This is a genomic window from Achromobacter sp. LC458, from assembly GCF_001005835.2.
Taxonomy (GTDB): domain Bacteria; phylum Pseudomonadota; class Gammaproteobacteria; order Burkholderiales; family Burkholderiaceae_B; genus Achromobacter; species Achromobacter spanius_B.
This window is the reverse complement of record NZ_LBHW02000011.1, coordinates 55252-111425: the sequence shown is the minus strand read 5'-3', so window position 1 is coordinate 111425 and position 56174 is coordinate 55252. Positions and strand designations below refer to the sequence as shown.

Genomic DNA, 56174 nt, shown 5'->3' with positions numbered 1-56174 from the left:
AGCAACTGACCGAAGAAGAACGCATGGTGCGCGATGCCGCCTATGCCTATTCGCAGGACAAGCTTGCCCCCCGCGTGCTGAACGCCTTCCGCAACGAGAAGACCGATCCGGAAATCTTCTCTGAAATGGGCGAACTCGGCCTGCTGGGCGCCACCATTCCTGAAGCCTACGGCGGCGCCGGCATGAACTATGTCAGCTACGGCCTGATCGCCCGCGAAGTCGAACGCATCGACTCCGGCTACCGCTCGATGATGAGCGTGCAGTCGTCGCTGGTGATGGTGCCGATCAACGAATTCGGCAGCGAAGCGCAAAAGCAGAAGTACCTGCCCAAGCTGGCTCGCGGCGAATGGATCGGCTGCTTCGGCCTGACCGAACCGAACCACGGTTCCGACCCCGGCGGCATGGAAACCCGCGCCGTCAAGACGTCCGACGGCTACAAGATTTCCGGCAACAAGATGTGGATCACCAACTCGCCCATCGCGGACGTGTTCGTGGTGTGGGCCAAATGCGTTGGCGGCGACTTCGACGGCAAGATCCGCGGCTTCATCCTGGACAAGGGCATGAAGGGCCTGTCGGCCCCCGCCATCCACGGCAAGGTCGGCCTGCGCGCGTCGATCACCGGCGAAATCGTCATGGACGAAGTGGAAGTGTCCGAAGACCAGATGATGCCCGGCGTGTCCGGCCTGAAGGGTCCGTTCACCTGCCTGAACTCTGCCCGCTACGGCATCGCCTGGGGCGCTGTCGGCGCCGCCGAAGCCTGCTGGCATACCGCCCGCCAGTACACGCTGGACCGCAAGCAGTTCGGCCGCCCGCTGGCCGCCAACCAGCTGATCCAGAAGAAGCTGGCCGACATGCAAACCGAAATCACGCTGGCCCTGCAAGGCTGCCTGCGTTTGGGCCGCATGAAGGACGAAGGCACCGCCGCCGTCGAAATCACGTCCATCATGAAGCGCAACTCCTGCGGCAAGGCGCTGGACATTGCCCGCCTGGCTCGCGACATGCTCGGCGGCAACGGCATTTCGGATGAATTCGGCGTGGCCCGCCACCTGGTGAACCTGGAAGTGGTCAACACCTACGAAGGCACCCACGACGTGCACGCCCTGATCCTGGGCCGCGCGCAAACGGGCATCCAGGCGTTCTATTGATCGCTTGATCCTTCGATGGATGGATCGCGTGCCGGTTCGCCGGCTTGAATGCAAAAACCGCCTTCGGATGAAGGCGGTTTTTTTTGGGGCGCGCGGTACATGGCGCGCGGCACACGGCACATGGCGCGCGGCACACGGCACACGGCACCCGGCGCGCGGACCCGTTGTTTTAGTTTTCGCCCGACAGATCAAACAGGCTTGTCGCGTCCAGTTCCAGCACGCCTTCGTCGTGCTGATTGATGACCGTCCAGGCCCACGTGATGATGCCCAGGTCCGGGCGCGATGACGACGTGCGCGCGCCTTGCACGCGCGCTTCCAGGCGCAGCGTATCGCCGGGGCGCACCGGCGTGCGCCAGCGCACTTCGCCCAGGCCGGGCGAACCAAACGATTCGGAGTCGTGCAGCGCGGCGTCCACCGCCATCCGCATCGCCAACGCGCACGTGTGCCAACCGCTTGCGATCAGCCCGCCCCAGCGCCCTTCCGCCGCGCGCTGCGGGTCGGTGTGGAACCATTGTGGATCGAATTTGCGAGCAAACTCCAGGATCTCGGCTTCGGTCACGGTGATGGGACCGGCCTTGATCAGCATGCCGTCCTTGAATTCAGCGAACTTCATTTGTTTTTTTCCCCCGGAATAACAAGCGGCGCGCTCAAGGCGCGCCGTGGTCTTCACGTATGTCACGCTGTGAATGACGCTAATAGGTCTCGAAATGCAGGCGCCCTTCGCGGCGCAGCACCTCGTGCAGGATAGACCAATCCTGCCCCGATTGCATCGTCACATCACGCAAGGCGTCCAGCACGCCGACTTCCATTCCCTTCAAGCCGCAGACATAGATACAGGTGTTGCGATCCGCTAGCAAATCGCACACTTGCGCCGCCCGATCGCGGATCAGATCCTGCACATAACGCTTGGGCTGGCCGGGCTCTCGCGATAGCGCCAGATTGATGTCGATGAAGTCGCGCGGCAGCTTCATCAACGGCCCGAAGTACGGCAGCTCGCGCTCGGTGCGGGCGCCGAAGAACAGCATCAGCCTGCCGTTTTCGCCGGAGTCGATGCGGCGCCGGTAGCGCTCGGTCATGGCGCGCATCGGCGCCGAACCCGTGCCGGTGCAGATCATGATGAGGTTGGCGCGCGGGTGGTTCGGCATCAGGAACGTATGCCCAAAGGGGCCGATGACTTGCACGGTATCGTTCTTGGCCAGGTCGCACAGGTAGTTGGAACACACGCCGTGCGCCGCCGCGCCGCCGTGGTCTTCGGTAACGCGCTTTACCGTCAACGACAGATTGTTGTAGCCCGCGCGTTCGCCATCGCGCGGGCTGGCCAATGAATACTGGCGCGCATGATGCGGGCGGCCCTGGGCGTCGACCCCGGGCGGAAGAATGCCGATCGATTGCCCTTCCAGCACGGGAAACGGCAGTTCGCCAAAATCCAGCACGATGTGGTGAATATCGCTTTCGGTATCGGCGCCCGTCACGCGGTAGTTGCCCACCACCGTGGCCGTCATCGGCGCCTTGTGCGTGTACAGGTTGACGTAGGGATGCGCCGCCGACCACGGCGGCACGGACGCACCGGCCGGGGTGAAGGATGCTTGCACGGGCGCTGCGGCAAGCGTTTCGGCGGCCTGCGACAACGGCGAATCCAACGATGTGTCGGCGCCTTCGATCGGGGTCGATGTCGGGCTTGCCGCCGGCAGCGCCTTTTCCTTGGGCAGTTCTTCCCAGCCGAACTGCTCTTGCACCGAATACGCTTCGCTGCGCACCATCAGCCGCCAGTTATCGATCGACCCGGTGGGGCACGGCGGCACACAGGCCATGCAGCCATTGCAGATGTCCGGGTCCACCACGTAGTTGTTGGAATCGTGCGTGATGGCGTCGACCGGGCAGGTTTCTTCGCACGTATTGCAGCGAATGCAGATCTCGGGGTCGATCAGGTGCTGCTTGAGCACATCTACGGGTAATGGGGCGTTCATCGCGGTCTTCCCAATGCGCGGGCGGGCGGCACGCGCGCGCCGCCCCCTTCGCCTTCAGTTGAAACGGACGTAGTCAAAGTTGACCGGCTGGCGGTTGATGCCCATGACGGGCGGCGCGATCCAGTTGGCGAACTTGCCCGGTTCGGTGACGCGCCCCATCAACGACGCCACAAAGGCGCGGTCCTCGGGCGTGGGCAGCCACTTGTGGCTGTTGGCCTGCCATTGCGATTCAGACAGGATTTCGCCTTCGGGCGACATGCGGATGCCGGCCAGCGTGCCGATCTGGCGGTTGAACGCCTTGTGCGGCACGTGCAGCCGGAACGGGATGCCGCTTTTCTCGATGACCTTGTTCCAGCGGCCGATCCCCGCCACGGAGTCGCGGATGAAATCATCGCGCAGCACTTCGTTCAGCGCATTCAGCATGGGCACCTCGACCTCGTTCAGCTTGCCGTTGTTCACGGTCAGCACGCGGTAGGTGTCGTTCTTCAATTGATGGTCGTCGGTGCGCTTGGACTCTTCGTAGCGGCCCTTCAGGCCCGAGCCATAGAAGATGGCGGCGTTGGAAGACTGGTCGGCGCCGAACAGATCGATAGTGACGCTGTAGTGAAAGTTCAGGTAACGCTGGATGGTGGGCAGGTCGATTACACCGGCGGCGCGCACGCTTTCCGGGTCGTCCGTCTTCAACTGGTTCATCACTTCGCAAGTGCGCTGGATTACGCGCGAAATGCCCGATTCACCCACGAACATGTGGTGCGCTTCTTCCGTCAGCATGAACTTCGTGGTGCGTGCCAGCGGGTCGAAGCTGGACTCGGCCAACGCGCATAACTGGAACTTGCCGTCGCGGTCGGTGAAATACGTGAACATGTAGAACGCCAGCCAGTCCGGCGTTTTTTCGTTGAAGGCGCCCAGGATGCGCGGGTTGTCGGCATCGCCCGACGTGCGCTGCAACAGCGCATCGGCTTCTTCGCGGCCATCGCGGCCAAAGTAGCGATGCAGCAAATACACCATGGCCCACAGGTGGCGGCCTTCTTCGACGTTGATCTGGAACAGGTTGCGCAGGTCGTACTGCGACGGCGCGGTCAGGCCCAGGTGGCGTTGCTGCTCAATCGACGCGGGTTCGGTGTCGCCCTGCGTGACGATGATGCGGCGCAGGTTGGCGCGATGCTCGCCGGGCACGTCCTGCCAGACGTCGCGGCCCATGTTTTCGCCAAAGTGAATCTTGCGCTGGCCGTCTTGCGGCGCCAGGAAAATGCCCCAGCGGTAATCCGGCATGCGCACGTGGTTGAAGTTGGCCCAGCCGTCGGGTTCAACGCTGACGGCGGTGCGCAGGTACACGTCAAAACCGTGCGAGCCGTCCGGCCCCATGTCTTGCCACCATTGCAGGTAGTTGGGTTGCCAGTGTTCCAGCGCGCGTTGCAAGGTGCGGTCGCCGGACAGGTTGACGTTATTGGGGATCTTATCGGTGTAGTTGATTCCAGACATGTCTCGCTCCTTGTTTGTTTTCGGGTCCGCGCTGTTGGTACGCGCCTTTGGTACGCGCTGTTCGTACGCGCCGTTCGTACGCGCTTTTAGCCCGCATCCCAAGCCCGCCGGGGCTCAGACGCGATTCCAGTCGAACGTGGCCTGCTCGCCCTTGCCGTAGAGCTTCAACGCGCCCTTGTCGCCGGCCGCGTTGGGGCGGTTGAAGATCCAGTTCTGCCACGCGGTCAGGCGCCCGAAGATGCGCGTTTCCATCGTTTCCTTGCCACCGAAGCGCAGGTTGGCTTCCAGCCCCGTCAGCGCGTCCGGCGATAGTGCGCGGCGCTCTTCCAGCATCATTCGCACTTCGTCGTCCCAGTCGATGCTGTCCGGCGCGTAGGTCACCAGGCCCAGATCCAGCGCCTCGGTGGCGGACAACGGCTGGCCGGCCCGGCCGCGCACGGCTTCCAGCGGTGCGGTCTCTTCATAGAAACGACGTTGCAGGCGGCTTTGGCCATTGACCATCGGATAAGCGCCGAAATTGCGTTCGCCCACGACGATGTGCGCGTTGGGCGCATCCGGTTCGGCGTCGTTGTCCAGCATGTAGCTGCGGTCGGCGGCCAGCGCCAATTCCAGCAAGGTGCCCACAAAGCAGGAGCCCGGTTCGATTAGCGCGAACAGACTGCGCGACGTGACATCCAGCCGGGCCAGCGTACGGCGCAACATGCCCGCGGTTTCGCGCACAAACCAATGCGTGGCGTGGCGTTGCAGCGCGGCGTCGGCGGCCAGCACGGCGTCGGCGTCGCCCTCGGTCTTGAAGATCCAGGTGCCGATGTCCAGCTCGTTGGTGCGCATGGACAGGATGGCGTCGTCCAGTTCGCGCGCCATTTGCAGCGGCCACCACGCGGCGCCCGCCGTAACGATGTCGTCCAGTTCGGATTGCACCGGTTCCTGCGGCGCGCGCACGGTCCAGGTGGCCAGACGCTTGTCGCGATCAAGGTGGATATCGACGTAGCGATACGACAGACGATCGGGGGTTTCGGTGCGTTCGATGGGCGTCAGCGCAATGCCGTGCTCGCCTGCCTGGCGGTCGCTGGTGTCGGCCAGCGCCAGCGCGCGCTCGCGCACCGCTTCTTCAAAGCGGGCGGGCTTGACCACGTCGTCCACCAAACGCCAGTCCTTGGCGCGCTGGCCACGCACGCCTTCAACCAGCGTGCAGAAGATGTCGGCGTGGTCATGGCGCACTCGGCGCTTGTCGGTCACGCGGGTCAGGCCGCCGGTGCCGGGCAGCACGCCCAGCAGCGGCACTTCGGGCAAGGCCACCGACGACGATCGATCGTCCACCAGCAGGATTTCGTCGCAGGCCAACGCCAGCTCGTAGCCGCCACCCGCGCAGGCGCCGTTCAGCGCCGCAATGAATTTCAAACCGCTATGGCGGCTGGAGTCTTCAATGCCGTTGCGCGTTTCGTTGGTGAACTTGCAGAAGTTGACCTTCCACGCGTGGGACGACAAGCCCAGCATGAAGATGTTGGCGCCCGAACAGAAGATGCGATCTTTCATGCTGGTGACCACCACGCTTTTCACTTCGGGGTGCTCGAAGCGAATGCGTTGCAGGGCGTCGTGCAGTTCGATGTCCACGCCCAGATCGTACGAATTGAGCTTGAGCTTGTAGCCGGGGCGCAGGCCGCCGTCTTCGGCCACGTCCATGGCCAGCGTTGCAACGGGGCCGTCAAACGTCAGGCGCCAGTGGCGGTACAGGTCGGGCCGGGTGCGGAAATCAACGCGGGCCTCGGGCCGGGTTTCATGCCCGTTTGCGGTGCTGCTCATGGTGTGTCTCCTCGTACGCCCTGCCTGAACAGGAAAAATACTGCATCACATGAATTATTGTGCAGATTAGTTCAGGCAAAAGCGCACGTCAAGCGAGACATGCATAAAAGTGCAGATTTATAGCGGCAGGCCGCAGGCCTTTCGAACCTGGGTGCGCAGGCCGGCAAAGCTTTCCTGGACTTCCAGGTTGCTGGTGACCCACGTCAGGTCGGCCTTGGCGTAGAAGGCTTCCCGCCCGGCAAGGATGCGCTTGAGATCGGCCATGGCTTCGTTGTTGCCCGACATGGGGCGGAAGTCGCCTTGCGCCATGACGCGGCCCATGTGTTCTTCGGGCGTGGCGCGCAGCCAAACCGTGTAGCAATGGGCCAGCAGCAGGTTCAACGTGGCCGGTTCGGATACCAGCCCCCCGGGGGTGGCCAGCACCATTTCGGGATAGATCTGCACGGCCTCTTCCAGCGCGCGCCGTTCGTAGCGGCGATAGGCGTTGGGGCCGTACAGGTTATGGATTTCAAGAATGCTGCACCCGGCCACGCGTTCGATCTCGCGGTTCAGCTCGACAAAGGGGTAGCCCAGATCGTCGGCCAGCATCTGGCCCAGGGTGGACTTGCCCGCCCCACGCAGCCCGATCAGCGCGACACGCTGCGTGCGGTTGGGCCGCTGCGCGCCCGCCCCCACGCCAAACAGCTGGGTCAGCGCCTCGCGTGCGCGTTGCAGATCGGATTCCGTGCGGCCGCTGAGCAGTTCGCGGATCAGCAGCCAATCGGGCGACTCCGTGGTGACGTCGCCCACGAGTTCGGCCAGCGCGCAATTGAAGGCGCGCGCAATCTGCAACAGCACCAGGATGGACGCGTTGCCCACTCCGTGTTCCAGATTGGCCAGATGCCGTTCAGACACCCCCGTCACCTGCGACAGACCCTTGCGCGTCATGCCGCGTATGGCTCTAAGGCGGCGCACCCGCTCGCCTAAAGCCACCAGGAAAGCTTCCCGCCTGGGTTCGGTTGGCGCCGCATCTAGCGCTTGATTCATGTTTGGCTGACTCCGCAAATACCCTGATAAGCCTTGTTTTATGCACTATAGTGCTTGACCCTTTCGTATGGAAGCACTATTTTTCCTTCCAGGCAGTTCCAAGCGGTCATCGCGCATTAAAGCGGCAATAAAGCGCCATTGAAGCAGCACTGAAGTTCATGCCGCATTCCAAAGCGCCGACAGTGTAAAGGAGGAGTCCCGGTGAGCACGCCAGATCAATTCCATGCCCTGATGCAAGCGGCCACGCGGCTGGTGGCCGACGAGCCGCTGGATGCCGGGTTGCAGGCGAAGCTGAACCGCGAGGCCGGCCCCACCAGCGCGCTGTATCAGCAGATCTTCGCCGCCTGTAAGCAAGGCGTGGCCGACGGCTGGATGTGCAACCGCGAAGGCGGCGGCATCCGCTACGGACGCGTCATCAAGCCGGCCGACGACCTGGGCGGCTGCTCGGTGGATGTCGTGGACATGGATGACCTGGCCGGCCCGCACCACGCCCATCCCAATGGCGAAATCGACCTGATCATGCCGCTGACCGCCGACGCCCGCTTTGACGGCCACGGCGCCGGCTGGCTGGTCTACGGCCCCGGCAGCGCGCACAGCCCCACCGTAACGCAAGGCCGCGCACTGGTGCTGTACCTGCTGCCCGGCGGCGCCATCGAGTTCACGCGGCCCGGCAGCTAGCCCCCGCTTGCCGCCCGGCGACAAAAAAACATAGCCCGGGCGCGCCCCACCAGGACATCAGGAGACAACCGTGAACACCTGCCCCGCAGAATTGAACTTTGCCAGCCATCTGGCGGCGCTGAACGCCTCACGCGCCGACAAGCCCGCCTACATCGACGACACGCGCCAGCTGACTTATGGGCAGTTGGCAGAACGCGTGGCGCGCATGGCCGGCGCCTTGCGCGGGCTGGGCTTGCGCCGCGAAGAACGCATCCTGCTGCTGATGCAGGACACGGTCGATTGGCCCGTCGTGTTCCTGGGCGCGCTGCACGCGGGCGTGGTGCCGGTGGCCGTCAACACCTTGCTGACGCCGGATGACTATGCCTACATCGTGACGCACAGCCGCGTGCGCGCCGTGTTCGTGTCGGATGCGCTGCTGCCAACGCTGCAAGCCGCGTTGGCGCAATCGCCGGCAGATGTGGAGCATGTGGTGGCCACACAGGACGTTGAAGCCCTGCTGGCCGACGCCCCGCGGGCCGACGCCCCGCTCGCCCCCGCCGTGCGCACGCTGTCCGATGAAATCGCCTTCTGGCTGTATTCGTCGGGCTCCACCGGCAAGCCCAAGGGCGTGGTGCACACGCACGGCAACCTGTGGCACACCGCCGAACTGTATGCCAAGCCCGTGCTGGGCATCCGCGAAGACGATGTGGTGTTTTCCGCCGCCAAGCTGTTCTTCGCCTACGGCCTGGGCAACGGCTTGACCTTTCCGTTGTCGGTCGGCGCCACGGTCATCCTGATGGGCGAACGCCCCACGCCGCAAGCCGTTTTCCAACGGCTGACGCGGCACCGCCCTACCGTGTTCTACGGCGTGCCCACCTTGTACGCCAGCATGCTGGCATCGCCCGACCTGCCGCCGCGCGATCAGGTCGCGCTGCGGGTCTGCACGTCGGCCGGCGAAGCCTTGCCGCGCGACATCGGCGAACGCTTCACGCGGCACTTCGGCTGCGAGATCCTGGACGGCATCGGTTCCACCGAGATGCTGCACATCTTCATCTCGAACCAGACCGGACAACTGCGCTATGGCACCACCGGCAAGCCCGTGCCGGGATACGAGGTGCAACTGCGTGACGACAACGGCGCGCCGGTCGCGCCGGGCGCCATCGGCGACCTCTACATCAAAGGCCCCAGCGCCGCGCTGATGTACTGGAACAACCGCGACAAGACACGCCAATGCTTCCTGGGCGACTGGCTGAAAAGCGGCGACAAATACACCTGCGACGCCGACGGCTACTACACCTACGCCGGCCGCAGCGACGACATGATCAAGGTCAGCGGCCAATACGTGTCGCCTGTTGAAGTCGAGAACATCCTGGTGCAGCACGAAGCCGTGCTGGAAGCCGCGGTGATCGGCGTGCCCGACCACGACGGCCTGGTCAAGACCAAGGCGTACGTCGTGCTGCGCCCCGGCTTCGAACCCGACGCCCAGACCGGCGCCGCGTTGCAGCACTACGTGAAGCAGCATCTGGCGCCGTTCAAGTACCCGCGCCAGATCGACTTCACCGAAGAACTGCCCAAGACCGCCACGGGAAAAATCCAGCGCTTCCGGCTGCGCCAGCTGGAAGAAGCCACGCTATGAAGTCCGCTTGCCGACACTCTCGGCGCGCGGACTAACCCCGGCCGGCTTTGCGCCAGCCCATGATAAGCACGGAGACAAACCATGAACCACGCCCTGACCCAGGCTGCGATTGCCGCGGCCTTGACGCTAGCCGCCACCAGCGCGCAAGCCGCCGACAAGCTCAAAGTGGGCTTCATGCTGCCCTATAGCGGCACCTACGCCGCGCTGGGCAACGCCATCGAAAACGGCTTCAAGCTGTACGTTGCCGAGCAAGGCGGCAAGCTGGGCGGGCGCGACATCGAATACTTCAAGGTCGACGATGAATCCAATCCGGCCAAGGCCGCTGAAAACGCCAACCGGCTGATCAAGCGCGACCAGGTCGACGTGCTGATCGGCACGGTGCATTCGGGCGTTGCGATGGCGCTGGCCAAGGCCGCCAAGGACAGCGACACCACGCTGATCGTGACCAACGCGGGCGCCAACGCCATCACCGGCCCGCTGTGCGGCCCCGGCATCTTCCGCACGTCGTTCACCAACTGGCAGCCCGCCTACGCCATGGGCCCCGTCGCCTACGGCAAGGGCCACAAGACCGCCGTCACCATCACCTGGAAATACGCGGCGGGCGATGAAGCCATCGGCGGCTTCAAGGAAGGCTTTGAAAAAGCGGGCGGCAAGGTCGTCAAGGAACTGAGCCTGCCATTTCCCAACGTGGAATTCCAATCGCTCCTGACCGAGATTGCCGCCACCAAGCCCGACATGGTGTTCACCTTCTTTGCGGGCGGCGGCGCGGTGAAGTTCGTGCAGGACTATCACGCCGCCGGCCTGGACAAGACCATTCCGCTGTATGGCTCCGGCTTCCTGACCGACGGCACCTTGCAGGCGCAGGGCGCTTCCGCACAAGGCCTGCTGACCACGCTGCACTATGCCGACGGCCTGAACACGCCGCGCGACAACGCGTTCCGCGCCGACTACGCCAAGAACTACAACGCCCCGCCCGACGTCTACGCCGTCCAGGGCTATGACGCGGCGCAGCTCATGCAATCGGGCCTGACGGCCGTCAAGGGCGACTTTGCCAAGAAGGCGGACTTCCGCAGCGCCATGCGCGGGGCGACGGTGGACAGCCCGCGCGGCCCGTTCACCTTGTCGGCGGCCGGCAACCCGGTGCAGGACATTTACCTGCGGCGCGTGGACGGCCTGGAGAACAAGGTGGTGGACGTCGCCGTGAAGAAGCTGGCCGACCCGGCCCGCGGCTGCAAGCTCTGACGCGACGCGGCCACAGGAGGGCCCCATGGACATCAGCATCCTGCTTATTCAAAGCCTGAACGCATTCCAGTACGGCTTGCTGCTGTTCCTGGTGGCCAGCGGCCTGACGCTGATCTTCGGCATCATGGGCATCATCAACCTGGCCCATGGCAGCTTCTACATGATCGGTGCCTACATGGCATTTGCGCTGGGGCCGGTGGTGGAGCGCTGGCTGGGCGGCGGCTTCCTCACCACGCTGGCCGTGTGCGTGGTGCTGGCTGGTGCTTTGGGCTATGTGCTGGAAGCCGCCTTCTTCAGCTACCTGTACCACCGCAACCACTTGCAGCAGGTGCTGATGACCTACGGGCTGATCCTGGTCTTTGAAGAACTGCGCAGCATTCTGGTCGGCAACGACGTGCACGGCGTGCCGTTGCCGGCGTGGCTGCAAGGCAGCATTTCCCTGGGCGGCGTGATGACGTATCCGGTCTACCGGCTGTTCATTTCTGCCGTCGGCATTGCGGTAGCGCTGCTGCTGTATTGGGTGATATCGCGCACCCGGCTGGGCATGATGCTGCGCGCCGGCGCCAGCAACCGCGAGATGACGGGGTCGCTGGGTATCGACGTCAACAAGCTGTACCGGCTGGTGTTCGCGGCCGGTGTGGCGTTGGCCGCGTTGGCCGGCACCATCGCCGCGCCCGTGTCGTCGGTGTACCCGGGCATGGGCAACGGCGTGCTGATCATCTGCTTCGTCGTGGTCGTGATCGGCGGCATCGGTTCCATACGCGGCGCCTTTTTGGCCGCGATGCTGGTGGGCTTTGTCGAAACCTTTGGCCAGGTGCTGTTTCCGTCGGCGGCGGGCGTGCTGGTGTATCTGCTGATGGCGTTCATTCTTCTATGCAAGCCCGAAGGGCTGTTCAAACAGGGCTAGCCATGCAGAAACTACTTCCCATCGCAACGCTGCTGGCGCTGGCCGCCTTCGCGTTCAGCGGCAGCGACTACTACACCGGGCTGGCGATCAAGGTGATGATCTACGCCATCTTCGCGCTAAGCCTGCAATTGCTGGTCGGCGGAGCCGGTTTGGTCAGCCTGGGGCACGCGGCGTTCTTCGGCATCGGCGCCTACGTGGCGGCGTTGCTGTCACCGGAATCCGAGGCGGCAAGCCTGTGGTGGCTGCTGCCGGCGGCCCTGCTGGCGGCAGCGCTTTATGCGGTGGTGACGGGTGCGCTGGCGCTGCGCACGCGCGGCGTGTACTTCATCATGGTGACGCTGGCGTTTTCGCAGATGGCTTACTACGTCTTTCACGACACCAAAGTGGGCGGCGGCAGCGACGGCATCTATCTGTATTTCCGGCCCGAATTGGCGTTGGGCAGTTGGGTGCCGTTCGACCTGGGCAACGCCACCACGTTCTACTTTTTTGTACTCGCCTGCCTGGCCCTGACCTGGGGCTTCCTGGCGCTGCTGCGGCGCTCGCCGTTCGGGGCGGCGCTGGCGGGCATCCGCATCAACGAGCAGCGCATGCGCGCGGCCGGGTATTCCACGTATCCCTACAAGCTGACGGCGTATGTCGTGGGCGCCACGTTGGCGGGCCTGGCGGGGTTTCTGTTCGCGCTGAAAGATGGCTTCGTCACGCCAGAACTGTTGGCCTGGGAACAATCTGGGCTGGTGCTGTTGATGGTGATCCTGGGCGGCATGGCCAGCCTGGGCGGGGCGGTCATCGGCACCGTGGCGCTGGTGCTGATGCAAGAGCTGTTCCAGTCGCAAGCCTTGTTTGGCGACTACGCGCGCCATTGGCATCTGCCGCTGGGCATCGCCATCATCGCGCTGGTGGCCTTGCTGCCCAACGGCATCGCGGGCCTGCCCGCGCAATGGCGACAACGCCGCGATGCGCGAGTCGCGGCCGCACATGCCGCAAGGGCGCCTGCCGTCTCTACGGTCCGCCTGCCGCAGGGACGCCTGCCGCAGGATCGCCTGCCCGTCCAAGGGGAACCTCATGTCTGATCTTCTGCTTGCCGCCATGGGCGTTACGCGGCGCTTTGGCGGGCTGACCGCCGTGAACGGCGTGTCCCTGTCGCTGGTGCGCGGGCAAGTGCACGCCGTCATCGGCACCAACGGCGCGGGCAAGTCCACGCTGATCAATATCCTGTCCGGCGAGCTTGCGTCCAGCAGCGGGCAGGTCATGCTGGGCGCACAGGACATTACCGCCTGGCGCCAACCGCAACGAGCCCGCGCCGGGCTGGGCCGCAGCTACCAGCGGTCCACGTTATTCCCCGAATTAAGCGTGTTCGAAAACTGCCGCCTGACCGCGCAGGCGGCACGCCAGCGCTTCTGGCATTGGTGGCGCCCAGCCGCCGATTGCCGCCGCAGCGCCGAGCTGGCACACCACGCGCTGGAACGCACCGGCCTTGCCGGCGATGCCACGCGCACGGCCGGCCTGCTGCCACACGGCCGCAAGCGTCAGCTTGAAATCGCCATGTGCCTGGCGGGCGAGCCGCAGGTGTTGTTGCTGGACGAGCCCCTTGCCGGCATGGGGCCGGAAGAAACCGACCGCATCCTGGACCTGCTGCAAACATTGAAGACGGGCCACGCCATCCTGCTGGTCGAACACGACATGGACGCGGTTTTTCGTATCGCCGAAACCATCACGGTAATGGTCAACGGCACCGCCATCGCCAGCGGCCCGCCCGAGGCCATACGCGCCAACGCCGACGTGCGCACCGCCTACCTGGGTGAAGACGCCCAGCCCACCCACGCACCAGGAGCCGCCGCATGCACGCCATCGCAAACCACGACGCGCTGATCGAGGCCGGCGGCTTGCACGTGTACTACGGCGCCAGCCATGTGCTGCGCGGTGTCGACATGCACATCGCGCGCGGCGAATCCGTTGGACTGGTCGGCCGCAACGGCATGGGCAAAACCACCTTGATCCGCAGCCTGATGGGCCAGGTCAAGAGCTCGCGCGGCCAGGTGCGCGTGGCCGGGCGCGATTGCACACGGGCGCCCGCCCACGCCATTGCACAACTGGGCGTGGCCTATGTGCCCGAAGGCCGAGGCATATTTCCAAATTTGAACGTACGCGAAAACCTGCAAGTGGCGGCGCGCGCCGGCGTGCGCGGTGGCCGCGATTGGACTTACGCGCGCGTGCTGGAGACCTTTCCCCGACTGCGCGAACGGCTGGGCCACGGCGGGCAGCAACTATCAGGAGGCGAACAGCAGATGCTGGCCATCGGACGCGCGCTGATGACCAACCCCGATCTGCTGATTCTGGACGAAGCCACCGAAGGGCTGGCCCCGCTGATCGTGGCCGAGATCTGGCGCATCATCCGCGAGATCCGCTTGACCGGCATGTCCACGCTGATCGTCGACCGCAACTATCGCGCGGTGCTCGAACACACCGACCGGTGTCTGGTGATGGAAAAAGGACTGATTGTCGAAGACGGCAATAGCGCGTCGCTGGCCCGGCTACCGGAACAGCTGACGCGCTATCTGGGCGTGTAGACGTACGCGCCCCGCCGTACTTCAGATGATGGCTTCGATCAGGAAGGGGCCACGGCGCTTGAGGCCGTCGGCCAGCGCGCGCGCAAAGCCTTCCACCGTATCCACGCTGACCGCCTCCACGCCCATGCCGCGCGCCAGGTGCGTCCAGTCCAGGTAGGGTTCTTCCAGATCCAGCATGCGGCGCGCATTGCGGCCCGGTTCTTTCACGCCTACGTTTTTCATCTCGCCGTGCAAGGTGGCGTAGGAACGGTTGGCCAGGATCACTGTCAGGCAGTCCAGGTTTTCGCGCGCCTGCGTCCACAGCGCCTGCAAGGTGTACATGCCGCTGCCGTCGGCTTGCAGCGTGATGACCTTGCGGTCCGGGCACGCCACGGCCGCGCCCGTGGCCAGCGGCAGGCCGATACCGATTGCGCCGCCCGTCAGCATCAGCCAATCGTGCGGAGCGCTGCTGGCGCTATAGATCGGAAATTCGCGGCCCTGCGTGATGGACTCATCGCACACGATGGCCTGCTCGGGCAAGGTATGCGCGATCAGGATGTTCACGGCGGCGCCCGTCAGCTTGCCCGAGGAAGGCACCTCATAGGCGGCGGCCGGCGTGGCCAGGCGCGGCGCGTCGGCGGCAATGCCCAGTTCGTCGGCCAGCCATTCCAGCGCGTGGGCCAGATCTTGTTCGGCCGAGGCCAGCACCACCTGATTGCTGTCAGCCGGGGCCAACAGGCTGGGCTTGCCGGGGTAAGCAAAAAACCCCACCGGCGCCTTCGCGCCTGCCAGCACCAGATGTTTGACGTCTTTCAGCTTGGCCACCGCAAGATCAATCGGATACGGCAAGCGATCGACCGGCGTACGCGCACCGCCACGCTCGATGCGGCGGTTGGACGTTTCCGACATCAGGCGCACACCCGTCGCGCGGGCGATGCGCCCGGCGGCGTTCAGTGCGCGTTCGCGCAGCGCGGCGCCCCCCAGCATCAGCACGGTCACTTCGCCCGAACGGATCGCCGCGGCCGCCGCGCGCACGGCGTCGGCGGAAGTCTGCGCCAGCGCGGCATCCTTGACTTGTACGGGCGCGGGCGCGTTGTCGGGCAGATCGGTCCAGGCAGTGTCGGCCGGCAGGATCAACGTGGCGATATTGCCGGGCGCCTGCCGCGCCACGCCAATGGCTTCGGCGGCGTCCGCCGACACGGCAGCGGCCGTCATCGTGCGTTTGACCCAATGCGACATCGGCCGCGCCACGCCTTCCACGTCGCTGGTCAGCGGCGCGTCGTATTGCACGTGATAAGTGGCGTGGTCGCCCACGATATTGACCATGGGCGTACGCGCGCGCTTGGCGTTGTGCAGGTTGGCCAGCCCGTTGCCCAGGCCAGGCCCCAAGTGCAGCAAGGTGGCGGCCGGCTTGTCGGCCATGCGCGCGTAACCGTCGGCAGCGCCCGTCACCACGCCTTCGAACAGACCCAGCACGCACCGCATCCGGGGCTTGCGATCCAAAGCCGCGACGAAGTGCATTTCAGACGTGCCGGGGTTGGCAAAACACACGTCCACATCGTTGGCCAGCAAGGTATCGCAGAGACTGTCAGCGCCGTTCATGATTTTCCCTAGTCGTTTTCAATGGCGATGCGGGCGCATCCGCGCCCGCCTGATATGCATGATAGGTAGCGTATCAAAAACGCGATAGACCCATTTTCGGTTGGAGGCATGGAACCATTCCGGGAAATCGCCGCCGCGTTCCGCCAGCCGGAATTAGCGCTGGCGTGACGGCAGGCATAAGCGCAGCCCACATCAGCCCAGGATCTGCCCCAGGAATGCCTGCGCCCTCTCCGATCGGGGGGCATTGAAGAAGTTCTCCGGCGTGTCGGCTTCCACGATGGCTCCCTGGTCCATGAAGACGACGCGATCCCCCACTTCTCGCGCAAAACCCATTTCGTGCGTGACGCAGACCATGGTCATGCCGTCTTTGGCCAGCGCGACCATGGTGTCCAGCACTTCCTTGACCATCTCGGGGTCCAGCGCCGACGTGGGTTCGTCGAACAGCATGATCTTGGGCTGCATGCACAAGGCGCGCGCAATCGCCACGCGCTGCTTCTGGCCGCCCGAGAGCTGGCCGGGATACTTGTCAGCGTGCTGCGGAATGCGCACCCGTTCCAGATATTCCATGGCGCGCGACCGGGCTTCGTCCGCCGGCACGCCCTTGACCAGCAGCGGTGCCAGCGTGCAGTTCTCAAGCACCGTCAAATGCGGAAACAGATTGAAGTGCTGGAACACCATGCCGACTTCCGCGCGGATGCGCTCGATGTTCTTGACGTCTTCATTGAGCTCTATGCCGTCGACAACGATGCGGCCCTTCTGGTGCTCTTCCAGCCGGTTCAGCAGGCGGATCGTCGTGGACTTTCCCGAGCCCGACGGCCCACAAAGTATCAGCTTTTCTCCGGGCAACACTTCCAGGGCCAGGTCGTTCAGTACCTGGAAGTCTCCATACCATTTGCTGACGCCCTGCATCGTGATGATGGGCGCCAAGGCAGTCGTTGCATTCATCGTCTCAAGCCTTGGAAATGTCGTGGTTTTCGCCGGCGCCGCTCCAGTAGCCCGGCACCGTCAGACGCTTTTCAGAGCGTCGGAACAGGTACGACAGCACGCTGCACATGGCGAAGTAGATGACCCCCACCATCGTGTAGACCGTCAGTGCCTGGAAGGTCGCACCGGCCAGCATCTCGCCCGCCCGCATCAATTCGTACACGCTGATAACGGCCACCAGCGAAGTCTCCTTGATCAGCACCAGCGCGTAGTTGCCCAAAGCCGGGAAGACCGTGCGCAGCGCTTGCGGCAATACGATGCGACGCAGCCGCTGCACCTTGCGCAGACCCAATGCGCGCGCCGCCTCGTACTGACCCGTGTCCACCGACTGGATGCCGCTTCTGAACAGTTCGGCCAGGTACGCGCCGAAGTTCAAGGTCAGGCCCAGCACCCCGGCGACAAAGCCGTTGATCACGACGCCCATCTCGGGCAGGCCGTAGTAGATGTAGAACAATTGCAGCAGCAGGGGCGTGCCGCGAATCACCTCGATGTAGAACCGCGCGCCACGGCTCAACAGGCGCGAAGGCGACAGGCGGCACAAGCAAACGACCAGGCCCAACGCCACCGCCAGGAAAGCCGAACAGAAAAACAGCGCCAGGGTCCAGACCGTGCCCTCGGCCAACGGGGTCAGGTACATGCGCAGCGTAGCGAGATCCAAGTCGTGCTCCTTATCCGTGCCGTAACGGCGCTTACTTGCTGATGAGGTCGGACACGCCCCACTTCTTGCCAATGGCGGCCATTTCGCCGTTCGCCTTCATGTCGGCAATCGCCTTGTTGACGGCTTCAAGCAGCGCGGTATTGCCTTTTTGCACGGCCATGCCCACTTGCCACGTGCGTTGCGGCTGGTAGCCCGTATCGAGCTTCACGCCCGGGATGTTCTTGGTCTGGATCTGGTAAATGATGCTGGGGGGATCCACGATGCCAAGGTCGACGCGGCCAGCGCGCACGTCAGCCAGCAAGGTTGAATAGTCCTGGTACGTCGTGACTTTGGTGCCCGGCATGTCCTTGATCATGTTGAACTGGACAGAATCCACCAGCACGCCTACCCGCTGCCCCTGCATGTCTTCGAATTTGGCGTACTTTTTGGTCGCTTTGTCGCTGACTACCACGCCCTCTCCCCATCCGTAGACCGGGACTGAAAAGTCGATGGCCTTGGCGCGTTCTTCGGTAATGAACAGCGGCGCCGACATGACGTCCGCCCGCCCCGACGTCAGCGTGGGAATAAGGCCGGAAAATGGCACGTCGGACAGCTTGTCCGATACCTTCAGATGCTTGGCCACGCCCGCCGCCACGTCCACCATGATGCCTTCCAGTTGGTTGGACTTTGGATTCTTGAACCCGTGCGGCGGCGCCGATGCGGTGGTGACGACGGCCAGGCTTTTATCGGCGCGCACTTCGTCCAGCGTGCGCGCCTGCGCGCCGGTTTGAATCAGCAGGCCGGCGGCCGCCAGGCCCAGCAGAATGGCTTTGAATGTCATCGTTTTTCCCCTTGGATGAATGATTGCCGCGAACATGGATGATGCGAACGCCTCGGCTCAGGCCGGACGCCCTTGCGGATACTGCTGCACTGCCACCGCCGCCAGCGCGAAGAATTCCTGCATCACGGTGGCAGCCAGGAAGGCTGTCGCTCCCTGCACGTCTTGCGGCGGCGACACGGTATTGATGTCGAACGCCACGAAGTTCAGGCCGGCAAGCTGGCGCACCAGCGCCAGCCCTTCCTTGGCCGACAAGCCCCCCCACTCCGGCGTGCAAACTCCTGGCGCGCAGGAGGGGTCAAAGATGTCCATGTCGAAGCACAGGTACACGGGGCGCTGGCCGATACGCTGCTTGATGTCCGCCAGCGTGGCTTTCTGGTCCTGGTCGAAGTCGTCGTAGGGCACGATCGTGTAGCCGACCTCGCGCCCGAACTCCAGCACCCCGGGCATGAAAGAACTACCTCGCGTGCCCACGTGAAAGCTGGCCGCGACGTCCAGCAGACCCTCTTCGGCGGCGCGCGTGAACGTGGTGGCCGTGTTGTAGCCGGGGATGGGATAGGTGTCGGTGTGCGAGTCGAAATGCAGCACGACGAAATTCGGATGGCGGCGCCCCACGGCACGCAACTGCGGCAACGTCACCGCGCCGTCACCGCCCATCGAGATGGGGATGGCACCCGCGTCCAGGATGGCACCGATGCCGGCTTCGATCAGCGGGTACGAAGCGTCGGGGTCTCCTGGGTGGCACGCCACGTTGCCCACATCGATGGCGCGCAGGAATTCAGGAGGACTGTCGATGCCATGGCGGCGAAAGATGTCGACGGGGCGCAGCAAACGGGATTGCTCACGGATCGCGTCGGGACCCTGCCGCGATCCCACGCGAAAGGGGTGCGTGCCGCAATCGAACGGAATGCCCACCACGCAAGCGCGTGCCCGGCCCGCTTCAGGCTCGCGGGCCGATGGCAAACCCATGAACCCGGCTACGGGATGGAAACTAACTTCAGATGACTGCGGCACTGCGCGGCTCCCTGGATTTGCCCCGTCGTTGATAGGCGGGCGTTGCTCTATTTAGATTCAGTCGAATCGCCATGCGATACGAGTGTGTCGTAAATAGATTAGCAGGCAAAAACTTGGCTGGCCTATTAGGGTGTTCCCCCTACAGGCGTGGAATTACTTGATTTGAATAGTCGGGATTAAAAAAGAATGCGCCCCGTCATGGCGCGCCGCGTGCACCGAAAACGGGCGTGCGAAAGGGATCAGACCTCGTCGTCTGGCAAGGGCATCGCCCCGCGCAACGCGCCACCTGGTGGTTCCATCAAGTAGAAGGGATGCGTACGGCCCAAGGTGCGTGATGCACTAATGGCGTGCGCGGTCTCCACCACTTGCGGGCCGAATACGGCTTGCGCCTGTTCAAAAGACCAGCGGCTGGAAGGCACGGACACGTTCACGGCGCCCAAGGGGGTGCCGCCGGCATCCAGGACCGCCGCGCTGACCGTGATGTCACCGGGGTAAAACTCGCCGTTGGACCTTGCATAGCCGTGGCGCCGGGCGAACTCCAGTTCGGCCAGCAAGGCGTCCATGCTGGTGATCGTATTCCCCGTGAAAGGCTTGCGGTCGCAGCGTTCCAGCAAGTCTTGCGCAACGCCGGGGTCCAACTTGGCCAGCACCGCGCGCCCTGCTGCCGTGCAATAAAAAGGCAAGCGCATGCCCACCGGCATGTTCACAAACATTTCCTTGTGCGTGGCAAAGCGCGCCACATAGACCATGTCCAAACCGTCGGGTTCCGCCAGGCTGCACGTCTCCTGACTGTTGCGGTTCAGCGTGTGCAGGAACGGGTTTCCGCCCAGAACCAGCGGGCTTGTCTGCACGTAGTGCATGCCCAGCTCCAGCGACCAGGGCGCCAGCGAGAACTTCTTGGTGACGGGATCCTTGCGCAGGTAGCCCAGCGTCCAGAGCGTGTGGGTAAAGCGCTGAACCGCGCTTTTACCCAGGCCCGTGGCTTCCGCGAGTTCCGGCAGCGTCATGGCAGGCTCGCCTTCGTTGAACGCCCTTAATACGGAAATGCCGCGCGCCAGCGCGGCAATGAACAAAGGCGAATCTTCGGGATGTGGCGTCTGGGTCATGGCGCAGCGCGTGCAGGATAAAGTGCATAGCGTACCGTATAACGGTTCGCTTATATCGCATGGCGATTGGGCCGACAATCCGACTTCGGATCGCCGTCACCGCGCTCACAAGAAAAACGGCCTGCATGCGCAGGCCGTCTCGTCAGTGTGGCTGCGTCAGCGGATCGGCCATGGGTACATGGCGCCGCCATTGGTCCACAGTGCATTCGTGCCGCGTTGCAGGCCCAGCTTGCTGTCCTTGCCGACGTTGCGCTCGAACACTTCGCTGTAATTGCCCACTGCCTTGATGGCGTTGTAGGCCCATTTTTCGTCCAGCCCCATGTTCTTGCCCGCGCCCGGCGTCACGCCCAGGATGCGGGACACGTTGGGGTTGTTGCTCTTGAGCATCTCGTCCACGTTCTTTTGCGTGATGCCGTATTCCTCGGCTTCCAGCAGGGCGAACAACGTCCAGCGGACGATGCCGAGCCAGTTTTCGTCGCCTTGGCGCACCATCGGCCCCAGCGGTTCCTTGGAGAAGCGTTCTGGCAGGATTTCGTAGTCGTCCGGCTTGGCCACCTGCGTAGCGCGCACGGCGGCCAGTTGCGAGGCGTCGTCGGTGAAGGCATCGCAGCGGCCGGATTCAAAGGCGCGCACCACTTCGGTCACCTTGTCGATCACCACGGGTTTGAATTCGATTTTGTTGGCGCGGAACCAGTCGGCCAGGTTCAGTTCGGTGGTGGTGCCCGGTTGCACGCAGACCGTGGCGCCGTTCAGCTCCTTGGCGCTTTTCACGCCCAGCTTCTTGTTGACCAGAATGCCCTGGCCGTCATAGAAGCTGGCGGCCACGGCGGACAGCCCCAGGGACGTATCGCGCGTTTGCGTCAGCGTGACGGTGCGCAGCAGCACGTCGACTTCACCCGACTGCAAAGCGGTGAAGCGTTGCTGCGTGGACAGCGCAGTGCCCTTGAATTTGGTGGGGTCCCCGAATACGGCTGCGGCGACGGCGCGGCAGATGTCCACGTCCATCCCTTCCCATTCACCCTTGCTGTTGGTGGCCGAAAAGCCGGAGACGCCGTCGGTCAAACCGCATTGCACGAATCCCTTTTTCTTGACCGCATCCAGCGTGGGGCCGGCAAGCGCCGCCTGGGACACACAAGCCAGGGCCAGGGCGCCGGCTGCAAACAAAGTTGACCGCTTCATTGATGCCTCTCCTGAGAGTGATGTCCGTGCCGGCTTGTAAGACGGCGGCGGCTGAAACCAAGCCCGGCTTTACAGGGCCGGCCGCCAGATTACGCCATGTCCACGGCGTGAACAACGCGGCTTTCCCTAGAGGAAACCCCAAGGATGACAAGCTTGATAGATTCCGGGCATTTGTCCGATGACCGAACTTTATCGAACCCTTGCGCCCCGTATGGCAGGCCCCTGCATGCCATACTTTTTTTGCGTCGATGTCCGATACGCGGCATCGCCGCCCCAGCCCTAAAACGCCGAGCGCGCCACATAAAAAACCCGGCGCGCATCGATATTCGGTCGATTCATGGAGGAGACAAATCCATGGCACATGTTTGCAATTCGCAGCCCCGCCGCAATGCCGTCGCCCCGCGCCGCCTTGCCCTGAAAACCGTGCTGTGCGCAGCGCTGGCCGCCGTCGGCATGATGGCCGGCCCCGCGCATGCCGCCGATGACTGGCCCACCAAGCCCATCAAGATCATCGTGCCCTACACGCCGGGCGGCTCCACCGACATCGTCACCCGCATCGTGGTGGAAAAGCTGGCGCCGCGCCTGGGCCAGACCATCATTGTGGAAAACAAACCCGGCGCGAACAGCAGCGTGGGCTCTGCCATGGCGGCCAAGGCCGACCCCGACGGCTACACCTTTCTGGCGATGCTTCCCGCTTACCTGGTCAATTTCCACCTGTACAAGCTGAACTTCAAGCCCACCGACCTGGTGCCGGTTGTGCAGATGGCCGACCTGCCGCTGTTCCTGTTCGTGGCGGAAGACGTGCCCGTCAAGACGGTGGCCGAGCTGGTCGACTATGGCCGCAAGCATCCCGACAAGCTGACGTATGCCTCCAGCGGCACGGGGTCGAACGCGCACCTGACCGGCGCCATGTTCGCCTCGCAGAACAAGATTGCAATGACGCACGTCGCCTACAAGGGCAGCGCGCCGATTTTGACCGACCTGCTGGGCGGGCGCGTGTCGATGGTGTTCGACCCCATCCTGGTGCCCATGCAGTACGTGAAGCAGAACCGGCTGAAGGCACTGGCCTTCACCGGCAAGGAACGCTGGCCCGACGAGCCCTCCATTCCCACCATGGGCGAAGCCGGCCAGCCGGGCTTTGAAACGGGATCATGGGCGGGCCTGCTGGCGCCGGCCAACACGCCTCAGCCGATCATCGACCGCATGGCGCGCGAGATCGCCGAGGTGGTCAAGGACCCCGAGGTCAAGCGCAAATTCGTGGACGTGGGCTTCATGCCGGTGGGCGGCACGACCGCGCAATTTGCCGACCTGATGCAGAAAGAGTCGGCCCGCTACGCCGAGGTCATCAAGCAAGTCGGCATCACCGCGAACTGAAAGGCGGCGGGCGGCGGCATGGCCGGGCGCCCGCCCGATCGGAGCTTCACCATGATCAACAAGTTCATCGACACCCCCGAGGCCGCGGTCTCGGATATCAACGACGGCGCCACGGTGCTGATCAGCGGCTTCGGCGGCGCGGGTATGCCCACCGAACTGATCCACGCGCTGATCGACCAGGGCGCGCGCGAGCTGACCGTGGTCAGCAATAACGCGGGCAATCGCGAAACCGGGCTGGCCGCGCTGATCAAGGCGGGCCGCGTGCGCAAGGTGATCTGCTCGTTTCCGAAGGCCTCGCACTCCTGGGTCTTTGATGACCTGTACCGGCGCGGCGGCATCGAACTGGAATGCGTGCCGCAGGGCACCATCGCCGAACGGCTGCGCGCGGCCGGGGCCGGGCTGGGCGGGTTCTTTACGCCCACTGCCTACGGCACCGAACTGGCGGCAGGCAAGGAAACGCGCATCATCAACGGACGCGGCCACGTATTCGAAACGCCGCTGCATGGCGACTTTGCGCTGGTCAAGGCCGACCAGGGCGACCGCTGGGGCAACCTGACTTATCACAAGAGCGCGCGCAACTTCGGCCCGATCATGTGCATGGCGGCCAAGACCACCATCGTGCAGGTGCGCGCCAAAGCCGACCTGGGCGAGCTGCCGCCCGAAGCCATCGTCACGCCCGGCATCTTCGTCAAGCGCATCACCGAGGTGGCGAACGCCGCCTTTTCCAGCTGAGGCCCACGTATGTACCAACCCCTGACCCGCGAGGCCATGGCGCGCCGCCTGGCCCTGGATATTCCCGACGGCAGCTACGTCAACCTGGGCATCGGCATGCCGGTGCTGGTGGCCGCTTGCCTGCCCGATGATCGCGAGATCGTGCTGCACAGTGAAAACGGCATCCTGGGCATGGGCCCGCCGCCTTCGGAAGACGCCATCAACCTGGACCTGATCAACGCCGGCAAGCAGCCGGTGACGCTGCTTGCCGGCGGCGCATATTTTCACCACGCGGATTCGTTCGCGATGATGCGTGGCGGCCATCTGGACATCTGCGTCATGGGCGGCATGCAGGTCGCGGCCAACGGCGACCTGGCCAACTGGTCGCTGGCCAAGCCGGGCGAAGCGCCCGCCGTGGGTGGCGCGATGGACCTGGCGGTGGGCGCGCGCAGCGTGTTCATCATGATGGAACACAACAGCAAGAACGGCGATCCGAAAATCGTCGAACGCTGCACCTATCCGCTGACGGGCGCGGGCGTGGTTGACCGCATCTACACGGATTTAGCCGTGATCGACGTGACGCCGGACGGCCTGGTTGTTCGAGATATGATCGACGGCATGACGCTGACCGAACTGCAAGGACGCACCGGCGCGCCGCTGCGCGCGGGCTGATGCTGCCCAACCTGCCCCCACCCGGCTACGCGCTGCCGCTGGCCGAGGACGAGCATCCCGACCAGTTCCGTGGCGACCCGGACTACATGCTGACCCTGGCGCGCGGCCTGCACGTGATCCGCGCATTCGGCACGCGCCGCCATCCGCAAACCGCCGCTGAACTGAGCCGCCGCGCCGGGCTGCCGCGCGCCGTGGTGCAGCGCTGCCTGCACACGCTGGTGCTGCTGGGCATCGCGGAACAGCACGGCAGGCTGTTTGTGCTGACGCCGCGCATCCTGGGCCTGGGCTACGCGTATTTCTCGTCCACGCCGTTCGTCTCCCTGGCCCAGCCGGTGCTGGAAGAGCTAAGCGCCACGGTCAACGAGACCTGCGCGCTGGCCATCATGGAAGGCAACGAAATGCTGTACCTGGCGCGTTCGGAAGTGAACCGCCTGCTGGCCACGTCCATGGGGCTGGGCAGCCGCCTGCCGGCATATTGCACATCGATCGGGCGCGTGCTGCTGGCGCAATTGCCCGAGCCGGCGCTGGCCCGCTACTTTGCCGCCACGCCGTTGCAGCCCTACACGGAATTCACGCTGACCACCGAAGCGCCGCTGCGCGCCGAACTGGCGCGCATTCGCGAGCAGGGTTACGCGGTGGTCGACCAGGAATTGGAATTGAACGTGCGCGCGATTTCGGTGCCGGTGCGCTCGGCCAGCGGCAAGGCGTGCGGCGCCGTGAATGTCAGCGTCAAAGCGGCGCGCGTGCCGCTGACGCGGCTGACGGACGAGTTCCTGCCGCCGCTGCGTCAGGCGGTGGAACGAATCGGGGAATTCCTGGTGGCGTAGGAAGGTGAACGCGCGGCCGGGGCAAGGCGGCCGCCGTTGCGAGGGAACGACGGCCCGGCGTTCGAGCATCGATCTGTTTGAGCCCGATGTTCAAGCCCCGATCTGTTCGAGCCCCGATCTGTTCGAGCCCCGATCCGTTTGAGCCCCTCCTGATCGAGCCCGTGCTGTGCGGGCCCCTTCTATTCGAGCCCGTTCTGTGACGCGCGCCTGTCCCTACGAAGCCAGGTCGGTGGTATCCAGCGTGAACGCCGCCGCCGCGCGGCCGATGCGATCGTTGACGGCGTGCCAGGCGTCGGTGGCAGGCGGCGCCTGCACGACGATGCGCGCATAGCCCTGCTTGTCCAGATCCCGCAGCAAGCCATACAGCGCCTGCGCATAACGCGTCGGGTCCGCCGGCACCGGGTGCCATTGCAGGCGCGCATCCAGCGCGTCGGGCTTGTCGCCATACGCCACCACCACCACCTTGCCGGGCGGCAGATTGCGGCCTTGCGCCACGTCGCGCAGGCGGTCGTCGGATGCCAGCTCAAGGGGGGTGCGGGGGGCGTAGTGCGCCTTCAGCGTGCCCGAGGCGCGCGGCGCGGCGGCATCCGGCGCGAACACCTGCACGCCCAGCACCGCTTCGATCTGCGCAGCGCTGATATGGCCCGGGCGCAGCAGCACGGGGCCCGCGCCGCGATCCAGGCGCGACAAGTCAAGAATCGTGGATTCGATGCCCACTTCCGATGCGCCGCCTTCCAGCACCGGCATGCCGGCCGCGACTTCCTCAGGGAATTCAGCGCGCACGTGGTCGGCGCGGGTGGGCGATACCTGGCCGAACTTGTTGGCCGATGGTGCCGCCACGCCGCCCTGCCCGTTCGGCTTACCCGCCGCGAACGCCGCCAGCAGCGCCTGCGCCACGGGATGCGACGGGCAGCGGATGCCGATGCTGTCCTGCCCACCGCTGACGGTGTCGGCGATGTGCGGCGCGCGCTTGAGGATCAGCGTCAGCGGGCCGGGCCAGAACGCGTCGATCAGCAGACGCGCCTCGGTCGGGACGTCTGCCGCCCAATAGCCCACGTCGCCCGTGGGCGCAATGTGCACGATGACAGGGTGGTTCGACGGCCGGCCCTTGGCCGCGTAGATCTTGGCCACCGCCTGCGGGCTTTGCGCATCCGCGCCCAGGCCGTAGACGGTTTCGGTCGGAAAGGCGACCAGTTCACCGTCCAGCAGGCGTTGCGCGGCGTGGGATATTTCCGCGTCGCTGGCGGAGTCGGGCGGGGGCAAGGAAGACATCGGGATCGTCGCGGGTGACTCGGAGTGACTCGGCGTTATTCGGGCGTGACTCAGGCGTTACTCGGGCGCCTGCATGCCCAGCGCGGCAGCCACGCTCGCGGCATCGCTGCGGGCCTGCTCCAGCGTGGGCGCCACGATGGTGATGTGACCCATCTTGCGGGCGCGACGCGCATCGCGCTTGCCGTACAGGTGCAGCTTGGCGGTGGGCACCGCCAGGGCCGCCGCCCAATTGGGTTCGCGCTGCTGCGTGGCCGTGGGCGATTCGTACCAGATGTCGCCCAGGATGTTCAGCATGACGGCGGGCGCCAAGAGCGCCGTGCTGCCCAGCGGCAAACCCGCCATGGCGCGTGCCTGCTGTTCGAACTGGCTGGTGACGCAGGCGTTCATCGTGTAGTGGCCGCTGTTGTGCGGACGCGGCGCGATCTCGTTGACGATCAGGCTGCCGTCTTTCAGCACGAAGAATTCCACGCACAGCACGCCGTGATAGCCCAGGCCTTGCGCAATGGATTGCGCGGCTTCGGTCGCGCGGGCCTGCCGTTCGGCATGCGCGGCGTCCGACTGCACGGGCGCGGCGGTGGACACCGCCAGGATGCCGTCGCGGTGCACGTTGCGCGCCACCGGGAAGACAACGCTTGCGCCGTCGAAACCGCGCGCCAGCACCACCGAGATTTCGTAGTCCAGCGGCATCAGCGCTTCCAGCACGCAGGCCACGCCGCCAAACTCGGCGAAGGCGGCCAGCGCTTCGTCGCGCGTGTTGATGCGGGCCTGGCCCTTGCCGTCATAGCCCAGGCGCGCCACTTTCAGGATGCCGGGAAACAAGGCGTCGGGCGCGGCGCGCAGGTCTGCTTCGGTGCGGATGGCGGCGTGCGGCGCCACGGCGATGCCTTGCGAGGCGATGAAGGTCTTTTCGGCGATGCGGTCCTGCACGATGGCGACGGCGTCGGCGGCCGGGCTGACGCGGCAACGCGTGGCTAGCGTACGCAGGCTGTCGGCAGGGACGTTTTCGAATTCGGTGGTGACGGCCTGGCAGGTCTGGGCCAAACGGGCCAGCCCGGCTTCGTCGTCATAGGCAGCCTGGATGTGCAGGTCGGCCACCATGCCCGCGGGGCATTCGTCGGCCGGGTCCAGCACCGCGACCTTGTAGCCCAGGCTTTGCGCCGCATGGCAGAACATGCGGCCCAATTGGCCGCCGCCCAACAAGCCCAACCAGCCACCGGGAGCGATCATGAAAGAAGTGGATTGGCTCATACGATCGACGCCTCGGGCGGAACCTTCATGTCGCGCGCGGCTTGCGTCTGGCGGGCGCGGAACGCCACCAGCTTCTGATGCAGGTCCGCATCGGTGCCGGCCAGCGTGGCAATCACGTGCAGCGCCGCGTTGGCGGCGCCCGCTTCGCCGATGGCGAACGTGGCCACCGGCACGCCCTTGGGCATCTGCACAATGGACAGCAGAGAATCTTCGCCGCGCAGGTATTTGGACGGCACCGGCACGCCAAACACCGGCACTTCGGTCAGCGCCGCCATCATGCCCGGCAGGTGCGCCGCGCCGCCAGCGCCGGCGATGATGCCGCGCAGGCCACGGCCATGCGCGGCCGCGCCGTATTCGGCCATGTCCTGCGGCATGCGGTGCGCGGAAATCACGCGCGCCTCATAGGCCACGCCGAAATCCTCAAGCATGCTGACCGCGTGCTTCATGACCTCCCAATCGCTGGAAGATCCCATAATCACGCCCACCACGGGCGAGGCCTTGGCCGCTGCGGAAGTCTTGGCTGTCATAACCGGTGTCAAAGAGGGTAAGACCGCGGAAACCTGCCCGCGGAATGTCAATGGACCGCGGATCCAGTCCGCGAAACCCGGTATTTTACCCGGCGCGCGCGGCAGGCTATGGCGCGGTGGCCTTGGGCAGCCACAGATAGGTGTCGGGGTTGTCCGGGCACGGGCCAAAACCGCATTCCAGCGTGGTGCCGCCGACGTTGGCCAGCGTCATGACAAAAAACAGGGCCATGACCAGGACGCCCAGCGCCGACACGGGCTTTTTCAGCATGGTGTCGCCCCATTTGCGGTCGGCCGTCTGCATCAGCACGCAGAAGACGATGATGGCCGCAAACGCAATGAACGCCCAGGTATAGAAGTGCATGCCCAGGAACGGCGAGCCATAGCCGGGATCGCCGGGCGCCAGGTGCAGCAGCACTTGCCGGCCCGATGCGACCATGCCGCCCAGCGACGCCGCGATGCTCATCGCGTAATGCATGGGGGACGGGCCCAGGCGCAGGTTCAGCAGGAACCCCACGCCGGCCAGAATCAGCGCCACGCGTTGCAGCAGGCACAGCGGGCACGGCAGTTCGTCATAAATGAGTTGCCAGGCGAACGCCATGGCCAGGATGCCGGTCACGCCCAGCAGCGCCAGCCCATTGATGACACGCGAGCCACGCGCCGGATTACCAGAGAAGATCATCGCCCGGCCTTTACAGCGACAACGCCAGCGGCGTATTCATGTGATGCACGCACCAGGCCGCGAAGATCAGCAAGGTCAGCAGCCAGAAGGTCACGCATGGACGGCGACGGCCCAGCACGCCAAACCACACGGCGATCAGGCCAGTCAGAAACGGCAACATCATGATCATGCGACGGGCTCCTGTCGGGGGCGTCCTGTAAGCAATCGAGGAGTATAACGTAACAATCCGACATATTTGTTATCGAAAGCCCGGATGCGCGCGCCGCGGACTTATGCGTCCCCCCAAAGAAAAACCCGCTCGGTGCATTCACCGGCGGGTTTGTTTTCGTCTAGGCGGCGCCATCGGTCAACTGCGTCAACGGCGTCAACGGCGTCAACGGCGCCAGACGGGATCAGGCAATCAGGCGGTCCAGCGCTTCGCGGTACTTGGCGGCGGTCTTTTCCAGCACTTCCTGCGGCAGGCGCGGGGCGGGCGGGGTCTTGTCCCAGGTCTGGGTTTCCAGCCAGTCGCGCACGAACTGCTTGTCGAACGACGGGGGGCTGATGCCCACGCGGTAGCCGTCGGCCGGCCAGAAGCGCGACGAATCGGGCGTCAGCACTTCGTCCATCAAGTGCAGCGTGCCGTTATCGTCCAGGCCGAATTCAAACTTGGTATCGGCAATGATGATGCCCTTGGTGGCGGCAAAGCGCGCGGCTTCGGCGTACAGCTTGAGGGTCACGTCGCGGATGCGTTCGGCCATTTCCTGACCCACTTCCTTGACCACGTGCGCGAAGTCCACGTTTTCGTCGTGCATGCCGAATTCGGCCTTGGCGGCGGGCGTGAAGATCGGTTCGGGCAATTGGCTGGCCTGTTGCAGGCCGGCGGGCAACTGGATGCCGCAGACGCTGCCGGTGGCCTGGTAGTCTTTCCAGCCGGAGCCGATCAGGTAGCCGCGTGCAACGGCTTCCACCAAAATCGGCTTCAGGCGCTTGACCACGACGGCGCGTCCGCGCACCTGGTCAACTTCGTCCGGCGCCACCACGTCTTCGGGCTTCACGCCGGTGGAGTGGTTCGGCAGGATGTGGGCCAGCTTCTGCAACCAGAATTCGGTCAGCTCGGTCAGCACCTGTCCCTTGCCGGGAATGGGGTCGTCAAGAATCACGTCGAACGCGGAGATACGATCCGACGCGACGATCAGCAACTTGTCGTCGCCCACCGCGTACATATCGCGCACCTTACCGCGGCCCAGCAGCGGCAAGGACTTGATGCTGGATTGATGCAAAGCAGAAGTCACGGGAATGGCCTATGGCAAAAATGAAGATTCCCGCCACGGGCGAGCGCCAGGGCGGGAAGTAGAACGAAATCGAAACTTGCGCAAAAGGCGGCATGGCCTGTGCAAGACGCATAGATTACTGCAAATATGCCCGTCTTGCCGGGCGGCAAGGGCCGGGTTAGCCTCTGATTCCCGACTCACGATTCGCGCCGACCGCCCCAGCCGCGTCACGGCGCAGACCTCACGCCCGGAGACAAAGCCGTATGCAGGATGCTTCCCTTAAACGCCCGTCCGCCGCCGACGCGCAGGTACACCTGACTGGCGGTTGCCAGTGCGGCGCGATCCGTTACGCCGTTACCGACGAGCCCATCACCGCCGCCACCTGTCATTGCCGCGACTGCCAATATTCCAGCGGCGGCGCGCCGGCCCATGCGCTGATCTTTCCCGCCGGCTCCGTAACGATGCTGCGCGGCCAGGCCAAGGAACACCGCTACAAGGGAGACTCCGGGCACACCGTCATGCGCAGCTTCTGCGCCGCCTGTGGCACGCCGCTGTTCGGCGGCTCGGAAGGCATGGGATACGAAGTGGTGCGCGCCGGCTCGCTGGACGACCCCGAAGCCTTCCACGCCAAGGCCAGCCTGTGGACGAGTTCGGCGCCGTCCTGGCACCACGTGGACCGCAGCGTGCCGCACTTCCCGCAAAACTCGCCGCCCGCCTGACTTGCGGGGCTGACGCGGCCAGCCGATACGCCCGTCTTGGCAGCCGGCCAAAACAAAGGGGTGGGTCCACGACGGACCCACCCCCTTTTGCTATCCCGGCGCCCCCCGAAGGCGGCGCTGGATAGGTTTACTGCACCACTTGCGACAGCTTGCCCGAGGCGTACTGCGCGGCGATTTCGGTCAGCGGCAGCGCGCGGATCTTGCTGGCGTTGCCGGCGGTGCCGAATTCCGTGTAGCGAGCCACACAGATCGCCTTGGCAGCGGCGCGGGCGGGCTTCAGGTATTCGCGCGGGTCGAACTTTTCGGGGTTCTCGGCAAAAAAGCGGCGGATCGCGCCGGTCATGGCCAGACGAATATCGGTGTCGATATTGATCTTGCGCACGCCGTACTTGATGGCTTCCTGGATTTCCTCGACCGGCACGCCGTAGGTTTCCTTCATGTTGCCGCCGAATTCGCGGATTTCAGCCAGCAGTTCCTGCGGCACGCTGGAGCTGCCGTGCATCACCAGGTGGGTGTTGGGCAGGCGGGCGTGGATTTCCTTGATACGGGAAATCGACAGGATGTCGCCGGTGGGCTTGCGCGTGAACTTGTAGGCGCCGTGACTGGTGCCGATGGCAATCGCCAGCGCGTCCAGCTGGGTGCGGCGCACGAAGTCGGCGGCCTGTTCCGGGTCGGTCAGCAGCTGGTCCATGGTCAGCTTGCCGTCGGCGCCGTGGCCGTCTTCCTTGTCGCCTTCCATGGTTTCCAGGGAACCCAGGCAGCCGAGTTCGCCTTCAACCGTCACGCCCAGCTTGTGGGCGACGTCCACCACCTTCTTGGTGACTTCGACGTTGTAGTCGTAGTCGGCAATGGTCTTGCCGTCTTCTTTCAGCGAACCGTCCATCATCACGCTGGAGAAACCGAGGTCGATGGCGCCTTGGCAGACCTTGGGCGACTGGCCGTGATCCTGGTGCATCACGACGGGGATGTGCGGATAGGATTCCACCGCGGCCTGGATCAGGTGCTTCAGGAAGCCTTCGCCCGCGTACTTGCGCGCGCCGGCCGAGGCTTGCATGATCACCGGGCTGTCGGTCTCCGCAGCGGCTTCCATGATGGCCTGGACCTGTTCCAGGTTGTTGACGTTGAAAGCCGGAATGCCGTAGCCGTTCTCGGCGGCGTGGTCGAGCAACTGGCGCATGGAGACTAGGGCCATGAGTGGTCCTCCTAAGTACTGTTTATTGAAATGGTTGAAGGCTTGCTGAATGGGGTGATTTTACGGGGGTTTCCAGGAAAGGTCTTGCAACCGCCGGTATCCGGTCCATTCAGCCGATGGCAAAGCGGCGCAAGCCGCGCGCAGGTCGTCCGGACGCATGAGGGACAAGGGGCGGCCAAAGCCGCCCCGACACGCGAAGTTTCACTTTCGGGGGCTGTTCCCCCGACTCCGTCCCTAGACAGGCTGCGGCACGGCGATGCGTCCCGCCCAGGGCTGGGCAGTTTCCAGTTGGGCCGACAAGGCCAGCACCACGGCTTCGTCGCCATAACGGCCCACCACCTGTACGCCCACCGGCAGACCCGCGTCAGTCCAGACCAGCGGCAAGCTGGCGGCCGGCTGGCCCGACGCATTGAACGCCAACGAGAACGTGCCGTAAGTGGCGACCTTGCGGCGGAAGTCCAGGAACGTGCCCTGGGCCGTGGACAATTCGCCCAACTTCAACGGCAGTTGCGTCAGCGAGGGCGACAGGATGGCGTCGTAGCCCTCCATATAGTTGTCAAGAATGCGGCCGATGGCATGGAAGCGGTTCACGCTGCCGATGTACTGCGCCGCCGGCAGCGACTTGCCGTATTCATAGCCCTGGCGCAGCACGGGTTCCAGGTCGTCGTCGGCCAAGGGCTGGCCGGTCAGGCCCAGCCGCGTGTCCACCGACAGCACGATGTTTCCGGCCAGCACATTGGCGTGGGCCCGCACGAAGGCGTCGTACTCGATGTCCGGTGGCGTGCCGTCCACGACCTCGTGGCCCAGCTCCCGGCATAGCGCCGCCGCGCGCTCGACAGCGGCAACGCAGTCGGGCGCCACCGCCACGCCATTGAAGGCGCTGCGCCACACGACGATGCGCAGTTTGCGCGGGGGGGCAGACAACAGTTCCAGAGAAGACGCCGGGGCGGCGGGCGCCGCGTAGGGCGCGCCCGGCTCCGGGGCACACACGGCGTCCAGCGCGGCCGCCGTGTCGCGCACCGAGCGCGACAACACCCCATCCGTCGCCAGGCCGCCCCAGCCTTCGCCGCGCAACGGACCCATGGGCACGCGGCCCCGCGACACCTTCAACCCATACACGCCACAAGCAGCGGCCGGGATGCGGATGGAACCCCCGCCGTCGCTGCCGTGCGCCAAGGGCACGATGCCTGCCGCCACCGCCGCCGCCGCGCCACCGCTGGAGCCGCCCGTCGAGCGCGTCGGGTCCCAGGGGTTGCGGGTGGGGCCGCCGTTACGCGCCGCCTCGGTGGTGGGCGCCATGCAGAATTCGGGCACGGTGGTGCGGGCAAACGGGATCAGGCCGGCGGCTTCAAAGCGGTCGGCCAACGTGGCGTTGCGGGCATAGCGCGTATCGTTCAATAGGCGGGAGCCCAGGCTGGACGGAAAGCGCGTGTGCGCCAGACCGGAATCCTTCAGCAGAAACGGGATCGCGCCGAACACGCCCCGGGCCTGCCAGGCGCGCGCCACGTCCAGCGATTCTTCATAGCGCTCGTAGCAGAGCGCATTCATGGCCGGCGCGCGTTCCCGCGCCAGCTTGATGGCGCAGGCCATCAGGTCTTCGGGGCTGACTTCGCGCCTTGCCAACAAGTCCGCCAGCGCCAGCCCGTCCAGCGCCTGATACTCGGTGTCACGCATACTGCTTGCTCCTTGATGGGTCTGACAGCGCTTCCAGATCGGGTTTGTTCCAGGCCTTGCCCGGCACCGATTCGATCAGGCGGCGCGTGTATTCATGTTGTGGGTGGTAGAAAATCGTGGCCGCGCGTTCCAGCTCCACCAGTTGCCCCTGCCGCATCACGGCGATGCGGTCGCAGATCTGGGCTGCGACACGCAGGTCGTGGGTGATGAACAGCACGGACAAATCGAACTGCCCGCTTACTGTCTTAAGCAGGTCCAGCACCTGCGCCTGGATGGACACGTCCAGCGCCGACACGGCTTCGTCCGCCACCAGCAGCCGGGGCTTCAAGGTCAGGGCGCGCGCGATGCCCACGCGCTGGCGCTGCCCACCGGAAAATTGGTGCGGATAGCGGTCGCCCGCGTCTCCGCCCAAGCCCACCAGTTCCAGCAATTCACGCGCATCGCGCAGCGCGGTCTTGCGGCTGATGCCGAACGCGATGGGGCCTTGCGCCACCGCCTCGATCACGCGGTGGCGCGGGTTCAGCGATGCGTAGGGGTCCTGGAACACCATCTGGATCTGGCGGCGATAGGGGCGGAAGTCGCGCGGCTTCATGCCGACGAGTTCCTGCCCTTCCATGCGCACGCTGCCGCTGTCAGGCGAGATCAGGCCGATCAGCGTGCGGCCCAAGGTGGACTTGCCCGAGCCGGACTCGCCCACCAGGCCCAGCGTTTCGCCCTGCCGGATTTCCAGCGAGATATCGCGCAGTGCGTCGACCCGGCGCCCGCCGGTGGCGAAGGTCTTGCACAGCTTGTCCACCACCATCAGCGCGGGCGCCGCACCCGCTTCTTCCTTGCCCTGGGGCTTGTGCGGCACGGCGGCGATCAACTGGCGCGTATAAGGGTGCTGCGGGCGGTTCAGAATGTCTTGGGCGGCGCCCGCCTCCACCACCGCGCCCTTGCGCATGACGACGATGCGGTCGGCAATGTCGGCCACCACGCCAAAGTCGTGGGTGATGAAGATGACGCCGATGCCCATGCGCCGCTGGATGTCCTTGATCAGCCCGAGGATCTGCGCCTGCGTCGTGACATCCAACGCGGTCGTGGGTTCATCCGCGATCAGCACGTCCGGCTCCAGGGCCAGCGCCATCGCGATCACCACGCGCTGCCGCTGCCCGCCCGACAACTGGAACGGAAAGGCGTCGATCATGGCGGCGGGATCCGGCAGCAGCACCTGTTCGAACAATTCCAGCACGCGCTGCTTGCGCGCCGAGGCGCTCAGCGTGGTGTGGCGTTCGAGCACTTCGTCCACCTGTCGGCCCACGCGCATGATGGGATTCAGCGCGGTCATGGGTTCCTGGAACACCATGCCGAACGACTTGCCGCGCAAGCCGTACCAGTCGGTGGCCGACAAGCCGACCAGGTCGCGCCCGCCGTACAGAATTTTCCCTTGCGTGATACTGAGTTGATCGTCCGGAAGCAGACCCATAATGGCGTGCGCCGTCACGGATTTTCCCGAACCCGATTCGCCGACCACGCACATGATTTCATTGCGGTTGACGGTGTACGACACGCCTTGCACGACCGTGGGTCCCCCGTGGGCAGCGGTGACGCTAAGGTCGCGGATGTCAAGCAGCACGCTGTTCTGGTCGGCACTCATTGCGTTGCCCTCCTGCGGGCCAATTTGGGATTCAGGGCATCGTTGAGCGCTTCCCCGATCAGGTTCAGCGACAACACTGTCACCAAGATTGCCACGCCAGGGAACACGCTCATCCACCACGCATCCCGCAACACGCTGCGCGACATCCCGATGATGTAACCCCACGTTATGGCATTAGGGTCGCCCAGACCCAAGAAACTGAGGGCCGATTCCAGCAGGATTGCACTTGCGATCATCAGCGAGCCCGAAACAATCACGGGCGACAAACTGTTGGGTAGGATCTGCGTCAGAATAATGCGAATGTTGGACTGCCCTGCCAGCATCGCGGCTTGCACGAATTCGCGGTTCTTCAGGCTCATGAATTCCGCCCGTACCAACCGCGCGAGCGGCGGCCACGACACCACCGCAATCGCGAAGATCACAGTCGCCATATTGGGGGTCAGAATGGCGACCAGCACCACCGCCAGGAAGAAGCTGGGAATGGTCTGGAACAGCTCGATAAAACCCACAATGGCTTGGTCCACGCGACCGCCATAAAAGCCGGCCAACGCCCCCACCGTGATGCCCACCAAGATGGACACAACGGTGGACACTGCAGCCAGTAGCAGGGTCACGCGGGACCCGTAAGCGATGCCAGTGGCAATATCGCGGCCCAAGGTATCAGTGCCCAGCAGCGCACCGTCGGACAGCGGCGGCATAAAGGGGCCGTTGACGATGTCCCACGGGCTGTCAGGAAAGATCCAACCAGCGGTAATGGCCATCAAGGTGACCAGCCCCAGCACGATCAGGCCGATGATGCCGCCCTTGTTGCGGCAGAAAGATTGTATGAACGCATTCATTTCAGTTCGATTCTGGGGTCCGCCACCGTGTAAAGAATGTCGGTGACAATGTTGACTACGACCACGATTAACGAGGCCACGAAAAACACGCCCAATAGCACGCTGTAGTCGCGCTGCACCAACGCGTCAAAGGCCAGTCGCCCGATACCAGGCCACGCGAACACCGTTTCGACCAATAGCGACCCGCCGATGAGCCCGCCCGCCTGAATACCCGCGTAGGTGATGACGGGCAGCAGCGCGTTGCGCAACACGTGCCGTACGATGACCGTGCGTTCTGACAAGCCCTTGGCGCGTGCTGTCTTGACGAAGTCAAGTTGGCTGATTTCGAGAATGGACGCGCGCGTTAGCCGGGCGTAGACGGCCATGTAAAACATGCCCAACGTCAACGCTGGCAGCAGCAAATGCTTGGCCACGTCGGCCATGCGCGCCATTCCCGTCAAGTCGGCACCGACACTTTCATAGCCGAAGGCGGGCAGCCACTCTAGATTGACCGAGAACAGCAGCACTAGCATCAGTCCCACCCAGAACAGCGGCGTGGCGTAAGCCAGCATGGACAGCGTGGTGATGACAGTGTCGCCCCATTTGCCCACCCGCAATGCGGCCTGTGTACCGAGGCTGATCCCGGCCAGCAACGCAAAGGCAAACGCCGACAACGTTAGCAACAGCGTCGCTGGCAGATGCTGCAAGATCAAGCTGGAAACAGACGCCTGTTGGCGGTAGGAATAGCCTAGATCAAACGTGGCGACGTTCTTCAGGTAATGTCCCAGTTGCACCGGGATGGGCTTGTCCAACCCGAACTCCTGACGCAGCTTTTCGATGAACTCGGCGTCCACCGCACCCGATTGCCCGGCAAGAATTTCAGCCGGATCACCCGGCGCCGCGCGAACCAGGAAGAAGTTAAAGAGCGCGATCATCAGCAGAACCAGGGCGCTCTTGACCACCCGATTCGCCAGGAATTTACTGACCGCCTTCATTCTTTGGACAGCCAAGTGTCGCTTTGCGTATCAACTACGCCAAGCGCGGTCGTCACCGCGTCATGCACGCGCTTGTTCAGCAGCGTGGAGGATTTGGTGTCGGCCAGCCACAGGACCGGCACGTCGTCTACCAGAATGCGTTGGACTTCGCTGTACAACTTCTGACGCTCTTCGTCGGTAGGGGCGGTGGCGGCGGCGTTGAAGAGTTCGTCGACCTTGGGGTTGTCGTACTGCGAGGTGTTGCTGAACATCAGCCCCTTCTTAATGTTGCTGCCCAGATAGGTGCGCGCCACGCCTATGGCCGGGTCGCCGTACTGAAACACGCCGTTGGCGGCCATATCGAAATCCCAGTTGCCCACGCGGCTGGTCCACCCGCCAACGTCGGTGCTTTCGATATTGACGGTCACGCCGATCTTGGACAGATTCTGCTTGATGTATTCCGCAGTGCGGCGTGGCGTTTCGCCGTAAGGCAGCGGTATCAGGCCGATGGTGGCGCGCACGCCCTTGGCGTCGGGCTTCAGACCCATTTCATCTAGCAACGCAATGGCTCGCTTCGGGTCGTACGGATACTTTTTGACGTTGGCGTCATAGAAACGCGTGTTGTGGTGAATGGGACCAGTGGCCACCGTACCCGACCCGAACATGATCTTGTCAACGATGAACTGACGGTTGATGCCATACATCAGCGCCTGACGGAATCGTTTGTCCGAGAAGGGATAACGGCTGCCGTCGAGCTCGAGCCAGTGCATGGTCGACCAATACTCATATCCCTTGTGGGTTTGATTAATGGTCGGCAGCTTGGCCACGCGCGCCACATCGACGGGCTCGATGTCTTGCTGCCATGCTTGCAGCACCGTGCCTTGCTCCAAAGCCACGCGACGCGAAGCCGAATCGGGAATCACGCGGTACGTGATGCCGTCCAGATAAGGCCGGCCTTCCTTCCAGTATTGCTCGTTCTTAACCAGTTCAATATATGACCCGCGTTCCCAGCGCTTGAACTTAAACGGGCCGGTACCGATCGGCGCGTTGTTGTTCGGATTCCGGCCAATTGGCGTGTCCACGTCGTACAGGTGCTTGGGCAGGATGGCGCCGCCGCCGATATCAAACGCGTACAGAAACGCCGAGTACGGCTGCTTTAATTTGAAAACGACCGTATGTGCGTCCGGTGCCGACACTTCTTGCACGTTGGCCATCAGCGTGCGTGTGCGTGGAGTGCTAGCCAGCACTTTGGTGTACGTAAACAGCACGTCGTCGGATGAGAACGGCTTACCGTCATGCCACTGCACCTTGGGCTGCAAGTGGAAGGTATAGGTCAGGCGGTCGGCGGACACGTCCCAAGACTTGGCCAGCCCAGGTTGCGGCTTCAGGTCGAAGGAATAGGTCAACAGGCTTTCGAAGATCTTGCCGGCAACCAATTGTGTACTCGCGACTTGCTGCACGGCCACGTTTAAAGTCGGCGGCTCGGGGCTCAGGATGGCAGTCAAGACGCCGCCATACTGGGGCGTTTCAGCCGCTTGCAAGACGGGAACAGACAGCGTTAACAGGCTCGCGGTGGCGAGGGTAAAGCGCGCTAAGGCGCACCGGGCGACAGGGAACGTCATGGCAGGAATTCCGTATGAAATGGAAAGCGGCGGAAGACGGCGGCGGAAGGCCCGCCACCATCAGGCTGAGGTTTGCAGCGGCTCCACGCCGCACCAGTCGTGCATAAACAGCGCCAGCGATGTCGCGACGCGCACCATGCTGTCTACCGAGACGCACTCGTTGAAGCCGTGCACGTTCTGCACCTTTGGGCCGTAGCAGGTGACCGGCACGTCCATCATCAGGCGGAAGTGGCGACCGTCGGTGGTGGCGGTCATCGCAGTGGGCTGCGGCGCTTCTCCAGCGACGCGGCGGTGGGCGTCGGCCAGCAGTTGCATGGCAGGCACGTCTAGGTCGTACTCGCAGCCGGGAGCGTGGAAGCCCTCGTAGCGGATGTCGATGCGCACGTCGCTCTCCCTCAATGCGTCTTCAACGGCGCGAATACGCTTCTCGACCAACTCCTTGGCGGCGTCAATGCTCATGTCCGGGTAGCAAGAGATCCGCATGCCCAACGTGCAGACACTAGGCACCGACGAATTCCAGTCACCGGCGTGGATTTGACCCAAATTGAAGTTGATCGGGTGCGCGTGTTCTCGATAAGCCGGATGCCGGTTTTCCGGCATGTTCCATTCGTGCTCCACCTTTTTCATTTCGTCGACAATACGCAGGCCGATTTCGACAGGGTTGACGCCCGAGGTCATGTTGGCCGCGTGCGCCGGACGACCCACGACATCCACGTACATCCAGTACACGCCTAATTGCGCGCTCATCATGCGTTCGTTCGTGGGTTCGGGAATAACTACCGCGTCGAACGCGCTAAGTTTGGCCGCAGCGATGGCGCTTTGCAGCGCAGAGACGGTGGCCAGCGTGCCGTTGCCGGTGTTTTCTTCTTCCAGCACGCCGTTAAAACCCACTGCGCCCGCAGGCTGCACGCCCAATTCCCGCAAGGCCTTGAAGGCGGCAAGCGCGCAGATGATCCCGGCCTTCATGTCGCCCGCGCCGCGGCCATACAGCCAGCCTTCCCGCACTTCGCCGCTGAATGGCTCCGGATCCCAAAGTTCTTGCGGGCCGGTCGGTACCACATCAAGGTGGCCGTTGAAGAGCACGGCGCGGCCACCGGCGCTGCGCGGCTCGTGGCGTGCCAACACGTTGTAGCGGCCACCGTCCGGGCAGCAGGCGGGGGAATACAGCGGCAGGTTCTTGAGCTCTTCGGTGCGCAGCGCTATCCGCTCGGAAACGAGGCCCAGGTCCGCCAAGGCGGATTCCAGGAATTCCGCTGCGGGCATCTCTTGACCGGGCAGGCTGCGGCATTGCACGAATCCGGCCAGCGTGTCGATCATGTATGGGCGAAGCCGGTTGACGGCTTCTGCGATACGGGCCAGATCCAGCCTGGCTGCTACGGCACTGCTCATTGCACTCTCCTTGTCCACCACGGACTAAATCGCCTCTTAAGTATCATTTATTGATACTTCGATATCTATATGTGGAATGATAGGGGCCGTACAATTGCGAGGCAAGCCGGAAGGCATGGGTGATTTCCCTAGCCTGGAAGAAAGCGAATTACTTCTACAGCGCGTATCCACGTACGGATATCGCCCGCCGAACCAACAGCAAAGACAAGAAGAAACTGGAGTACATCAACATGGCGACAACCGAGACCCGGTTCAACCAATCCCTGGCTAAAGGCTTCGGCATCTTGGAGGCGTTCTCCAATCACCCCGGCCCGCTGAGCCTGAACGAACTCGCGCAGTTATCGGGCCTCGACCGCAGCTCGACCCAGCGCATGTTGCATACGCTTGTGGCCCTTGGGTATCTGGAGCGCGGTAGTAACCAGCGCGGTTATGTGCTGGGGAAGAAGATCCTGGACCGAACGTTTGATTTCTTGCGCGGGCACCCCCTGCTGGAGCGCGCGACCCCCATCCTTGAGCAACTGCAGCAGGAATGCGGCGAGCGCGTGGATCTGAGCCTGTTTGACGACCTGACCATCGTGTATGCGCTACGTCGCCAGACCAAGCGCCAGACCTTCTACGCCACCCTGGTGGGCCGGCGCATGCCCACGTTCTCGTCCTCAGGCGGTCGCGCCATCATGTCGCATCTGCCCGATGACGAAGTCGACGACATCCTGGCACGCAGCCACTTGCGCCCGCTGACGCCTAAGACCATCACCGACCCCGACCTGATCCGGCAGCGCGTGCGCGAAGCGCGGGTGCAGGGCTACGCCATCTGCCAGGAAGAAAGCATGGTGGGCGAGATCGTGCTGGGCAGCGCGGTCGTCGACCACACCGGCCGCCCGATTGGGGCCATACATATCGCCGGCCTGCTGGCCGAATGGACGCTGGATTCCTTCTCGCAGCGCTTCAGTTCATTGGCGATTTCCGCCGCGCGGGCGCTCAGCGGCCGCCCCAACCGCAACTGAATGGGACGTCAAGGATCCGTAGGGTCCTTGACGTGCGCCCTCTTCAACCGCATCAAGGCCGACCCGCGTGCGGCACGTCCACCCGGGTCATCAGAATGCGGCCTTCGGGCTTGGCGCGGCGGTTGGCCTCGATGAAATCCGGGGCGGCGGCCATGAATAGCGTGCAGCCGTCCGGCCCGCCCAGGGCCGCCGCGAAGATGCCGAATTCGCCGGTGTCGATCTGCTCCAGGATCTGGCTGCCGCGCGCCAGCCGCACGATCCGCTTGCCGATGGCGTCAGCCACCCATAGCGCGCCTTCCGCGTCCAGCGCCCCACCGTCCGGGCCGATGGCCGACGCGGCGATCAGCACCGACAGGTCGTCGCTATCCGGCAATGGCCCGAAGTTGGCCCAGTCGCGGCGCGGGCCCAGCGCGCCCGTGGGCAGGATGTCGAATTCCGAGATCCGGTTGCCGAAGGTTTCGTTGACGATCAGCGTCTTGCCGTCCGGCGTGATGAACGAACCGTTGGGAAAGCACAGCCCTTCGGCCACTGCCTGCGCCACGCCGTCCGTGTCCACGCGCACCAGCGTCGTCGTCGCGACCGGCTCGCCGGCCATTAGGTCAAACCCGAAATTGCCCACGTAGGCCCGGCCCTGGTCATCCACCACCATGTCGTTGATGGGGCCGCCCGTAAGCGCCGACAGGTCGGCATGCACGGCCAGCGTGCCGTCGGCCTCGCGGCGCAGCACCTTGCGGTCTTTCATGGATGAGATCAGCAGGCGGCCATCGGGCAGCCAGCCCAGGCCCGAGGGCTGCTCTGGCACGCGGCAGATCTGTTCGATCTTGCCGGCCAGGTCCACGGCGATGACCTGCTCGGTGTAGAAGTCTGACGCCCACAGGCGGTCTTCGTGCCACCGCAGGCCTTCCAGATAGGTGTATCCGGACGCCAGCACGGACAGTTCGCGTTTCGGCATTGCTTGGTCTCCTTTTATGTTCCCGGTCGGGGCCGGTTCTTTATGTTCCCGGTCGGGCCGGTTTTTATTGATACGCCGTTTGGCGGCGGGCCCATTCTGGCACGCCGGAAGGTGTTACTGATACGTCCCCAGCATGACAACTGCGTGTCAGGAGTGCAGCGTTAACATCGCGCCCCAAGGGAAAACCCGCAGTTTGCTGCGGTGCCCTGGCATACCCGTCACCGGACCGCTTTCCCGCCCCGTGCCGGCGGGCGCAGCCCCATTCCCCGGGGTCTTGCAGCGGCGGGCTCCTCGTTTTCCGTTTTGATCATGAATACAAAGAAGCTGACGCGCGCCATCGGCATCGCGATGGTGTTGGGCGTCCTGGTGGGCTACCTCTGCAACAAGACCGCGCAGGACGCCACAGAGGCCGCGCACATTGCCTCGTATTTCAGTCTGGTCACGGATATTTTCCTGCGCATGATCAAGATGATCATTGCCCCGCTGGTGTTCGCCACCCTGGTGTCGGGCCTGGCCAGCATGAGCGACGCCAACGCCGTGGGCCGCATCGGCTTGCGCGCCATGGTCTGGTTCATTGCCGCTTCCGCCGTATCGCTGCTGCTGGGCCTGCTGCTGGTCAATCTATTCCAGCCGGGCGCGCACATGAATCTGGCGATACCCGACGCGGGCTTCACCTCGGGCTTGAAGACGGGCGACTTCACGCTCAAGGCCTTCATTGCGCACGTGTTCCCCAAGAGCATCGCCGAGGCCATGGCCAACAACGAGATCTTGCAGATCCTGGTGTTCTCGCTGTTCTTTGGCGCAGCGTTGTCGTTCATACGCGGCAAGGGCCACCACACGATCTACACCATGATCGACGAGCTGGCCAAGATCATGTTCCGCGTCACCGACTACGTGATGCGCTTTGCGCCGCTGGGCGTGTTCGCCGCCATGGCCGCCGCCATCACCACCGAAGGCCTGGGCGTGCTGGTCAGCTACGGCAAGTTGATTGGCGAGTTCTACCTGGGCCTGGCGCTGCTGTGGGCGATTCTGTTTGGCGTCGGTTACCTGTTCCTGGGCAAGTCCACGCGCCGCCTGGGCGGGCTGATCAAAGAGCCGACCTTGCTGGCGTTTTCCACGGCCAGCAGCGAATCGGCCTATCCGAAGACCATCGAAGCGCTGGAACGTTTTGGCGTGTCCAAGCGCATTTCGGGCTTTGTACTGCCGCTGGGGTACTCGTTCAATCTGGACGGCTCGATGATGTATCAGTCGTTCGCCGTCCTGTTCATTGCGCAGGCTTACAACATTGAGATGAGCTTTGCGCAGCAGTTGACGCTGTTGCTGGTGCTGATGGTGACCAGCAAGGGCATGGCGGGCGTGGCGCGCGCGTCGCTGGTCGTGGTGGCCGCCACCCTGCCGATGTTCCATTTGCCGGAAGCGGGCCTGCTGCTGATCATGGGCATCGACCAGTTTTTCGACATGGGCCGCACCGCGACCAATGTGGTGGGCAACAGCCTGGCCACCGCCGTCATTGCGAAACTGGAAGACGACCGCGACGATGCGGCGGCTTGATCGGGCTGTTGGATCGGGCTGCTTGATCGGGCTGCTTGATCGGGCCACGTAATCGGGCCACGTAATCGGGCCACATGATCGGGCGCTTGACCGCGCCGCAAGCGCGGGCGCAACATAGGCTTCCCGTTCTTGACCTGCGGCGCGGCGTGCCATCCGGCAGCGCCCGCCCCATGCAATGCCATGACACCCCTCCCCCTGCGCGGCATCCTGGCGGCAATCGCCCTGGTTGCCGCCGCCGACGCAAACGCCTGGACCCGCATTTCCTGCGACCTGGCCGGCACAGTCACCACGCCCGCGCTACAGATGCGGCAAAGCCGCACCGACGGCACGACGCTGTCTCAAACCACGTTTCGTATCAAGGTCAAGGCGGCCGACATTCCTGAAGGCGCGCGCGCGGACACGGATTGCACCGAATTCGTAAACCGCGAAATGGACGTGTCGCTGGAGGACACGCCGCCCGGCCAGATTCGCCAGGGCAAGCCAATCAAGCTGCGTTACCGCTACGACGAATCGTTGGGGCAAAGCCTGTCGACAAAATTCGAGCTGGTCCGCTGAAAACCCCGCCGCCGCCACGAGGGCGGATCGGCGGAGCGCGCAACCGGCTTTCAGTGCTGGGTCAGGCTTTCAGTGCTTGATCGGACTTTCAGCGCCTGGCCGGGTTTTCAACTGCTTAGTCGTTGACCGAGCACGACACCGGCGCGCCGTCTTCGAATTCGACGTCATACGTGTGGACCGGATCCCACGGCAGCGTGAACCACAGTTCGTAGCCGTCGCCGTCTTCGTCGAACAGCCACAATGCGCGCAGCACGGCTTTTTCGGCCATGGCGTCGGCGGTTTCTTCCTGCAGCAACTGGTCGTCTTCCAGACCCAGCTTTTTGTAGTGCTCGTACGAATAGTTATCCAGCAGGAACTCGGCCGCTGCCAGGATGTGATCGTCAAGATTGTCGATGATGCCCTTGACCACCTTGGAGGCGCCGCTGTCGGGCTCTTCGCCATCCGTCTGGATCATGACGTGAATGGGGGGCCGGCCATCGCCGGCAGGCACGTTTTCGGCCGCCCACAGATCGGGTTCTTCGGGGTCTTGGGTGAAATTGAATCGTGCCATTGCGCGCTCCGGAAAATTGGATGGCGAGCCGAAAAAGTATCGGCTGCGCCTCAGGCCGTTACGCCTTTCGCCATTTAACCAGATGCGCGGCGACCCGTCTGTGGCTGCCCGCGATGTTTTTGACGCTACACCCGTTCCAGTGCCAAATGCGGCAGTGCGGGAAGCTCGGTTCGGATACTGTCGCCCGGGCTGACCGCCCCGCCCTCGATCACAATCCCCATCACGCCGGCGCGCCGTTGCAGGCTGCCGTCGGGGTTGCGGCCCAGCACGGCGGCCATCAGACCTTTCTGATATTGGTCCAGTTGCACGCACGGATTGCGCAAGCCGGTGATTTCGATGATTGCGTCTTCGCCGATACGCAGTCGCGCCCCGCGCGGCAACGCCAACAGGTCAATACCGCGCGTGGTGATGTTTTCGCCCATCGTGCCTTCGGCCACATTGAAGCCGGCCAGTTGCAGCTCGTCGTGCAATTCCGCCTGAATCAGATGCACCTGGCGCAGGTTGGGCTGCGTGGGGTCGGCCCGCACGCGCGAGCGATGCTTGACGGTCACCCCCTGATGCGCGTCGCCTTCGACGCCCAGCCCCTTGACCAGCAGGATGGTCGGCACGACCGGCTTGCTGAACGCATGCGTTGCGCTTAGCGCCACGGCAATCACGATCGGATTCATCGCGGTACTCCGGAAAAACAGGGTGTCATGCCGCCTCGCGTTGCGCTTCGGGCGACGCCGCCGCGTGCGTGCGCGTCGGCAGATAGTGCGTGGAGAATACCAGCCGGCCGGCCGACCAGGTGTGACTGATCAGTGGCAGCGCGCCAACTTGTGCCACTGCCACCAGATCCGCCCGCTGGCCCACCGCGATCCGGCCCCGATCGGCCAGCCCGCAGGCGTCGGCCGGGTTTGCCGTGACCAGCGCGATGGCTTGCGGCCAGCTCAGGTCGGTTTGCGCCGCCACGGCGAATGCGGCGGCGATCAGCGTGGACGGTTGGTAGTCCGAACACAGGCAGCTGGCCACGCCCGCGCGGATGGCGTCGATGGCGCGCATCGACCCGCTCTGGCTTTGCCCGCGCAACACGTTGGGCGCCCCAAGAATGGTGGGCAGGCCGCAGGAAACCGCCGCGCGCGCCGTGTCCAGCGTGATGGGGAATTCGCTCATCGACACGCCCAGGTTGCGCATCGTGGCGATGCGCTGCACGGAATCATCGTCGTGGCTGGCGGTGGCGATGCCGAGCGCATGCGCGTGCGCCAGCAGTGCCTGCACGCGCGTCACCGCCCCGTCCTTGGCGCGTGTCTTGGCGTGGGCCGCCTCTTCGGCCTGCTCGCGGCTCATGGCGTGGTTGCCCATCATGTATTGCAGATAGGATTCCAGCGTCTTGAACTGCCCCTGCCCCGGCGAATGGTCCATCACCGACAACAGGTCCACCGCGCCTTCGTCCATCAATGCGCGCAATACGTCCACTGAGGTTGGGTCGGTGACTTCGTAGCGGCAATGCACGCGGTTGTCCACCAGGCTGTGCGGGCGGAACGCATGCACCGCGCGCACCACCTGCGCCGCCGTCTGGTTGTTGCGCACGCCCCATTCATTGTTGGCGAAAGACAGCGCATGAAAAGGCGTGGTGATGCCCGCGGCGGCGTTGCGACGGTCGACCTGCGCCACCGCGAAATCGAACGGAAACAGCACGCGCGAGCGAGGCTCCGCTTCCTTTTCGATGGCGTCGCAATGCAGGTCGATCAAGCCGGGCATCAAGGTCTGGCCTTGCAGGTCCACCACGCGGTCCGCCCGCGCGCCGTCCGGCTCGATGGCCACGATGCGGCCGTCATCGATCAGCACCGCGCTGTTCTCCAGCACGCGGTCGGGCATGATCACGCGGGCATGGGTCAGGTATGAGCTTGGCATGAGGGCTCCAGGGCAAGCGTGGCGGGCGGCGCGGGGCGCAGCGCCAGGGTTTGGGTGGCAACGGCGTCGCGCACTTCGGCGTCGTGAAAGATGCCCAGCAGGCAGCGGCCCGCCGCCAGTGCTTCGTGGATCAGCGCGATCACCACGCGGCGGTTGTCGGCATCCAACGACGCCGTGGGTTCGTCCAGCAACAGAATCGGATGGCGCGCAATAAAGCCGCGCGCGATGTTGACGCGCTGCTGCTCGCCGCCGGAAAACGTGGCGGGCGCCAGGCCCCACAAACGCGGCGGCACATTCAAGCGTTGCAGCAAGGCGCCGGCCTGCTCGCGCGCATCGGCGGCGTCCACGCCCGCCACGCGCAGCGGCTCGGCCACCACGTCCAGCGCGGACACCCGGGGAATGACGCGCAGGAACTGGCTGACGTAGCCGATGACGTCGCGGCGCAGCGCCAGGATGCGCTGTTCGGGCGCGCCCACCAGCTCGACCCATTCATCATGGGCGCGCACGCGGATGCTGCCTTCGGTAGCCAGGTAGTTGCCATACAGGCAACGCAGCAAGGTGCTTTTTCCGGTGCCCGACGGGCCGGCCAGCACCAGGCAATCGCCGGCGGCGGCGGTCATGTCCACGGCATCCAGCACGGGCAGATGCATGCCGCCCTGGTTGTGCAGCGTGAACCGTTTCACCAGCCCCCGCACTTCGATCATGGGTAAGGATGCATGCATGGTCAGCTCTGCAAAATGGAAGACACCAGCAACTGGGTGTAGGGGTGTTGAGGGTCGTCAAGAATCTGGTCGGTCAGCCCGCTTTCAACCACAACGCCGCCGCGCATCACCAGCGTGCGATGCGCCAGCAGCCGCGCCACCGCCAGGTCATGCGTGACGACGATGGCGGCCAGGCCCAGGTCCGTGACCAGTTGGCGCAGCAGGTCCAGCAGCCGCGCCTGCACGGACACGTCCAGCGATGCCGTGGGTTCGTCCATGAACACCAGGCGCGGGTGCGTTACCAGGTTGCGGGCGATTTGCAGACGCTGCTGCATGCCGCCGGAAAACGACACCGGCGTATCGTCCAGCCGGCCCACGTCGATCTCCATCTTTTGCAGCCAGTTGCCCGCCACGGCGCGCAGGTCGCCGTAGTGCCGGTCGCCCACCGCCATCAGCCGCTCGGCGATATTGGCGCCCGCACTGACCTGCATGCGCAGCCCGTCGCGGGCGTTCTGCCGCACGAAGCCCCAATCGGTGCGCGACAACAATCGCAGCCGCGCGCCTTGCAGGCCGGCCAGGTCGATGAAGCCCTGGTCACGCGTGTCGTACCAGACGCTGCCTGCATCGGGCGCGGTCTGGTGCGACACGGCCGACAGCAAGGTGCTTTTGCCCGAGCCCGATTCCCCCACGATGCACAGCACTTCGCCCGGATACAGGTCAAAGCTGACGTCGCGGCAGCCGTGCACGCCGTCCCACGTGCGGGTCAGCTTGCGCACGGAAAGCAGTGGATGCGCGTTCATGCGGCGGCCTCGTTGTCGCGTTGCTGCGTTTGGCGGTGATTGCAGTATTCGGTGTCCGAACACACAAAGCGGCGTGTGCCGGCGTCGTCCAGGATGATCTCGTCCAGATAGCTGTCCCGCGAGCCGCACAGGTCGCAGCATTCGGCCCAGGTTTCCACGGTGAACGGGTGATCGTCGAAGTCCAGGCTCTTGACCGAGGTGTAGGGCGGCACGGCGTAGACGCGCTTTTCGCGGCCGGCGCCGAACAGCATCAGCGCGGGGCTGCCGTCCAGCTTGGGGTTGTCGAACTTCGGGATGGGTGACGGCCGCATCATGTAGCGGTCGTTCACGATGACGGGGTAATCGTAGGTGGTGGCAATGTGGCCATGTTGCGCGATGTCTTCGTACAGCTTCACGTGCATGCCGCCGTACTCGGCCAGCGCGTGCATGGTGCGCGTTTCGGTTTCGCTGGGTTCCAACCAGCGCAGGGGCTCGGGGATGGGCACCTGGAACACCATGACTTGCCCTTCGCGCAGCGGGGTTTCCGGGATGCGGTGGCGGCTTTGCACAATAGTCGCCGCGGGCGTGGACGTGGTGGTGGCCACGCCCGTGACGCGGCCGAAGAAGCGGCGGATGTTGATGGCGTTGGTCGTGTCGTCCGACCCCTGGTCGATGACCTTGAGCACGTCATCCGTGCCGATGATGGCCGCCGTTACCTGGATGCCGCCCGTGCCCCAGCCATACGGCAGCGGCATTTCGCGGCTGCCGAACGGCACCTGGTAGCCGGGGATGGCCACGGCCTTGAGCAAGGCGCGGCGCAACATGCGCTTGGTGGATTCGTCCAGGTAGGCAAAGTTGTAGTGCTCGTCGCGCGGGACCGTGGCGGCCGAGGCGGTGGCCGGATCGTTGGCTATGGCGCGGACCGTGGCGTTGGCCATCGCGTCCGCCTTGTTGTTCAGCGTTGCATTCGTGTTCGGGGTCATTGCGAAACAGCCTCGTCCATCAGGTCGCGGGAAGCGGGTTGCGGCGCGTGCCGGTCGGCGCGCAGCCGGCGCAGCAGTTCCAGGTTGGCCTGGAAGTCCACGTAGTGCGGCAGCTTCAAGTGCTGCACAAAACCGGACGCCTCGACGTTGTCGCTGTGATACAGCACGAATTCGTGATCGTTGGCGGGCGAGTCGGCGCGCTCGCCCAGCTCTTGCGCCTTTAGCGCACGGTCCACCAGCGCCATCGACATGGCCCGGCGTTCGCCGTAGCCGAACGTCAGGCCGTAGCCGCGCGTGAACTTCGGGCCGTCTTCGCCGTTGCCGGCGAACTGGCTGACCATCTGGCATTCGGTGATTTCGATTTCGCCCACCGTGACGGCAAAGCCCAGCTCTTCCACCATCATGTCGACTTCCAGCGTGCCGTAGCGGATCTCGGCGGCGAAGGGATGGGTGTTGCCATAGCCGCGCTGCGTGGAATAGCCCATGGACAACAGAAAGCCCTCGTCGGCGCGTGCCAGGTTTTGCAAGCGTGCCGGGCGCGATGCCGGAAATTCCATCGGCTGGCGCGTCAGGTCGAAAGGCTCGGGGTCGCCCTCGGGCACGGGTTCGGCGTCGATCAGGTCATCGTGCGCCAGCAGGTCCGTCACGCGCGGCATGTCGCTGTCCAGGGCGTCAGCGCCCGGGGGCAGCGCGTCGGCCTCGCGCTGGGCCGCCAGCGTGAAGTCCAGCAGGCGCTGCGTGTAGTCGTAGGTGGGGCCCAGGATCTGGCCGCCGGGCACGTCCTTGAACGTGGACGAAATGCGGCGTTGCAGGCGCATGGCGCCGGTGTCGATCGGCTGCGTATAGCCCAGCCGCGACAGCGTTGTGCGATAGGCTCGCAGCAGGAACACGGCTTCGATCTGGTCGCCGGCGGCTTGCTTTAGCGCCAGCGCGGCAAGTTGCGGATCGTAGAGCGAGCCCTCGGCCATCACGCGTGACACGGCCAGCGGCATCTGTTCGCGGATCTGGTCCAGGCTTAGCTCGGGCACCTCGCGGTTGCCGCGGCGGTAGTCGTCCAGCATGCGATAGGAATTCAGGATGGCGCGCTCGCCCCCTTTGACGGCGACGTACATGTCAGTTCTCCACGCGCGTGGTGCGCGGCAATCCACAGATCCGCTCGCCTTGCGTCAGGAACACGTCGACGCCCAGCGGGAAACGTTGGTGGTTCAGGCGCCATTCGCGCCAAAAGCCGTCGGGCAAGCCCGCTACCGACAGCGTGTGACGGGTCTGGATGCCGGGGCCGCCGAGGCTGACGGTGTCATGCGCGGCGTTCATGACGCCGTCGTCGGCCAGCGCGCCGACGTCGATCAGCAAAGTGGTGGACAGGTCGGGATACGCCGGGTCGCCCGCGTGGCAGGCCGACAGCGCGGGCGCGGCGTGGCCGGACGGCACGGCGGCAAAGCGGGCCAGCGACGGCGACGGCACGAAGGGGCATCCGCAGTGAAAGCGCAGGAACGTCACGACGTTCTCGTTCACGCCGGGGGGCAACCACAGCGGGGTGTCACCGTCCGCCAGCGTCAGCAACAACGCCGTCATCGCCATCGAAAGCCCGGCGGGCACGCCGGTGCGCGCGGTGATCCGCTGGATGCGACCGGGATGCGCCAACGCGCGCAGCGCGGCGCGGAAGGTGGTTTGCGCATCGTTGACGGGGTCGGCAAACCCGGGCAACAAGCCGCGCCGCGCGGCGGGCGCGGCGGGCGCGACGTCGGTGCGGATCGGCATCGCCTGGGCTTGCAGGTCCTGTGCTTGCGCGCTGTGTGCTTGCAGGCTTTGTGCCTGCATGGTCTGTGTCGGCATGTCAGTCCTCGCCCCGCACCATCGTGAAGAATTCGACCTTGGTTTGCGCGGCCACGCGGGCCTGGGCATCGACCTTGTCGGCATGCGCCCGCGCCAGCGGCTGGATCACTTGTGCATCCACCGTGTCGTGCCATTCGGGCAGTTGCAGCAGCGCGTCGGCCACGGCGGCCTGTTCGGCGTGCCGGGCGCTGCGCCCCTGCACATAGGCCATGCCCACCACGCCGTCGGCCAGCGTGACGGCGCAACGTGTCACCGTCATTTCGCCAAGGTTGAAGCGCGCCCCGGTGCCGCCGCTACGCGCCCGCACCATCGCCATGCCGGTCTGCGCGGGCCGCAGCATCTGGTGGGCGGGTACGCCGCCCAGCCCGCTGAAAGCGCCTTCCAGCGCGGCCGGGTCGGCCAACGACAGCACGCGCATCCAGGCGGCACGCCTGGCGTTCGCCGCGGTCTGCCCTGCTTGTGAGTGATCCATTATTTCCTCTACACGTCTAGACGACTGGATGAAGTATGATCGCTGAGAAATTGAAGTTCAACAGTCTGGCGTGAATTTTTGATGACAGTTGCGGCGGCGATGCATCGGCTGCACATCGCCTACCCGGCCGCCGCCGCATGGTGCACAATCACAGCCATTCTTCATGAAGCTGATGTGACAGCAAGAGCGCACCCTATGGTCGAACGAGGTTCCGGCATCGCCGTCTGGCGGCAAATTGGCGAGTCCCTGGCGGACGACATCCGCAACAAGCTCTATATGGCGGGCGAACAGCTGCCGTCCGAGCCCGAACTGGCCGCCAAGTTTTCGGTCAACCGGCACACCATCCGCCGCGCCATGGGCGAGCTTGAGCAAAGCGGGCTGGTGCGCATCGAACAGGGCCGCGGCACGTTCGTGCAAGAACACGCCATTGATTACGCCATCGGCAAGCGCACGCGCTTTTCCGAAAACCTGCGTAGCCAGGGCGTGCTGGGCCACCAGGAGGCGCTGGGCAGCCAGACGCTGCGCGCCGCCGATATCGCCAAGCACCTGGGCCTGGCTCGCACTGCGCCGTTGTTGCGCGTGCAGATTGTTGGCAAGGCCGAAAACCGAACCATCAGTACCTCTGAACACTACTTCGACGAAAAGCGCTTTCCCGATTTTGCCGACCGGCTGACCGCGCTGCGCTCGGTGTCGAAGGTGTATGGCCACTACGGCATTGGCGACTACACGCGCAAGTGGTCGCGCATTACCGCCACACTGCCCACGCCCGAAATCGCGCGCTTGCTGGGTCAGCCCAAAACGCGGCCCATCCTGCAAGTGGAAGCCTTGAACGTGGACCAGGAGGGCGCGCCGTTGCAATACAGCATCACCCGCTTTGTCGGCGACCTGGTGCAGCTGATGGTGGCGGACGACAGCTGATCGGCCGGCTCGCCGTGCCGCGCACCGACGCTGAAAATGCAATATCAATCATCTAGACATCTGGCTGTCATGCTAGACCGATAACTTGGCGCAATGAACTCACACGCCCCCTCGCCCCTGGCCGGTGTCACAGGCCAACGCATCCTGACGCCGCGCGGCGTTGAACAGGCCAGCCTGCGCTTTCAAGGCGGACTGATCGACGACGGCGCAAGCGCCCCCGCGCGCGGCGCGCCGTGGTTCGACGCCGGCAGCCTGCTGGTGCTGCCCGGCATCGTGGACTTGCACGGCGACGCGTTTGAACGCGCCATCATGCCGCGCCCCAGTGTCACCTTTCCGTATGACAGCGCGTTGTTCGATGTCGACCGCCAGTTGTTGGCCAACGGCATCACCACCGAATTCCATGGCGTGACCCTGTCCTGGGAAGGCGGCCTGCGCGGCGAAGCCTATGCCGAACGCATGTTCGACGCGCTGGAGCGCATGAAGCCGATGATGGGCGCACGGCATTATGTGCACCTGCGTTTTGAAACCCACCACATCGGCGGCGTGGACCTGGCGCAGCAGTGGATCCGCGATGGCCGGGTGCGCTTTCTGGCGTTGAACGATCACCTGCCCAGCATGGCGCGCCGTCTTGGCGATGAACGCAAGCTGATGCAGTACGCAGACCGCGCGCAGTGCGATCTGGACACCTTCCAGCAACGCATCCGCGCCGCGATGTCGGCGGCGGATTCCGTGGCGGACGCCATGCGTGACCTGGCGCTGTGCGCGCAGGCCGCGGGCCTGAAGGTGGCCTCGCACGACGACCCCGACGCCGCCACGCGCCGCTACTACCACCAGCTGGGTTGCGGCGTAGCCGAATTTCCGCTGACCCGCGAAGCCGCCTGCGTCGCCCGCGACCTGGGCAACGCCGTGGTCTTCGGCGCGCCCAACGTCGTGCGCGGCGGCAGCCATACGGGCGCGCCGGGCGCCACGCAGATGATCCAGGCCGGGCTGTGCGACGTCCTGACGTCCGACTACTACTACCCCGCGCCGCTGGCCGCCGTGATGCGGCTGGTGCAGGACGGCGTGTTGCCGCTGGCGCGGGCCTGGAACCTGGTGTCGATGAACCCCGCGCGCGCCGCCGGCCTGAAAGACCGGGGCGCCTTGGCGCCGGGCCTGATCGCCGACGCCATCGTGGTGGACGACCATCTGCCGGGACTGCCGCGCGTGGTGGCCGCCATAGTCGGCGGCGAACTGCGCTATGCCACGCGGGTCTTCGGCGACGATCACAGCCAACGCATGGCGGCCTGACCATGGCGCTTGCGCATCGCTACGCCCTGTACCTGTCGCCCGCCAAACCCTGGCGCGATGTTGGCAGCCGCTGGCTGGGACGCTGCGCCGACACGGGCGCGGCGCTGCCGCCCCTGCCGGGCATGCCATCCGCCGCGCGCGACTGGACTACCGCGCCACGCCATTACGGCCTGCATGCCACGCTGAAGCCGCCCTTTCGCCTGGCATCGGGCGCGACCCCGCAGGCGCTGGACGACGCGGCTCGCACGCTTGCGCGCGGCTTTGCGCCTTTTAGCGTCATGTTGGAATGCGCCACGCTGCGCGGCTTCCTGGCCTGGCGCATCGCGCAGGCGGATGCCGATGGCCACAGCCACATCCAGGCCTTGGCGGACGCGGCCGTGCGCGATCTTGACGCCCTGCGTGCGCCCCCCACCGCCGACGAACTGGCAAGGCGCCAGGCCACTGCGTTGACGCCCGCGCAGCAAGCCATGTTGGCGCGCTGGGGCTACCCCTATGTCTTCGATACGTACACGTTCCACATCACCCTGACCGGCAAGTTGGAAGGCGACGCGCTGGCCGCGGCGCAACACAGCGTGGCCGCCTTTGCCGAGCCGTTGCGCGGGCAGGCCATGCCCGTGTCTGGCGTCAGCCTGTTCGTGCAGCCGGAGCCGGGTGCGGATTTCGTCGCCGCGCGCCACTACCATTTCGACGGCGCGCAAACAGACGCCATCGGCGTGCAGGCCTTGCAAGGCGCCCCCGCGCCATGACCGGGCCCGCACCGGTTCCGCCGCCGGCTTGCGGCGCGCGGCTGATCTACTTGATGGGCGCATCGGGCAGCGGCAAGGACACGCTGCTGCGTCGTGTGCGCGCCCAATTGCACGCGCATGAACCCGTGCTGGTGGCGCACCGCTACATCACGCGCGACAGCGGCGCCACGGAAGACGCGCTGTCTTTGACGCCTGACGAATTCGACAGCCGCGCGGCCTTGGGTTGCTTTGCGATGCGTTGGGCCAGCCACGGGCTGCAATACGGCATCGGCATCGAAATCGACACCTGGCTGGCGTGTGGCGCGGTGGTGATCGTGAACGGTTCGCGCGCGCACCTGCCCATCGCGCACGCGCGCTATCCCGCGTTGACGGCGGTAGCGCTGACCGTTGCCCCGGCGCTGCTTGCGCAGCGGCTGGCGGGCCGGGGCCGTGAAAGCGGCGAGCAGATCGCACAACGGCTGGCACGCGCGTCGCAGGACTACGCGGTGCCGGCGCAGTGCGTGATACGGCGCGTCAGCAACGATGCCGACCCCGATGTGGCGGCCGCCGAGTTGCTGGACATCGTGCGGCGAACAATCGCCGTTTAGGCCGGAGCCGGGGCCGCCCCCGTACCAATGGACGCCCCCGCGTCGCCGCACAGGTCCAGCAGGATCTCCGAAAACCGTTCCTCGGCCGCCAGCACCTGATCGCGTTTGCGTCGGATCAGGTTGATGGGCGGCAGTTCCCACCCGAAGTCCCAGGGCGGCATGCCCAGCTTTCCGCGCTGGCAAAGCTCGCGCGCGATGTCTTCCGGCACCACGGATATCAGCGTTTCGTTCATCGTCAACATGCCTTCGATGACATCCGTGGAATAGGCTTCCAGCACGGGGGACGGCGGCCGCAATCCCGCGCGGATGAAGTGTTCAACGATCAATTGCCGCGTGGGGGTGTTGGCGGCGGGCAGCACCCAATCCATGGCGGCGACAGCGGCCCAATCCGGCTTGCGCCGCGCCAGCCGTTGCGCCAGCCTGCTGTGGGCGATCAGGCGCGGCCGCTGGCGGTACAGGACCTTGTGCATCAGGTCATCCAGCGCCACGGTGGACGTGGCCCGGCTGATGATGCAATCCAGCTCGTGGCGGCGCAGCATGGGCACCAGGTGGTCCGTGGTCGCGCGATGCAGGGTCAACGTGACGCCATAACGCTGATGCAGGCGGCTGATGGCGGCGGTCAGCAAGGCGCTGGACACGTAGGGCACCACGCCCACGTTCAGGTGCGCGGAATGGCCGGCATGCAGCGCCTGGACTTCGCGCGCCCATAGGTCCAGGTCGCTTTGCAGGTGGCGCGCGCGCACCAGCGCCAGGTTGCCCAGCGGCGTGGGCAACAGGCCACGACCGCTGCGCAGGAACAGCGGCCCGCCGAAAATATCTTCAAGTTCGGCCAGCGCCTTGGTGACGGCGGGCTGGCTGATGCCGGTAGCCGCCGCCACACGAGTCAGGGACCCATGCCGGGCAATGTTGGCCAGCAGGGCCAGATGACGGTGCTTCAGGCGATTGGACAGTCGGGTGGGGTCCCAGCTCATGCGGTACTCGGTGGCGTTCTATAACCGGACG

Annotated in this window: 56 protein-coding genes (1 of these 56 running past the window's edge); 20 read left to right on the top strand and 36 right to left on the bottom strand. The window is 64.8% G+C overall.

Annotated elements, in window-relative coordinates; all coding sequences use genetic code 11:
- Positions 1–1145, top strand: partial view of an acyl-CoA dehydrogenase gene (locus YH64_RS11890; protein WP_006221118.1) — the 3' portion only. It extends 49 nt beyond the left edge of the window; only the last 1145 of its 1194 coding nucleotides appear in the window; the start codon falls outside the window, past its left edge; it ends in the stop codon at positions 1143–1145.
- 169 nt (positions 1146–1314) lie between these two features.
- Here the strand turns inward: YH64_RS11890 and YH64_RS11885 are convergent, their stop codons facing one another.
- From YH64_RS11885 to YH64_RS11865, 5 genes are all read right to left on the bottom strand, one after another.
- Positions 1315–1758, bottom strand: a complete 444-nt coding sequence (locus tag YH64_RS11885; protein WP_046804439.1) for a MaoC family dehydratase — start codon at positions 1756–1758, stop codon at positions 1315–1317.
- A 79-nt stretch (positions 1759–1837) separates the two neighbouring features.
- Positions 1838–3112: a benzoyl-CoA 2,3-epoxidase subunit BoxA gene (boxA, locus tag YH64_RS11880; protein WP_046804438.1), complete on the bottom strand. Its 1275-nt coding sequence runs from the start codon at positions 3110–3112 to the stop codon at positions 1838–1840.
- 54 nt (positions 3113–3166) lie between these two features.
- The gene (boxB, locus tag YH64_RS11875) at positions 3167–4594 is read right to left on the bottom strand and encodes a benzoyl-CoA 2,3-epoxidase subunit BoxB (RefSeq protein ID WP_006221121.1); all 1428 of its coding nucleotides are present in this window, start codon (positions 4592–4594) and stop codon (positions 3167–3169) included.
- A gap of 114 nt (positions 4595–4708) precedes the next feature.
- Positions 4709–6397: a 2,3-epoxybenzoyl-CoA dihydrolase gene (gene boxC, locus YH64_RS11870; protein ID WP_046804437.1), complete on the bottom strand. Its 1689-nt coding sequence runs from the start codon at positions 6395–6397 to the stop codon at positions 4709–4711.
- Positions 6398–6514: 117 nt separating this feature from the next.
- Positions 6515–7423, bottom strand: a complete 909-nt coding sequence (locus YH64_RS11865) for a helix-turn-helix transcriptional regulator (RefSeq protein WP_046804436.1) — start codon at positions 7421–7423, stop codon at positions 6515–6517.
- Between the two features lie 201 nt (positions 7424–7624).
- On the opposite strand from YH64_RS11865, the gene YH64_RS11860 reads away from it, so the two are divergent.
- The 7 genes from YH64_RS11860 (at position 7625) to YH64_RS11830 (ending at position 14432) form a co-directional block, all read left to right on the top strand.
- Entirely contained in the window at positions 7625–8101 is a 477-nt protein-coding gene (locus YH64_RS11860) for a DUF4863 family protein (protein ID WP_046804435.1), read from the top strand.
- 70 nt (positions 8102–8171) lie between these two features.
- Positions 8172–9716, top strand: a complete 1545-nt coding sequence (locus tag YH64_RS11855; protein ID WP_046804434.1) for a benzoate-CoA ligase family protein — start codon at positions 8172–8174, stop codon at positions 9714–9716.
- An 81-nt stretch (positions 9717–9797) separates the two neighbouring features.
- Positions 9798–10958, top strand: coding sequence for an ABC transporter substrate-binding protein (locus YH64_RS11850; protein ID WP_046804433.1), 1161 nt, complete (start codon positions 9798–9800; stop codon positions 10956–10958).
- Between the two features lie 25 nt (positions 10959–10983).
- Positions 10984–11865, top strand: coding sequence for a branched-chain amino acid ABC transporter permease (locus YH64_RS11845; RefSeq protein ID WP_046804432.1), 882 nt, complete (start codon positions 10984–10986; stop codon positions 11863–11865).
- A 2-nt stretch (positions 11866–11867) separates the two neighbouring features.
- Positions 11868–12935 (top strand): branched-chain amino acid ABC transporter permease, encoded by a 1068-nt coding sequence (locus tag YH64_RS11840; protein WP_046804431.1) that lies wholly within the window; start codon positions 11868–11870, stop codon positions 12933–12935.
- Positions 12928–13734 (top strand): ABC transporter ATP-binding protein, encoded by an 807-nt coding sequence (locus YH64_RS11835; protein ID WP_046804430.1) that lies wholly within the window; start codon positions 12928–12930, stop codon positions 13732–13734. Before YH64_RS11840 ends, YH64_RS11835 begins: the two co-directional genes overlap by 8 nt.
- A complete protein-coding gene (locus YH64_RS11830) occupies positions 13704–14432 on the top strand; it encodes an ABC transporter ATP-binding protein (RefSeq protein WP_046804429.1) in 729 nt (242 codons plus the stop codon). Before YH64_RS11835 ends, YH64_RS11830 begins: the two co-directional genes overlap by 31 nt.
- 21 nt (positions 14433–14453) lie before the next feature.
- On the opposite strand, the gene YH64_RS11825 is transcribed toward YH64_RS11830, so the two are convergent.
- The 7 genes from YH64_RS11825 to YH64_RS11795 all read right to left on the bottom strand — a co-directional run bounded on the left by YH64_RS11825 (position 14454) and on the right by YH64_RS11795 (position 21771).
- Positions 14454–16013, bottom strand: coding sequence for an acetolactate synthase large subunit (locus YH64_RS11825; protein ID WP_046804428.1), 1560 nt, complete (start codon positions 16011–16013; stop codon positions 14454–14456).
- Positions 16014–16205: 192 nt separating this feature from the next.
- A complete protein-coding gene (locus tag YH64_RS11820; protein WP_370512739.1) occupies positions 16206–16922 on the bottom strand; it encodes an amino acid ABC transporter ATP-binding protein in 717 nt (238 codons plus the stop codon).
- Between the two features lie 40 nt (positions 16923–16962).
- Complete coding sequence (locus tag YH64_RS11815; RefSeq protein ID WP_006222809.1) at positions 16963–17655, bottom strand: amino acid ABC transporter permease; 693 nt, start codon at positions 17653–17655, stop codon at positions 16963–16965.
- A 31-nt stretch (positions 17656–17686) separates the two neighbouring features.
- Entirely contained in the window at positions 17687–18475 is a 789-nt protein-coding gene (locus tag YH64_RS11810; protein WP_046804426.1) for an ABC transporter substrate-binding protein, read from the bottom strand.
- Positions 18476–18532: 57 nt separating this feature from the next.
- The gene (locus tag YH64_RS11805; RefSeq protein ID WP_046804425.1) at positions 18533–19441 is read right to left on the bottom strand and encodes an arginase family protein; all 909 of its coding nucleotides are present in this window, start codon (positions 19439–19441) and stop codon (positions 18533–18535) included.
- Between the two features lie 284 nt (positions 19442–19725).
- A complete protein-coding gene (locus tag YH64_RS11800) occupies positions 19726–20592 on the bottom strand; it encodes an IclR family transcriptional regulator (protein ID WP_046804424.1) in 867 nt (288 codons plus the stop codon).
- Between the two features lie 156 nt (positions 20593–20748).
- Entirely contained in the window at positions 20749–21771 is a 1023-nt protein-coding gene (locus YH64_RS11795) for an amino acid ABC transporter substrate-binding protein (RefSeq protein WP_046804423.1), read from the bottom strand.
- Between the two features lie 354 nt (positions 21772–22125).
- Here YH64_RS11795 and YH64_RS11790 point away from each other — a divergent pair, with 354 nt between their 5' ends.
- Genes YH64_RS11790 through YH64_RS11775 form a run of 4 tightly spaced genes read left to right on the top strand, consistent with a single transcriptional unit; the run spans position 22126 to position 25355 of the window.
- Positions 22126–23145 (top strand): tripartite tricarboxylate transporter substrate binding protein, encoded by a 1020-nt coding sequence (locus tag YH64_RS11790; RefSeq protein ID WP_046804422.1) that lies wholly within the window; start codon positions 22126–22128, stop codon positions 23143–23145.
- A 51-nt stretch (positions 23146–23196) separates the two neighbouring features.
- Entirely contained in the window at positions 23197–23877 is a 681-nt protein-coding gene (locus YH64_RS11785; protein WP_046804495.1) for a 3-oxoacid CoA-transferase subunit A, read from the top strand.
- A 9-nt stretch (positions 23878–23886) separates the two neighbouring features.
- Positions 23887–24528 (top strand): 3-oxoacid CoA-transferase subunit B, encoded by a 642-nt coding sequence (locus tag YH64_RS11780; protein WP_046804421.1) that lies wholly within the window; start codon positions 23887–23889, stop codon positions 24526–24528.
- Entirely contained in the window at positions 24528–25355 is an 828-nt protein-coding gene (locus YH64_RS11775) for an IclR family transcriptional regulator C-terminal domain-containing protein (protein ID WP_046804420.1), read from the top strand. The genes YH64_RS11780 and YH64_RS11775 overlap by 1 nt, the downstream gene beginning before the upstream one ends.
- Before the next feature lie 213 nt (positions 25356–25568).
- Here the strand turns inward: YH64_RS11775 and YH64_RS11770 are convergent, their stop codons facing one another.
- From YH64_RS11770 to YH64_RS11750, 6 genes are all read right to left on the bottom strand, one after another.
- Entirely contained in the window at positions 25569–26627 is a 1059-nt protein-coding gene (locus YH64_RS11770) for an L-threonylcarbamoyladenylate synthase (protein ID WP_046804419.1), read from the bottom strand.
- 57 nt (positions 26628–26684) lie between these two features.
- The gene (locus YH64_RS11765; protein ID WP_046804418.1) at positions 26685–27875 is read right to left on the bottom strand and encodes a 5-(carboxyamino)imidazole ribonucleotide synthase; all 1191 of its coding nucleotides are present in this window, start codon (positions 27873–27875) and stop codon (positions 26685–26687) included.
- Positions 27872–28402, bottom strand: coding sequence for a 5-(carboxyamino)imidazole ribonucleotide mutase (gene purE, locus YH64_RS11760; protein ID WP_046804417.1), 531 nt, complete (start codon positions 28400–28402; stop codon positions 27872–27874). The genes YH64_RS11765 and purE overlap by 4 nt, the downstream gene beginning before the upstream one ends.
- A gap of 106 nt (positions 28403–28508) precedes the next feature.
- Positions 28509–29081: a disulfide bond formation protein B gene (locus tag YH64_RS11755; RefSeq protein ID WP_046804416.1), complete on the bottom strand. Its 573-nt coding sequence runs from the start codon at positions 29079–29081 to the stop codon at positions 28509–28511.
- Between the two features lie 10 nt (positions 29082–29091).
- On the bottom strand, positions 29092–29250 hold the full coding sequence (locus YH64_RS30185; RefSeq protein WP_046804415.1) for a DUF5993 family protein: 159 nt from the start codon (positions 29248–29250) through the stop codon (positions 29092–29094).
- 223 nt (positions 29251–29473) lie between these two features.
- Positions 29474–30355: a phosphoribosylaminoimidazolesuccinocarboxamide synthase gene (locus YH64_RS11750; RefSeq protein ID WP_046804414.1), complete on the bottom strand. Its 882-nt coding sequence runs from the start codon at positions 30353–30355 to the stop codon at positions 29474–29476.
- A 242-nt stretch (positions 30356–30597) separates the two neighbouring features.
- On the opposite strand from YH64_RS11750, the gene YH64_RS11745 reads away from it, so the two are divergent.
- Positions 30598–31053 carry a GFA family protein gene (locus YH64_RS11745; protein WP_046804413.1) on the top strand — a complete coding sequence of 152 codons (456 nt, stop codon included), beginning with the start codon at positions 30598–30600 and terminating at the stop codon, positions 31051–31053.
- Positions 31054–31180: 127 nt separating this feature from the next.
- Here YH64_RS11745 and fba read toward each other — a convergent pair whose 3' ends face one another.
- The 7 genes from fba to YH64_RS11710 all read right to left on the bottom strand — a co-directional run bounded on the left by fba (position 31181) and on the right by YH64_RS11710 (position 40358).
- Positions 31181–32245: a class II fructose-bisphosphate aldolase gene (gene fba, locus YH64_RS11740; protein WP_046804412.1), complete on the bottom strand. Its 1065-nt coding sequence runs from the start codon at positions 32243–32245 to the stop codon at positions 31181–31183.
- A 234-nt stretch (positions 32246–32479) separates the two neighbouring features.
- On the bottom strand, positions 32480–33919 hold the full coding sequence (locus YH64_RS11735; protein WP_046804411.1) for an amidase: 1440 nt from the start codon (positions 33917–33919) through the stop codon (positions 32480–32482).
- Entirely contained in the window at positions 33912–35555 is a 1644-nt protein-coding gene (locus tag YH64_RS11730; protein ID WP_046804410.1) for an ABC transporter ATP-binding protein, read from the bottom strand. Before YH64_RS11730 ends, YH64_RS11735 begins: the two co-directional genes overlap by 8 nt.
- Complete coding sequence (locus YH64_RS11725; protein WP_046804409.1) at positions 35552–36394, bottom strand: ABC transporter permease; 843 nt, start codon at positions 36392–36394, stop codon at positions 35552–35554. Before YH64_RS11725 ends, YH64_RS11730 begins: the two co-directional genes overlap by 4 nt.
- A complete protein-coding gene (locus YH64_RS11720) occupies positions 36391–37368 on the bottom strand; it encodes an ABC transporter permease (RefSeq protein ID WP_046804408.1) in 978 nt (325 codons plus the stop codon). The genes YH64_RS11725 and YH64_RS11720 overlap by 4 nt, the downstream gene beginning before the upstream one ends.
- The gene (locus tag YH64_RS11715) at positions 37365–38852 is read right to left on the bottom strand and encodes an ABC transporter substrate-binding protein (protein ID WP_255444346.1); all 1488 of its coding nucleotides are present in this window, start codon (positions 38850–38852) and stop codon (positions 37365–37367) included. Before YH64_RS11715 ends, YH64_RS11720 begins: the two co-directional genes overlap by 4 nt.
- Positions 38853–39029: 177 nt before the next feature.
- On the bottom strand, positions 39030–40358 hold the full coding sequence (locus YH64_RS11710) for an ArgE/DapE family deacylase (RefSeq protein WP_046804406.1): 1329 nt from the start codon (positions 40356–40358) through the stop codon (positions 39030–39032).
- Positions 40359–40477: 119 nt separating this feature from the next.
- On the opposite strand from YH64_RS11710, the gene YH64_RS11705 reads away from it, so the two are divergent.
- Complete coding sequence (locus tag YH64_RS11705) at positions 40478–41362, top strand: IclR family transcriptional regulator (RefSeq protein WP_255444344.1); 885 nt, start codon at positions 40478–40480, stop codon at positions 41360–41362.
- Between the two features lie 52 nt (positions 41363–41414).
- Here the strand turns inward: YH64_RS11705 and YH64_RS11700 are convergent, their stop codons facing one another.
- On the bottom strand, positions 41415–42314 hold the full coding sequence (locus YH64_RS11700; protein ID WP_046804405.1) for an SMP-30/gluconolactonase/LRE family protein: 900 nt from the start codon (positions 42312–42314) through the stop codon (positions 41415–41417).
- Between the two features lie 309 nt (positions 42315–42623).
- On the opposite strand from YH64_RS11700, the gene YH64_RS11695 reads away from it, so the two are divergent.
- Both YH64_RS11695 and YH64_RS11690 read left to right on the top strand, forming a co-directional pair.
- On the top strand, positions 42624–43865 hold the full coding sequence (locus YH64_RS11695) for a dicarboxylate/amino acid:cation symporter (protein WP_143215339.1): 1242 nt from the start codon (positions 42624–42626) through the stop codon (positions 43863–43865).
- Between the two features lie 180 nt (positions 43866–44045).
- Positions 44046–44420, top strand: coding sequence for a hypothetical protein (locus YH64_RS11690; RefSeq protein ID WP_046804404.1), 375 nt, complete (start codon positions 44046–44048; stop codon positions 44418–44420).
- A gap of 115 nt (positions 44421–44535) precedes the next feature.
- Here YH64_RS11690 and YH64_RS11685 read toward each other — a convergent pair whose 3' ends face one another.
- The 9 genes from YH64_RS11685 to phnG form a co-directional block, all read right to left on the bottom strand.
- Entirely contained in the window at positions 44536–44970 is a 435-nt protein-coding gene (locus YH64_RS11685) for a hypothetical protein (protein WP_046804403.1), read from the bottom strand.
- Positions 44971–45095: 125 nt separating this feature from the next.
- Positions 45096–45638: an MOSC domain-containing protein gene (locus tag YH64_RS11680; RefSeq protein WP_046804402.1), complete on the bottom strand. Its 543-nt coding sequence runs from the start codon at positions 45636–45638 to the stop codon at positions 45096–45098.
- A gap of 25 nt (positions 45639–45663) precedes the next feature.
- Positions 45664–46863, bottom strand: coding sequence for an alpha-D-ribose 1-methylphosphonate 5-triphosphate diphosphatase (locus YH64_RS11675; protein WP_046804401.1), 1200 nt, complete (start codon positions 46861–46863; stop codon positions 45664–45666).
- Positions 46845–47585, bottom strand: coding sequence for a phosphonate C-P lyase system protein PhnL (phnL, locus tag YH64_RS11670; protein ID WP_046804400.1), 741 nt, complete (start codon positions 47583–47585; stop codon positions 46845–46847). Before phnL ends, YH64_RS11675 begins: the two co-directional genes overlap by 19 nt.
- A 2-nt stretch (positions 47586–47587) precedes the next feature.
- Positions 47588–48364: a phosphonate C-P lyase system protein PhnK gene (gene phnK / locus YH64_RS11665; RefSeq protein WP_046804399.1), complete on the bottom strand. Its 777-nt coding sequence runs from the start codon at positions 48362–48364 to the stop codon at positions 47588–47590.
- Entirely contained in the window at positions 48361–49281 is a 921-nt protein-coding gene (locus tag YH64_RS11660) for an alpha-D-ribose 1-methylphosphonate 5-phosphate C-P-lyase PhnJ (RefSeq protein ID WP_046804492.1), read from the bottom strand. Before YH64_RS11660 ends, phnK begins: the two co-directional genes overlap by 4 nt.
- 41 nt (positions 49282–49322) lie before the next feature.
- Complete coding sequence (locus YH64_RS11655; protein WP_046804398.1) at positions 49323–50438, bottom strand: carbon-phosphorus lyase complex subunit PhnI; 1116 nt, start codon at positions 50436–50438, stop codon at positions 49323–49325.
- A gap of 1 nt (position 50439) precedes the next feature.
- Positions 50440–51087 carry a phosphonate C-P lyase system protein PhnH gene (gene phnH, locus YH64_RS11650; RefSeq protein WP_185975372.1) on the bottom strand — a complete coding sequence of 216 codons (648 nt, stop codon included), beginning with the start codon at positions 51085–51087 and terminating at the stop codon, positions 50440–50442.
- Positions 51088–51163: 76 nt separating this feature from the next.
- Positions 51164–51634 (bottom strand): phosphonate C-P lyase system protein PhnG, encoded by a 471-nt coding sequence (gene phnG, locus YH64_RS11645; protein ID WP_046804396.1) that lies wholly within the window; start codon positions 51632–51634, stop codon positions 51164–51166.
- A gap of 195 nt (positions 51635–51829) precedes the next feature.
- On the opposite strand from phnG, the gene phnF reads away from it, so the two are divergent.
- The 4 genes from phnF to phnN all read left to right on the top strand — a co-directional run bounded on the left by phnF (position 51830) and on the right by phnN (position 55172).
- A complete protein-coding gene (gene phnF, locus YH64_RS11640; protein WP_046804395.1) occupies positions 51830–52552 on the top strand; it encodes a phosphonate metabolism transcriptional regulator PhnF in 723 nt (240 codons plus the stop codon).
- A 93-nt stretch (positions 52553–52645) separates the two neighbouring features.
- Positions 52646–53839: an alpha-D-ribose 1-methylphosphonate 5-triphosphate diphosphatase gene (locus YH64_RS11635; protein ID WP_046804394.1), complete on the top strand. Its 1194-nt coding sequence runs from the start codon at positions 52646–52648 to the stop codon at positions 53837–53839.
- A gap of 2 nt (positions 53840–53841) precedes the next feature.
- Entirely contained in the window at positions 53842–54585 is a 744-nt protein-coding gene (locus tag YH64_RS11630) for a DUF1045 domain-containing protein (RefSeq protein WP_046804393.1), read from the top strand.
- Positions 54582–55172 carry a phosphonate metabolism protein/1,5-bisphosphokinase (PRPP-forming) PhnN gene (phnN, locus tag YH64_RS11625; protein ID WP_046804392.1) on the top strand — a complete coding sequence of 197 codons (591 nt, stop codon included), beginning with the start codon at positions 54582–54584 and terminating at the stop codon, positions 55170–55172. Before YH64_RS11630 ends, phnN begins: the two co-directional genes overlap by 4 nt.
- Here phnN and YH64_RS11620 read toward each other — a convergent pair.
- Positions 55169–56143, bottom strand: a complete 975-nt coding sequence (locus YH64_RS11620) for a LysR family transcriptional regulator (RefSeq protein WP_046804391.1) — start codon at positions 56141–56143, stop codon at positions 55169–55171. The genes phnN and YH64_RS11620 overlap by 4 nt on opposite strands.
- Positions 56144–56174 lie beyond the last annotated feature (31 nt).

Coding starts and splice junctions, on each gene's coding strand:
- YH64_RS11885 (WP_046804439.1), bottom strand. CDS start 1,758: ATGAAGTTCGCTGAATTCAAGGACGGCATGCTGATCAAGGCCGGTCCC.
- boxA (WP_046804438.1), bottom strand. CDS start 3,112: ATGAACGCCCCATTACCCGTAGATGTGCTCAAGCAGCACCTGATCGAC.
- boxB (WP_006221121.1), bottom strand. CDS start 4,594: ATGTCTGGAATCAACTACACCGATAAGATCCCCAATAACGTCAACCTG.
- boxC (WP_046804437.1), bottom strand. CDS start 6,397: ATGAGCAGCACCGCAAACGGGCATGAAACCCGGCCCGAGGCCCGCGTT.
- YH64_RS11865 (WP_046804436.1), bottom strand. CDS start 7,423: ATGAATCAAGCGCTAGATGCGGCGCCAACCGAACCCAGGCGGGAAGCT.
- YH64_RS11850 (WP_046804433.1), top strand. CDS start 9,798: ATGAACCACGCCCTGACCCAGGCTGCGATTGCCGCGGCCTTGACGCTA.
- YH64_RS11845 (WP_046804432.1), top strand. CDS start 10,984: ATGGACATCAGCATCCTGCTTATTCAAAGCCTGAACGCATTCCAGTAC.
- YH64_RS11840 (WP_046804431.1), top strand. CDS start 11,868: ATGCAGAAACTACTTCCCATCGCAACGCTGCTGGCGCTGGCCGCCTTC.
- YH64_RS11835 (WP_046804430.1), top strand. CDS start 12,928: ATGTCTGATCTTCTGCTTGCCGCCATGGGCGTTACGCGGCGCTTTGGC.
- YH64_RS11830 (WP_046804429.1), top strand. CDS start 13,704: ATGCACGCCATCGCAAACCACGACGCGCTGATCGAGGCCGGCGGCTTG.
- YH64_RS11825 (WP_046804428.1), bottom strand. CDS start 16,013: ATGAACGGCGCTGACAGTCTCTGCGATACCTTGCTGGCCAACGATGTG.
- YH64_RS11820 (WP_370512739.1), bottom strand. CDS start 16,922: ATGCAGGGCGTCAGCAAATGGTATGGAGACTTCCAGGTACTGAACGAC.
- YH64_RS11810 (WP_046804426.1), bottom strand. CDS start 18,475: ATGACATTCAAAGCCATTCTGCTGGGCCTGGCGGCCGCCGGCCTGCTG.
- YH64_RS11805 (WP_046804425.1), bottom strand. CDS start 19,441: ATGGGTTTGCCATCGGCCCGCGAGCCTGAAGCGGGCCGGGCACGCGCT.
- YH64_RS11800 (WP_046804424.1), bottom strand. CDS start 20,592: ATGACCCAGACGCCACATCCCGAAGATTCGCCTTTGTTCATTGCCGCG.
- YH64_RS11795 (WP_046804423.1), bottom strand. CDS start 21,771: ATGAAGCGGTCAACTTTGTTTGCAGCCGGCGCCCTGGCCCTGGCTTGT.
- YH64_RS11790 (WP_046804422.1), top strand. CDS start 22,126: ATGGCACATGTTTGCAATTCGCAGCCCCGCCGCAATGCCGTCGCCCCG.
- YH64_RS11785 (WP_046804495.1), top strand. CDS start 23,197: ATGATCAACAAGTTCATCGACACCCCCGAGGCCGCGGTCTCGGATATC.
- YH64_RS11780 (WP_046804421.1), top strand. CDS start 23,887: ATGTACCAACCCCTGACCCGCGAGGCCATGGCGCGCCGCCTGGCCCTG.
- YH64_RS11775 (WP_046804420.1), top strand. CDS start 24,528: ATGCTGCCCAACCTGCCCCCACCCGGCTACGCGCTGCCGCTGGCCGAG.
- YH64_RS11770 (WP_046804419.1), bottom strand. CDS start 26,627: ATGTCTTCCTTGCCCCCGCCCGACTCCGCCAGCGACGCGGAAATATCC.
- YH64_RS11765 (WP_046804418.1), bottom strand. CDS start 27,875: ATGAGCCAATCCACTTCTTTCATGATCGCTCCCGGTGGCTGGTTGGGC.
- purE (WP_046804417.1), bottom strand. CDS start 28,402: ATGACAGCCAAGACTTCCGCAGCGGCCAAGGCCTCGCCCGTGGTGGGC.
- YH64_RS11755 (WP_046804416.1), bottom strand. CDS start 29,081: ATGATCTTCTCTGGTAATCCGGCGCGTGGCTCGCGTGTCATCAATGGG.
- YH64_RS30185 (WP_046804415.1), bottom strand. CDS start 29,250: ATGATCATGATGTTGCCGTTTCTGACTGGCCTGATCGCCGTGTGGTTT.
- YH64_RS11745 (WP_046804413.1), top strand. CDS start 30,598: ATGCAGGATGCTTCCCTTAAACGCCCGTCCGCCGCCGACGCGCAGGTA.
- fba (WP_046804412.1), bottom strand. CDS start 32,245: ATGGCCCTAGTCTCCATGCGCCAGTTGCTCGACCACGCCGCCGAGAAC.
- YH64_RS11735 (WP_046804411.1), bottom strand. CDS start 33,919: ATGCGTGACACCGAGTATCAGGCGCTGGACGGGCTGGCGCTGGCGGAC.
- YH64_RS11730 (WP_046804410.1), bottom strand. CDS start 35,555: ATGAGTGCCGACCAGAACAGCGTGCTGCTTGACATCCGCGACCTTAGC.
- YH64_RS11725 (WP_046804409.1), bottom strand. CDS start 36,394: ATGAATGCGTTCATACAATCTTTCTGCCGCAACAAGGGCGGCATCATC.
- YH64_RS11720 (WP_046804408.1), bottom strand. CDS start 37,368: ATGAAGGCGGTCAGTAAATTCCTGGCGAATCGGGTGGTCAAGAGCGCC.
- YH64_RS11710 (WP_046804406.1), bottom strand. CDS start 40,358: ATGAGCAGTGCCGTAGCAGCCAGGCTGGATCTGGCCCGTATCGCAGAA.
- YH64_RS11700 (WP_046804405.1), bottom strand. CDS start 42,314: ATGCCGAAACGCGAACTGTCCGTGCTGGCGTCCGGATACACCTATCTG.
- YH64_RS11695 (WP_143215339.1), top strand. CDS start 42,624: ATGAATACAAAGAAGCTGACGCGCGCCATCGGCATCGCGATGGTGTTG.
- YH64_RS11690 (WP_046804404.1), top strand. CDS start 44,046: ATGACACCCCTCCCCCTGCGCGGCATCCTGGCGGCAATCGCCCTGGTT.
- YH64_RS11685 (WP_046804403.1), bottom strand. CDS start 44,970: ATGGCACGATTCAATTTCACCCAAGACCCCGAAGAACCCGATCTGTGG.
- YH64_RS11680 (WP_046804402.1), bottom strand. CDS start 45,638: ATGAATCCGATCGTGATTGCCGTGGCGCTAAGCGCAACGCATGCGTTC.
- YH64_RS11675 (WP_046804401.1), bottom strand. CDS start 46,863: ATGCCAAGCTCATACCTGACCCATGCCCGCGTGATCATGCCCGACCGC.
- phnL (WP_046804400.1), bottom strand. CDS start 47,585: ATGCATGCATCCTTACCCATGATCGAAGTGCGGGGGCTGGTGAAACGG.
- phnK (WP_046804399.1), bottom strand. CDS start 48,364: ATGAACGCGCATCCACTGCTTTCCGTGCGCAAGCTGACCCGCACGTGG.
- YH64_RS11660 (WP_046804492.1), bottom strand. CDS start 49,281: ATGGCCAACGCCACGGTCCGCGCCATAGCCAACGATCCGGCCACCGCC.
- YH64_RS11655 (WP_046804398.1), bottom strand. CDS start 50,438: ATGTACGTCGCCGTCAAAGGGGGCGAGCGCGCCATCCTGAATTCCTAT.
- phnH (WP_185975372.1), bottom strand. CDS start 51,087: ATGCCGATCCGCACCGACGTCGCGCCCGCCGCGCCCGCCGCGCGGCGC.
- phnG (WP_046804396.1), bottom strand. CDS start 51,634: ATGGATCACTCACAAGCAGGGCAGACCGCGGCGAACGCCAGGCGTGCC.
- phnF (WP_046804395.1), top strand. CDS start 51,830: ATGGTCGAACGAGGTTCCGGCATCGCCGTCTGGCGGCAAATTGGCGAG.
- YH64_RS11635 (WP_046804394.1), top strand. CDS start 52,646: ATGAACTCACACGCCCCCTCGCCCCTGGCCGGTGTCACAGGCCAACGC.
- YH64_RS11630 (WP_046804393.1), top strand. CDS start 53,842: ATGGCGCTTGCGCATCGCTACGCCCTGTACCTGTCGCCCGCCAAACCC.
- phnN (WP_046804392.1), top strand. CDS start 54,582: ATGACCGGGCCCGCACCGGTTCCGCCGCCGGCTTGCGGCGCGCGGCTG.
- YH64_RS11620 (WP_046804391.1), bottom strand. CDS start 56,143: ATGAGCTGGGACCCCACCCGACTGTCCAATCGCCTGAAGCACCGTCAT.